This is a genomic window from Mesorhizobium sp. L48C026A00, from assembly GCF_000502375.1.
GTDB classification, from domain to species: Bacteria; Pseudomonadota; Alphaproteobacteria; order Rhizobiales; family Rhizobiaceae; genus Mesorhizobium; species Mesorhizobium muleiense.
Genome location: NZ_AYWU01000025.1, coordinates 1 through 57,484 on the forward strand (window position 1 = coordinate 1; position 57,484 = coordinate 57,484).

The 57,484-nt window shown below is 60.1% G+C and carries 53 protein-coding genes and 4 pseudogenes (1 of these 57 cut by a window edge); 17 read left to right on the forward strand and 40 right to left on the reverse strand.

Annotated features, from left to right (window positions below):
* The first annotated feature begins 84 nt into the window (after positions 1-84).
* Positions 85-477 (forward strand): helix-turn-helix domain-containing protein, encoded by a 393-nt coding sequence (locus X738_RS72260; RefSeq protein ID WP_023802337.1) that lies wholly within the window; start codon positions 85-87, stop codon positions 475-477.
* A 75-nt stretch (positions 478-552) separates the two neighbouring features.
* On the forward strand, positions 553-1,380 hold the full coding sequence (locus X738_RS72265) for a DUF3800 domain-containing protein (RefSeq protein ID WP_023802338.1): 828 nt from the start codon (positions 553-555) through the stop codon (positions 1,378-1,380).
* A 139-nt stretch (positions 1,381-1,519) separates the two neighbouring features.
* Here the strand turns inward: X738_RS72265 and X738_RS72270 are convergent, their stop codons facing one another.
* The 17 genes and pseudogenes from X738_RS72270 to X738_RS89295 all read right to left on the reverse strand — a co-directional run.
* Positions 1,520-2,299 (reverse strand): phosphodiester glycosidase family protein, encoded by a 780-nt coding sequence (locus tag X738_RS72270; RefSeq protein ID WP_023802339.1) that lies wholly within the window; start codon positions 2,297-2,299, stop codon positions 1,520-1,522.
* Positions 2,300-2,649: 350 nt separating this feature from the next.
* Positions 2,650-2,774 (reverse strand): annotated as a pseudogene (locus X738_RS89280) (sulfate ABC transporter ATP-binding protein); the annotation flags it as partial.
* A 16-nt stretch (positions 2,775-2,790) separates the two neighbouring features.
* Positions 2,791-3,939, reverse strand: a complete 1,149-nt coding sequence (locus X738_RS72275; RefSeq protein WP_023802340.1) for a sulfate/molybdate ABC transporter ATP-binding protein — start codon at positions 3,937-3,939, stop codon at positions 2,791-2,793.
* Entirely contained in the window at positions 3,936-5,051 is a 1,116-nt protein-coding gene (locus X738_RS72280; protein ID WP_023802341.1) for a sulfate ABC transporter permease, read from the reverse strand. Before X738_RS72280 ends, X738_RS72275 begins: the two co-directional genes overlap by 4 nt.
* Entirely contained in the window at positions 5,041-5,865 is an 825-nt protein-coding gene (gene cysT / locus X738_RS72285; protein WP_023802342.1) for a sulfate ABC transporter permease subunit CysT, read from the reverse strand. The genes X738_RS72280 and cysT overlap by 11 nt, the downstream gene beginning before the upstream one ends.
* 86 nt (positions 5,866-5,951) lie before the next feature.
* On the reverse strand, positions 5,952-6,983 hold the full coding sequence (locus X738_RS72290; RefSeq protein WP_023802343.1) for a sulfate ABC transporter substrate-binding protein: 1,032 nt from the start codon (positions 6,981-6,983) through the stop codon (positions 5,952-5,954).
* A 174-nt stretch (positions 6,984-7,157) separates the two neighbouring features.
* Entirely contained in the window at positions 7,158-7,901 is a 744-nt protein-coding gene (locus tag X738_RS72295; RefSeq protein WP_245277794.1) for a sulfite exporter TauE/SafE family protein, read from the reverse strand.
* Positions 7,902-8,118: 217 nt separating this feature from the next.
* Positions 8,119-8,793: a LamG domain-containing protein gene (locus X738_RS72300; protein WP_245277795.1), complete on the reverse strand. Its 675-nt coding sequence runs from the start codon at positions 8,791-8,793 to the stop codon at positions 8,119-8,121.
* A 332-nt stretch (positions 8,794-9,125) separates the two neighbouring features.
* Positions 9,126-10,250, reverse strand: coding sequence for an ABC transporter permease subunit (locus X738_RS89285; RefSeq protein WP_441295559.1), 1,125 nt, complete (start codon positions 10,248-10,250; stop codon positions 9,126-9,128).
* A gap of 58 nt (positions 10,251-10,308) precedes the next feature.
* Positions 10,309-10,602: a hypothetical protein gene (locus X738_RS88785; RefSeq protein ID WP_023802348.1), complete on the reverse strand. Its 294-nt coding sequence runs from the start codon at positions 10,600-10,602 to the stop codon at positions 10,309-10,311.
* Positions 10,603-10,828: 226 nt separating this feature from the next.
* Positions 10,829-11,104 (reverse strand): ATP-binding cassette domain-containing protein, encoded by a 276-nt coding sequence (locus tag X738_RS89290; RefSeq protein ID WP_198032886.1) that lies wholly within the window; start codon positions 11,102-11,104, stop codon positions 10,829-10,831.
* A gap of 45 nt (positions 11,105-11,149) precedes the next feature.
* Positions 11,150-12,043 carry a DUF1259 domain-containing protein gene (locus tag X738_RS72315; RefSeq protein ID WP_023802350.1) on the reverse strand — a complete coding sequence of 298 codons (894 nt, stop codon included), beginning with the start codon at positions 12,041-12,043 and terminating at the stop codon, positions 11,150-11,152.
* Positions 12,044-12,097: 54 nt separating this feature from the next.
* On the reverse strand, positions 12,098-12,505 hold the full coding sequence (locus tag X738_RS72320) for a hypothetical protein (RefSeq protein ID WP_245277796.1): 408 nt from the start codon (positions 12,503-12,505) through the stop codon (positions 12,098-12,100).
* A gap of 3 nt (positions 12,506-12,508) precedes the next feature.
* The gene (locus X738_RS72325; RefSeq protein WP_023802352.1) at positions 12,509-12,982 is read right to left on the reverse strand and encodes a chromate resistance protein ChrB domain-containing protein; all 474 of its coding nucleotides are present in this window, start codon (positions 12,980-12,982) and stop codon (positions 12,509-12,511) included.
* Between the two features lie 633 nt (positions 12,983-13,615).
* The gene (locus X738_RS72335; protein ID WP_023802354.1) at positions 13,616-14,434 is read right to left on the reverse strand and encodes a DUF1259 domain-containing protein; all 819 of its coding nucleotides are present in this window, start codon (positions 14,432-14,434) and stop codon (positions 13,616-13,618) included.
* A 16-nt stretch (positions 14,435-14,450) separates the two neighbouring features.
* Positions 14,451-14,831: a hypothetical protein gene (locus tag X738_RS87570; protein WP_245277797.1), complete on the reverse strand. Its 381-nt coding sequence runs from the start codon at positions 14,829-14,831 to the stop codon at positions 14,451-14,453.
* 31 nt (positions 14,832-14,862) lie between these two features.
* Positions 14,863-15,096: pseudogene (locus X738_RS89295) on the reverse strand (hypothetical protein); the annotation flags it as partial.
* Positions 15,097-15,209: 113 nt separating this feature from the next.
* On the opposite strand from X738_RS89295, the gene X738_RS72345 reads away from it, so the two are divergent.
* The 3 genes from X738_RS72345 (at position 15,210) to X738_RS72355 (ending at position 18,457) form a co-directional block, all read left to right on the forward strand.
* Entirely contained in the window at positions 15,210-16,190 is a 981-nt protein-coding gene (locus tag X738_RS72345; RefSeq protein WP_023802356.1) for a chromate resistance protein ChrB domain-containing protein, read from the forward strand.
* 9 nt (positions 16,191-16,199) lie between these two features.
* Entirely contained in the window at positions 16,200-17,609 is a 1,410-nt protein-coding gene (gene chrA / locus X738_RS72350) for a chromate efflux transporter (protein ID WP_023802357.1), read from the forward strand.
* A 344-nt stretch (positions 17,610-17,953) separates the two neighbouring features.
* Positions 17,954-18,457 carry a hypothetical protein gene (locus X738_RS72355; protein ID WP_023802358.1) on the forward strand — a complete coding sequence of 168 codons (504 nt, stop codon included), beginning with the start codon at positions 17,954-17,956 and terminating at the stop codon, positions 18,455-18,457.
* 212 nt (positions 18,458-18,669) lie between these two features.
* Here X738_RS72355 and X738_RS72360 read toward each other — a convergent pair whose 3' ends face one another.
* The 9 genes from X738_RS72360 to X738_RS83395 form a co-directional block, all read right to left on the reverse strand.
* Positions 18,670-19,653: an ABC transporter ATP-binding protein gene (locus X738_RS72360; RefSeq protein WP_023802359.1), complete on the reverse strand. Its 984-nt coding sequence runs from the start codon at positions 19,651-19,653 to the stop codon at positions 18,670-18,672.
* Positions 19,646-20,659, reverse strand: coding sequence for an ABC transporter ATP-binding protein (locus tag X738_RS72365; protein WP_023802360.1), 1,014 nt, complete (start codon positions 20,657-20,659; stop codon positions 19,646-19,648). The genes X738_RS72360 and X738_RS72365 overlap by 8 nt, the downstream gene beginning before the upstream one ends.
* Positions 20,656-21,558, reverse strand: a complete 903-nt coding sequence (locus X738_RS72370; protein WP_023802361.1) for an ABC transporter permease — start codon at positions 21,556-21,558, stop codon at positions 20,656-20,658. The genes X738_RS72365 and X738_RS72370 overlap by 4 nt, the downstream gene beginning before the upstream one ends.
* Positions 21,559-21,568: 10 nt before the next feature.
* Positions 21,569-22,510 carry an ABC transporter permease gene (locus tag X738_RS72375; RefSeq protein ID WP_031256253.1) on the reverse strand — a complete coding sequence of 314 codons (942 nt, stop codon included), beginning with the start codon at positions 22,508-22,510 and terminating at the stop codon, positions 21,569-21,571.
* 25 nt (positions 22,511-22,535) lie between these two features.
* Positions 22,536-24,098 carry an ABC transporter substrate-binding protein gene (locus X738_RS72380; protein ID WP_023802363.1) on the reverse strand — a complete coding sequence of 521 codons (1,563 nt, stop codon included), beginning with the start codon at positions 24,096-24,098 and terminating at the stop codon, positions 22,536-22,538.
* 99 nt (positions 24,099-24,197) lie between these two features.
* Entirely contained in the window at positions 24,198-24,416 is a 219-nt protein-coding gene (locus tag X738_RS72385) for a YqaA family protein (protein ID WP_441295558.1), read from the reverse strand.
* A 173-nt stretch (positions 24,417-24,589) separates the two neighbouring features.
* Complete coding sequence (locus X738_RS83390) at positions 24,590-24,934, reverse strand: DUF3088 domain-containing protein (RefSeq protein WP_023802365.1); 345 nt, start codon at positions 24,932-24,934, stop codon at positions 24,590-24,592.
* 32 nt (positions 24,935-24,966) lie between these two features.
* Entirely contained in the window at positions 24,967-26,472 is a 1,506-nt protein-coding gene (locus X738_RS72390; protein ID WP_023802366.1) for a PepSY domain-containing protein, read from the reverse strand.
* Positions 26,473-26,586: 114 nt separating this feature from the next.
* A complete protein-coding gene (locus X738_RS83395) occupies positions 26,587-27,531 on the reverse strand; it encodes a PDR/VanB family oxidoreductase (RefSeq protein ID WP_084833869.1) in 945 nt (314 codons plus the stop codon).
* A 127-nt stretch (positions 27,532-27,658) separates the two neighbouring features.
* On the opposite strand from X738_RS83395, the gene ftrA reads away from it, so the two are divergent.
* Positions 27,659-28,639 carry a transcriptional regulator FtrA gene (gene ftrA / locus X738_RS0143365; RefSeq protein ID WP_036270211.1) on the forward strand — a complete coding sequence of 327 codons (981 nt, stop codon included), beginning with the start codon at positions 27,659-27,661 and terminating at the stop codon, positions 28,637-28,639.
* Positions 28,640-28,864: 225 nt separating this feature from the next.
* Here the strand turns inward: ftrA and X738_RS0143370 are convergent, their stop codons facing one another.
* From X738_RS0143370 to X738_RS72410, 4 genes are read right to left on the reverse strand one after another with little or no spacing between them, the layout of a single operon-like run.
* Entirely contained in the window at positions 28,865-29,107 is a 243-nt protein-coding gene (locus X738_RS0143370; RefSeq protein ID WP_023802370.1) for a hypothetical protein, read from the reverse strand.
* 9 nt (positions 29,108-29,116) lie between these two features.
* Positions 29,117-30,439 (reverse strand): MFS transporter, encoded by a 1,323-nt coding sequence (locus tag X738_RS72400; RefSeq protein WP_023802371.1) that lies wholly within the window; start codon positions 30,437-30,439, stop codon positions 29,117-29,119.
* 42 nt (positions 30,440-30,481) lie between these two features.
* Positions 30,482-31,813, reverse strand: a complete 1,332-nt coding sequence (locus tag X738_RS72405) for a cation diffusion facilitator family transporter (RefSeq protein ID WP_023802372.1) — start codon at positions 31,811-31,813, stop codon at positions 30,482-30,484.
* Positions 31,814-31,824: 11 nt separating this feature from the next.
* Positions 31,825-32,106 carry a metal-sensing transcriptional repressor gene (locus X738_RS72410; protein WP_023802373.1) on the reverse strand — a complete coding sequence of 94 codons (282 nt, stop codon included), beginning with the start codon at positions 32,104-32,106 and terminating at the stop codon, positions 31,825-31,827.
* 99 nt (positions 32,107-32,205) lie between these two features.
* Between X738_RS72410 and X738_RS0143375 the strand changes: the two genes are divergently transcribed.
* The 3 genes from X738_RS0143375 to X738_RS72420 are packed head-to-tail and all read left to right on the forward strand — an operon-like array spanning position 32,206 to position 34,185.
* Positions 32,206-32,598, forward strand: a complete 393-nt coding sequence (locus tag X738_RS0143375; protein WP_156942687.1) for a hypothetical protein — start codon at positions 32,206-32,208, stop codon at positions 32,596-32,598.
* A gap of 49 nt (positions 32,599-32,647) precedes the next feature.
* Complete coding sequence (locus X738_RS72415; RefSeq protein ID WP_023802375.1) at positions 32,648-33,385, forward strand: HupE/UreJ family protein; 738 nt, start codon at positions 32,648-32,650, stop codon at positions 33,383-33,385.
* An 11-nt stretch (positions 33,386-33,396) separates the two neighbouring features.
* Positions 33,397-34,185, forward strand: a complete 789-nt coding sequence (locus X738_RS72420; RefSeq protein ID WP_023802376.1) for a hypothetical protein — start codon at positions 33,397-33,399, stop codon at positions 34,183-34,185.
* 80 nt (positions 34,186-34,265) lie between these two features.
* Here X738_RS72420 and X738_RS72425 read toward each other — a convergent pair whose 3' ends face one another.
* The 10 genes and pseudogenes from X738_RS72425 to X738_RS0143385 form a co-directional block, all read right to left on the reverse strand.
* Positions 34,266-34,979 (reverse strand): nickel/cobalt transporter, encoded by a 714-nt coding sequence (locus X738_RS72425; RefSeq protein ID WP_023802377.1) that lies wholly within the window; start codon positions 34,977-34,979, stop codon positions 34,266-34,268.
* 21 nt (positions 34,980-35,000) lie between these two features.
* Positions 35,001-35,645: a DUF1007 family protein gene (locus X738_RS72430; protein ID WP_031256269.1), complete on the reverse strand. Its 645-nt coding sequence runs from the start codon at positions 35,643-35,645 to the stop codon at positions 35,001-35,003.
* A 145-nt stretch (positions 35,646-35,790) separates the two neighbouring features.
* Positions 35,791-35,922 carry a hypothetical protein gene (locus tag X738_RS88495; RefSeq protein WP_023802379.1) on the reverse strand — a complete coding sequence of 44 codons (132 nt, stop codon included), beginning with the start codon at positions 35,920-35,922 and terminating at the stop codon, positions 35,791-35,793.
* Between the two features lie 90 nt (positions 35,923-36,012).
* Positions 36,013-36,534 (reverse strand): hypothetical protein, encoded by a 522-nt coding sequence (locus X738_RS83400; RefSeq protein ID WP_156942688.1) that lies wholly within the window; start codon positions 36,532-36,534, stop codon positions 36,013-36,015.
* A gap of 1,031 nt (positions 36,535-37,565) precedes the next feature.
* Positions 37,566-38,913, reverse strand: a pseudogene (locus X738_RS72440) (IS5 family transposase).
* 353 nt (positions 38,914-39,266) lie between these two features.
* Positions 39,267-40,610: a hemolysin family protein gene (locus tag X738_RS72445; RefSeq protein WP_031256272.1), complete on the reverse strand. Its 1,344-nt coding sequence runs from the start codon at positions 40,608-40,610 to the stop codon at positions 39,267-39,269.
* A gap of 195 nt (positions 40,611-40,805) precedes the next feature.
* Complete coding sequence (locus X738_RS72450) at positions 40,806-42,023, reverse strand: MFS transporter (protein WP_031256274.1); 1,218 nt, start codon at positions 42,021-42,023, stop codon at positions 40,806-40,808.
* 105 nt (positions 42,024-42,128) lie between these two features.
* Positions 42,129-42,404, reverse strand: a pseudogene (locus X738_RS72455) (chromate transporter); the annotation flags it as partial.
* 41 nt (positions 42,405-42,445) lie between these two features.
* Positions 42,446-43,807, reverse strand: a complete 1,362-nt coding sequence (locus tag X738_RS72460) for a hypothetical protein (protein ID WP_023802385.1) — start codon at positions 43,805-43,807, stop codon at positions 42,446-42,448.
* A complete protein-coding gene (locus tag X738_RS0143385) occupies positions 43,791-44,381 on the reverse strand; it encodes a recombinase family protein (RefSeq protein ID WP_031256276.1) in 591 nt (196 codons plus the stop codon). Before X738_RS0143385 ends, X738_RS72460 begins: the two co-directional genes overlap by 17 nt.
* Here X738_RS0143385 and X738_RS0143390 point away from each other — a divergent pair.
* The 8 genes from X738_RS0143390 to X738_RS72500 all read left to right on the forward strand — a co-directional run.
* Positions 44,374-44,877, forward strand: coding sequence for a helix-turn-helix transcriptional regulator (locus tag X738_RS0143390; protein ID WP_198032889.1), 504 nt, complete (start codon positions 44,374-44,376; stop codon positions 44,875-44,877). The genes X738_RS0143385 and X738_RS0143390 overlap by 8 nt on opposite strands.
* A gap of 187 nt (positions 44,878-45,064) precedes the next feature.
* A complete protein-coding gene (locus X738_RS72465; RefSeq protein ID WP_023802388.1) occupies positions 45,065-46,336 on the forward strand; it encodes a metallophosphoesterase family protein in 1,272 nt (423 codons plus the stop codon).
* On the forward strand, positions 46,333-49,830 hold the full coding sequence (locus tag X738_RS72470; RefSeq protein WP_023802389.1) for an AAA family ATPase: 3,498 nt from the start codon (positions 46,333-46,335) through the stop codon (positions 49,828-49,830). Before X738_RS72465 ends, X738_RS72470 begins: the two co-directional genes overlap by 4 nt.
* A 1,913-nt stretch (positions 49,831-51,743) precedes the next feature.
* Positions 51,744-52,349 (forward strand): hypothetical protein, encoded by a 606-nt coding sequence (locus X738_RS72480; RefSeq protein ID WP_023802392.1) that lies wholly within the window; start codon positions 51,744-51,746, stop codon positions 52,347-52,349.
* Positions 52,350-52,368: 19 nt separating this feature from the next.
* Positions 52,369-53,265: a hypothetical protein gene (locus tag X738_RS72485; protein WP_023802393.1), complete on the forward strand. Its 897-nt coding sequence runs from the start codon at positions 52,369-52,371 to the stop codon at positions 53,263-53,265.
* 13 nt (positions 53,266-53,278) lie between these two features.
* Positions 53,279-54,571, forward strand: a complete 1,293-nt coding sequence (locus tag X738_RS72490; RefSeq protein WP_023802394.1) for a BREX system ATP-binding domain-containing protein — start codon at positions 53,279-53,281, stop codon at positions 54,569-54,571.
* Entirely contained in the window at positions 54,568-56,031 is a 1,464-nt protein-coding gene (locus X738_RS72495; RefSeq protein ID WP_023802395.1) for a BREX system ATP-binding domain-containing protein, read from the forward strand. Before X738_RS72490 ends, X738_RS72495 begins: the two co-directional genes overlap by 4 nt.
* 25 nt (positions 56,032-56,056) lie before the next feature.
* Positions 56,057-57,484: the 5' portion of a DEAD/DEAH box helicase gene (locus X738_RS72500; RefSeq protein WP_198032890.1), read on the forward strand. It continues 588 nt past the right edge of the window; the window shows 1,428 of its 2,016 coding nt (coding positions 1-1,428); it begins with the start codon at positions 56,057-56,059; its stop codon lies beyond the right edge, outside the window.

The window sequence follows — 57,484 nt, forward strand, 5'->3', positions numbered from 1 at the left end:
TAGCAACGTTTCGACACCGCTACCTTGGCACATTGTGATGCCGTTAGGGGGCGTCCACCCCATCGATTAGGCCTGGTTGGCGCGATGCTTCGAGAAGAGGGCGTCACCGCCAACCATCTCGCTTGCCTGCATCTCGGCGCCCAGAAGATTCCACGTGAGCGCCGGCGGTCGCGCGCCCGCACCGAGCGGGTGGCCGCATTCATCGATGCGATCCGCGAGGCGGCCGTCGCCGGGCTGAAGGAGCATGATCGCCTGCTGCTCGCCAGAGAGCGGATGGAGCGCGTGCTGCGCGGCCGCCGCTCCAGCTCGAAGCTGCCCGTCCTGATGGATCTTGTGCTTTCCCGGCCGATGGTTTCCACCAGCATGGTACAGGCGGCGTTGAAAGTGTCCCGGCAGGGCGCGCTCGATCTTATCGGCGCATTCAGCTTGCGCGAGCTGACAGGCCGGGGAAGTTTCCGGGCCTGGGGGATCGTTTAGGCGCGCAGCGCATCGTCGGCTATACAGAGGCGCTGCGTCTGGCGCATTCCGATTCGACACCAGCGAACATCCCAAATGGCAGATCCCGAAATCCATCTTTACATCGATGACACTGGGAGCCGCGACCCAGACAGGGAGCCGCTGGTGAAGCGTCGTGACGAGATGGATTGTTTCGCGTTCGGCGGAATCCTCATCAATGAGGAAGACGTCGACGAGCTTTTCGCCAGATACAAGGCCTTCTGCAATAGCCACCATATCAACTACCCGCTGCATTCTTGGGCAATCCGGGGCGGGCGCGGCGATTTCGGCTGGTTGAAACGTCCCGAAGCGGCATTCGCATTTCTCTCCGATCTGGAGCGGTTCCTCGTGGACCTGCCGATCGTCGGCATAGCGGCAGTAATCGACCGGCCGGGCTATGTTTCCCGGTACAGGGACCGGCTCTGGTTGATGAGCAAGACTGCCTACTGCATCCTGATCGAGCGTGCCGCCAAATTCGCGCGAAGCCGCGGCCGAAAGCTGCGCGTATTTTTCGAACGCGCTGGCAGGGTCGAGGACAACGAACTGATCGCCTTTGCTCGCTCGCTGAAGAAGGACGGGATGCCTTTCGACGAAAACAATTCCGCGTCCTATCAGTCGCTGAGCGCGGCAGAGTTCCGGGACATTGTCAGAGGCGAGCCGCGAGGCAGGACCAAGGCCACCCCGATGATTCAGATTGCGGACCTGGTTCTGTATCCTATGGCCAAAGGTGGCTACGATCCGATCTACCGACCCTACGTATCCCTGATGGAGAACAAGCGGTTGATCGACGCCTTGCTCGATCCGAACGAGCGCGCGAGCCTTGGCATTAAGTACAGCTGCTTCGAGCGCATAAACGACAAAGGCCCGGACGAACCGAGCCTTTGAGAAAGTGTCGGCTGGCGCTTGGCGCCAACCCCGGAGCGTTGCTCACACTGGTATTATGGTGTGGTTGACCTCTGTTTTCAAGACTTGCTGTTGAGATGCTGGCTCAGCGTAGGCGAGGCTGGCGTCGCGCCCATCGCCATTATTCTACAAGACCGAAGACGGGGCCAAATCCGCCATGCCATGACATGTCGCTACGGCCCAAGTGAGGCTCGTAGATGCCCACGCCATTGCCGCCATCCAGAAACAGCGCATTGGGACAACTGAGGTGGTCGCGAAACAGGCGCGCGAAGTTATGAAAGTTCACGGCGTCCTCGCTTATCGGGAAGTTGACTAGCCCACCGTCGCAGACTCCGACGCCGCTTCGACGCGTTCGATCGCTCGATCCGGCAATGAAGATGGGATTCAGCTTGTTTTTGATCACGAGCATCGGGCCGGACTGGGTGGCAAACCGCGCCTTTGGTCGACGCTTCAGATAGTCGGTCGTCGGCAGGATCCCGGCATCGGCGTCATTCAGAAAGAACACGCCATTCGGCTTCTTGTAGAAGTTGGGCACCTTTCCAGGCGGGCCATCCATTGTCTTCGTGCTGGCGGGCCGCAGTTCCTGGCCGTTCTCGACATAGAGTCCAATCGGCGAGAAGTCGGTTAGATACATGCCGGCGTTCATCGCGAATACCAGCGTTCGTCCTTCGTTGGCGACTGTCTTGGCTATGGCCGGGAAGCGACGATAGGGGTCGCCATGGGCATCTTTCCAAAACAATCGAAGGTCGTCATGCCCCGGTGTCGCGGTGCATACGATGAATTTTGCCTCTTCGAACGTTTGCTCCTCGCACGGTTGGGCCAAGACAGGTTGCGCGGCTGCGAAGGAGGTGACGAGTAAGAGACGCGGGATCGGAGCGAGGTGTTTGGGGTAGAATACCATCGTCAACAAGTCTCGGAGGCAGCGAGAAAGACAGTACGTGAAATGATCTCCGCCAAAAATGATCGGCGAATCCTTCGATGGCAGCAGGCTATCCTCGACAGCGTTGACACGCCTTCAATACGTTGGTCGGTGCTGCGCCGTAACCATTCGTGGCGCTCAAGGCTGGGGTCGTTTGCGGGAGAGGGCGAAACCCTACCCTAAGCGATGCCAGCGATATACTCGTCCTGCGCGGGAAATATCTATACAGCGTCTGGCGGGAACGACACCGTCATCTCCGCACCTGGTACCACGCGTTCGCTGACGCTGCAGAGGACCTGAAATCGCTCCCGTGGGCTTGATCGCTATGGCGCGCGCCAGCGCTGCGCGCTGGAAAACTGCGCCGGGTAGCGTTTCTCCAGTCCAGATCGACGAGATCGAGCAACTCGATCGCCTGCTTCCTGATTTCGGCCGCAGGCGGCCGTGTCGCACCCGTTCGCCGGAGCGTCACTCGGTCAGGACGCAGCCGCCAAATCCTTCACGGCACAAAGCGGTGGGGCGTCTCCGGCGTCCGAAACGTCGGGAGCAATCTCGTGGCCGCCACCCTGATTCGACTTGTCCTCTGGGAAGACGCGCACGTTCTTCAGTTCGACATACACCTGCACCCCCGGCTCCAGGGAAAGCTGGGTGCTTTCCTCCTTGCTCAACTGGGCAGTTAATGGGCTGCCATCGTCGTTACGAGTCAGTTCGAGTTGCACCAACGGTCCCGCGGAATTCACGCGCTGAATAGTCGCGGCGATATTGGCACCTTCGCCGGCTTGCTCGCGCACCTTGACCTCGTGAGGCCTGACATATGCAACCGCCGGCGCATCCTTCACGGCGACATGCTCAGGAACAAAGAGTTCGGTCTCGCCCAGGCGCAAACGTCCACGACGAATTCGGCCATGGAACAGGTTCACATTGCCAAGGAAACTGTAGACGAACGGGGTGGCCGGGTTCTCATAGATCTCGTCCGGCGTACCGATCTGCTCGATGCGCGCCTGATTCATCACCACGACACGATCGGCAAGCTCGAAGGCTTCCTCCTGATCGTGTGTGACGAAGAGGCTCGTCACATGGATTTCTTCGTGCAGCTTGCGCAGCCACTTTCGAAGTTCCTGACGTACCTTGGCGTCGAGCGCACCGAAGGGCTCGTCCAGCAACAGAACCTTGGGCTGGGCCGCAAGTGCCCGCGCCAAGGCGACACGCTGGCGTTGACCGCCGGACAACTGGCTGGGGTAGCGATCCTGCAACCCTTCCAGGCGGATCAGCTTCATGAGCTCATCGACGCGCTCGCGGATCTGCGGCTTGGGCGTCTTGCGGACCCTCAGGCCATAGCCGACATTCTGCGCCACCGTCATATGGCGAAACAGCGCGTAGTGCTGGAAGACGAAACCAACCTTGCGATCACGGGCGGAATAGTTGGTGATGTCTTCGTCCTGTTGCAGCACGGTGCCAGAGTCGGCGACTTCGAGGCCGGCGATGATCCGCAGCAGGGTAGTCTTTCCCGAACCGGACGGGCCGAGCAAGGCGACCAGGTTCCCGTCGGGCACCTCAAGGCTGACGTTGTCGAGCGCGCGGTAGTTCCCGAACGTCTTCGAAACGTCCTTGATCAAGATGCTCATGGTTTAACTCCATTTGTCCGGGCCGGGACACTGGCTGCATTCGGAGCCCTCCGGTCAAGCTGAACCTTGGCGATCAGTGTGATGATCGCGACGAGGGTGAGCAAGGATGCAACCGCGAACGATCCGGGGAGATTATACTCCTGAAACAGCTTCTCGATACGGAGCGGCATTGTATCCGTCTGTCCCGCTATGTGGCCAGAGACCACATAGACGGCTCCGAACTCTCCCATAGCGCGAGCATTGCACAGGATGACGCCGTAGATCAGTCCCCACTTAATGTTGGGCACCGTGATGTGCCAGAAAAGCTGCCATCCGCTGGCTCCCAGACTGACCGCCGCCAGTTCCTCCTCGACGCCCACGGCCTCCATCACGGGGATCAGCTCGCGCGCGACGAACGGGAAGGTGATGAACGCCGTGGCCAGAACCAGTCCGGGGAGGGCGAAGATGATCTTGAGGCTCTGATTGCGCGGCCAAACCTCGAAATAGACCTGAAGGTAGAACAGCACGCCAAAGATGATGGCGCTGCCGAGCAGCAGCACCAGATAGGGATGGTTCCACAGCCCGCGACGCGCCTTGGGGCTCAGCGGCCTCAAGATGTAAAACAGCAGAATGAAGATGCCGACGGCGAGGGCCGAAATCAGATACGGCATTATCGAGTAGCCGTCCGCCCTCAGGAACGGCCCAAGATATCCCTGACGCCCGAAGATCAGCACGAACATCAGCCCCGCCACGACCGGCGACACCGCAAAGGGCAAGTCGATGAGGGCGGTCAGCAGCGTGCGGCCGCGGAAATTGAACTTGGCGATCGCCCAGGCCGCCGCGACGCCAAACACCGTGTTGGCGACCAGCGCAATCGGGGCCACGATCAACGTCAGAACGATCGAGTGCCGCGTGTCCGGATCGTCGAACAGATTGCGCCAGTAGGTCACCACCCCCTCGCTGAGGGCTTGCACGAAAATGTTTGTGACCGGAATGACGATCAGAACGATGACGATGGCAAGGGCGGCTCCCGTTAGAAGCCACCTGACCCAGGCCGGGTCCTGCTGCGCGCGGCGAATGTTAGCCGGAGTAGCCGTTGCTCCCGGCCTTGGCAATACGGCTTCAGCGCTCATGGCGCATGCTCCAACGCTCCAGCATGTTGATGATCACCAGCATGGCGAACGAAATGACCAGCAGCACGACGGCAATCGCCGTGGCTTCACCATAGGCGAATTCCTCCAGGCGCGCCACGATCAGGATCGCTGCGATTTCCGTTTCATACGGCTTGTTTCCCGACACGAATACGACCGAGCCGTATTCCCCCACGCCGCGCGCGAAAGCCAGCGCAAAACCCGTGATAAGCGCGGGATAAAGGCTGGGGAGGATGACATCCAGGAAACTCTGCAGGCGCGTGGCGCCCAGGGAGGCCGAGGCTTCCTCCGATTCCGGATCGATGTCTTCGAGGATCGGCTGCACCGTTCTCACAACGAAGGGAAGCCCTACGAAGACCAGAACCAGGACGATCGCGAAGCGCGAATAGGCCCCCTCAATTCCCCAGGGAACCAGGTACTGCCCGAGCCAGCCATTCTCGACATAGAGCGCCGAGTAGACCAATCCGGCCACCGCCGTCGGCAGCGCCAGGGGCAGGTCGACGAGCGAATCCACGATTTTCTTGCCCGGAAAATCGTAGCGGACCAGCACCCATGCGATAAGAAGGCCGAGAACCAGATTGATCAGCGCCGCGACGAAGGCTGCGCCGAACGTCAACAGATATGCCGCGCGCGCCCGCTCCGTCCACACCGCTCCCCAGAACTCCTCGAACGACAGCGACCCGGCCTTGAAAAAGACCGCCGTAATCGGAATGAGTACCAGGACGCTAAGGTAGAAAACCGTGTAACCCAGCGTCAGCGAGTACCCGGGCAAGACTTTCCTGTTTGCACTTGCCATGACCTTGCCAACCCATCTCTCTCAAAGTTCGGCCCCGCGCCTGTTTTCCGGCGCGGGGCGTACAATGACATTCAAGTTCGTCGTCTTCAGGACTTCGGCTTGTAGATGTTGTCGAATACGCCGCCCTCGCCGATGAACTGCTTGTGGGCATCCGGCCAGTCCTTCGCGATGTCGGTTATCGGAAACCGCTTAATCTCGCCAAAGGTCGTTCCAATATACTTTTTGTGGATGGCCTCGTTGGTCGGCCGATAAAAATGTTTTGCAAGGATTTCCTGACCCTCGTCAGTGTAGGTGTACTTCAAGTACGCTTCCGCTGCTTCCCGGTGACCGGGTGCCCGGTCAACAACGTCATCGACCACGGCGACGTAAGGCTCGGCCAGAATGCTGACAGGCGGGTTGATGATTTCCAACGCGCCTTTCGCCTCCTCCACCTCGAGATGCGCCTCGTTTTCCCACGCAAGGTGCACGTCGCCGATTCCCTTCTGGACGAACGTTGTCGTCGCGCCGCGGGCACCCGAATCCAGAACGGGAACCTGCTGGTAGAGCTGGGTGACAAACTTCACGGCATCATCGCGCGAGCCGCCGCGCACGACCACCGAACCCCACGCACTAAAGAAGCTCAGATAACCGTTTCCGGAGGTCTTCGGATTGGGGGTGACGATCTCGATGCCGGGCTTCACCAGGTCCGGCCAGTCCTTGATGCCTTTCGGATTTCCCTTGCGAACGACAAAGACGATGGTCGAGGTGTAGGGCAGAGAGCGATTGGGCAGGCGATCGACCCATCCCTCCTTAATCAGCCCGCTTTTGGCGACGGCATCCGTGTCGAGGAAGGACGCCAGCGTCACCACGTCGGCTTCAAGGCCGTCGATGACAGCGCGGGCCTGAGTGCTCGAACCGCCGTGCGACTGCTTGATGCTCAGCGTGTCTCCAGTCGACTTCTCGTAGATTGGTATGAAATGCTCGTTGATGTCGCGCCAGAGTTCCCTAGTCGGATCATAGGACACGTTCAGGAGTTCGATCTCGGCGGCGGAAGCCGGTACTGAAAAGCCTGGGACGCCGAGCTGGACAGCGCCGACCAGGATGCCGGCAAGAATTGCGTTGGTTCGAAGTCGGGTCATTGTCTGCCTCCGTTGGAATTCCATCTTAATCTAGTAATTTTGTAGAATATTGATGCAATGGCCTTTGCGTTTTTCGCGGGCGGCGCGCAAATTTACGCCTCCTGCGGACATTTCAGGGAATTTTTTTGCCTCATCATGGTGTAATGCGCAACGCTCCAGCCAACAGCGACATTGTCAAGACATTCCTGTGGCCGCGCGCCAGGCCTGCACAATGACGCTGTGCTGGTTCCAGATCATCAGCGCTCCACTCACAGCCATGAGCGCGACCACAAGGCCGCGGAACTGTCGTCCACTCAGGCGTTCGAGCCAGCGCTTGGCCAGCAGATTGGCAAGCGCAGCGCCCAAACCCGCGGCTGCGCCGTACATGGCCGCCTGACCACCGAGCGCACCGAGTCCAGTGAAAACCGCGACCTTGACGACATCGATCACAAACGAGTTCACGGATTTCGTGGCGACCAACGTCTCCTTCTCCGAACCGTAGTTCAGATAGAGCGAATTCAGGACGGGTCCCACCGTGCCCATCAGCGCCGACAACAGCGCGACGATCAGGCCGGCCGGGAGGAACCACCAGCGGCGAACTCGGTAGCTCCTCTCGCGCGCCCCGCCGCGAAATTCCCAGACTGCACTGATCAGATAGATCCCTATGAGTATCTGGAGCCATTCCGCTCGACTGTTGGCGAAGAGCCAGGAGCCCGCCGCGGCGCCGGCGATGGCGCCGGGCAGGTACCAACGGACCAGGCTCCAATCGATGTCGCGCCGAAAAGCCAGGGCGCGGATGGGATTGCCGATGAGCTCGGTCAAGGTGATGACCGGCGCAACCGCGGCGCTCCCTGTGATGAAAGTCACGGCGGGGATCAGCAATAGACCGCCGCCTCCGGCCGAGAGGGTGTTCAGCGTCCAGGTGAGGAACCCCGCCAACGCCAGGAGGCCTAGTCTAATCCAGTCCATCCGATCAGAACGAAGCGGGCCTTTGATCGTTCCGAACGCGTCGGTTAGCAAAAGCCCGGCCCGCCCCTTGAGTCTCGTCTGCGATGGAAATAATCACCGTTACCGGGCCAAACGCGGGCGCCCGGAAGACCGGACTCCGGCGCACCGTACCGCCGATAGCTTTGAAAGCTGGTTGAAAGCGGACCGCTTAACCAGCCGGAGTTACGGTGAAGTCATCAAAATACACGTGACTGTCGGCCTTCGACCACAAGCCAACACGCCCGGTCACCGGCTCAGGCAGCGTGTCCTGCAGGTAGAGCTTGCCGTCGACATAGCCTTCGACCTTGGTGCCGGCGATGCGCACCTTCAGGTCGTGCCATTCATGGGTTGAGGTTGGGGTGTTCTTGACCCAGGTCACCGACGAGCGTTTCCCCTTTTCGAACTTCCACAAGACAAGGTTGTTCTCCAGAGGGTTGGCGCGAATCGTGAGATAGTCGCCGTTAGGCTTCAGGTTGAACAATATCCCGGCACCTTGATCAATGCGGCCGGAAATGCCCTCGAACCGGACGGTGATCTCTCCGTCGCGGAAATCTGGCATGCGTTCAAAGACTGCGTAGGGGAAGTATGCATAGGCTTGGACGCGGTCGAGAAACTCGGCATACCGCTCCCCATAGAGCGCCCGTGCCTTGTCGGCGAGACCGGCGGAGGTCTGTCCCTCCTTCCATTGGCGCCCGTCGACGGCCAACACCTTATTGTCGCCTTCTGTTTCGATCCGCCAAACGCCCACCACGCCGGGCATCGCCTTCGAATCTGCGCCAACTTCCTCGTCCGAAAAATTGACGATGTCCGGCGAGCCCGCCGAGGCTGGCAGCAGCAAGGCCACCAAGCCGGCACCTGCCGCGGCGACTGTCTTGAGGCTATGTAAGATGTTCACGGCTGATCTCCTTCTGGCTTGAGGCGTATGCGATGGCCGGTGCCCTGCGGCTCCGCCACCAGGCGACTCCAATGAGTAGCGGCAGGCCGCCAAGGAACCAGGGAAGCGCGATCCACGGAGCCGCGACGAGCGGATAGCCGGGATAATCGCCGGCCCCGGTCGCCGGCACGGGCAGGGGTACATTTGCGAGCCCATAAAGGAGCGGCAGTACCTCCTGGGTGCCGGTCGATCGACTGACGGCCGACCGGCCGCCATAGCTGTACTCGACTTCGCCATACGACTCATCGCTTGCGCTGTCGACAACACTCTGCTGGTCGCCTGCAAAACGGATGACAATCCGTGGAATGACCCGCTCGAGCTTCGATAGGACGCTTGTTCGTAAATCGGCGTACCGGGGGTCTTCGGGCGCCAGGTGAACGGTGACGGTCAGCTAGATCGGAAGAGCACACGTCTGNCTTCGATAGGACGCTTGTTCGTAAATCGGCGTACCGGGGGTCTTCGGGCGCCAGGTGAACGGTGACGGTCAGCTGCTCGCTGAGTTGCGTCAGGGCCTGTTGGTCGGCAAGCGAGAAAGAGTTCCGTCGGTCCTCGGTCGCATCGGCCGACCATCTGATCTGGGTAGCCGCGACCATCACAAGACAGGTCGCCACGAGGCAGATGAGCGAACCGACAAGCTTGATGCGCACGGTAGCACCCATGGGGAGCCAGATGGCAGCGAGTGCGGCAAATCCAAGAATCGCCGCAAGCACCCCGACGACGAGACTGAGCGATAACAATCCGAGCTCAAAGGTATGCAGCGTTTGCGTGAGCGATAGCCGCGACGACCAGCCAAGGAGGTCGGGTTGGCTGGCCGCCGCGAAGTCGATGACCCACGATCCGAGTGTGAAGCCGAGTGTGACAATCGCCGCGGTTGCCGCGCTCTCGGTAAGCGCAGCTGCGAATAACGCGATGGCGCCGACCAACAGGCCATAGAGCAGATGTCCGAGAACAAGGTTCAGGGTCTCGGCGACGAACAGATGTCCGCCCATGAACTCCCAAATCGCGAGCGCTGAGAGCGCAGGGATACTGGCAGTGAGCCAAGCTGCGAAGACGGCGACCAGCTTGGCGCCAATCAAAGTCGGCGGTCGATAGGGCAGCTGGATCAGGAGCCGCAAGGCGCCGGACTCCTTTTCGTTGCCGAGCACGGGTATGGCAACAAAGGGAAACAGCAGCGTAACGGCGACGTAGAAGCCGCCGAACGTCGGAACCAGTACGCCGTCCAGCGGGGATAGTGCGCTCGCGAGCCCAGGCGAGGTGAGCGCAGTAGCGCTCGTTTCGCCGTAGAGCGACACGGCCTGAAAGAAGCTGAAGCCGATGAGAGGGCAGAGCATCAGCAGCATTGTCCAGAGCGGCCGGCCGCTCGCCATTTCCCGCAGCTCCTTGGCCAGCAAGGGGCCGAAGGGAGCGTCGAGCGGTACCGCTGCCTCAGGTGAGCGCAAGGAAAACCTCCTCCAACCCACCGGAGAGGATCCCCGCACGCTCCCGCAAGTCGCCCAAGGTCCCGACGCCGCGCACGTGGCCTTCTGCGAGCAAGACGAAACGGTCGCATATGCGCTCGGCATCGAGCAGCTGGTGTATGGCGAGGACGAGGCTCCGCCCCTGCGCCGCAACTTTGCGCAGCACGTCCATGATCTCGCGGGTCTGTCGCAAGTCGAAGCCGTCGAAGGGCTCGTCCATCAGCAGCAGGGGATGCGGCGTAATCAGGGCAAGCGCCAACATCAGTCGACGGGCATACCCCTTTGGACAATGCAAGCACCCGCTTGTTCAGCACCGGTGCAAGTCCGACCGCCCTAACTGTGTCCGCGACGTCGAGGTCCGATGTCCGGTAAACACCGGCGAAGAACGCGAGCACCCGTTCGACATACTGGTCGCGCCACGGCCGGAGGCCGTCGGGGAGGTAGAAGATCGATCTCCGGCGCAATGCGGGTGGCAGAGGGGCGCCGTGCTAGAAAATCGTCCCCGAGTCGGCGGGAAGAACGCCGGCAACTGCTTCGAACAACGTGGTTTTGCCGGCTCCGTTCGGTCCGATGAGACCGAGAACTTCGCCGGCTTCGACCGTGAAGGCAACGTCCGCCAACGCTGTTTGCGGGCCGTAGCGCTTTGTCAAGGCGTCGACCCGAAGGGCGACTCCGCTCGCTGGCGATGTTGCGATTTGCGCCTTGTCAGGCTTCCGGCTTCGCATCAACATCGGCTGATTCCCTCCCGGCGTGCGATTGGGCATTGCCCGGCCGAACTCCGCCGTTGGACGCGCGCGCGGACGCCCAATCTAGCTCTTTTTGACGGCGACCTTGTCGAGGGCTGCGCGCAGTCCTTTCGCCAGCTTCTGCACATCGTCGTTCGCCCAGAAATGCATGAAGAAGAGCCGCGGCTGCTCATCGAGCATGTGGCTATGCAATGCCGTGATCTCGATGCCGTTGCCTTGCAACGCCCTGATAACCGGATTGACCTCCTTGGCAGTCAGCACAAAGTCACCTGTGATCGCCGTTTTGCCGCCGCCAGTCGACTGGAAGTTGATCGCTATGGCGGAGCCCAGGGCGGCCGGCACCTCCATGCCATTTTCTTCGACCGGTTCTGCGCGCGGTATAGTGAACTGGTAGACCGCGCCGTTGGCCTTGCCTTTGTAGCCAATAGCTTGGTCGACACCCGCCGTGTCGAACTCGATCTTCGAAGCGGCCGCCGCCTGCGAACCGGCGGATGCAGCCATCGGCGTCTTCGTCAGAGCCAAGCCGGCATGAAGCGCTGTGGCGAGTGCTACGGGATCACCCTGGCCGAAGAGGTGCATGTAGAGCGTCATCGGCTCTGCGCGCAGCAAGTGGTTGTGAACCGCAGTGATCTCGATCCCGCCTTCTTCAAGCTTCTTCATGACCGGGTTCACCTCGTCCTGGGTCAGAACGATGTCGCCCATGACCATGGCCTGGTTCACCATTGGCTCGAACGCGATCCAGCCTCCGAGCGCAAAGCCTGGCTTCAGGGATATCCCATCGAGCGATACTTTCAGGTCGGTTCGTGGCAAGCCCACCCTGTAAACGCCGCCAGGCATTTCCGTTCCGGATTTGCCAAGTGTCTGCGCGACACTTTGCCAATCGGGTTCCGCTGACGCCGGTTGGAGAAGCGCCGACATCGCTATCAGCATTGCGCCGGTGATGAGTTTTGCACGCATGGATTTCTCCTTGTGGTCTGCCCCAATATGCCCAATGACTTTCAATCCGAGACGCTAGTCGCGTGCAGAGGGCTTCTGCAGCACGCCCTCCAGGAAGAACGTCCCATCCGGGTCACGAAGCTGTACTGCGGTATCTGAGATCCATACCTGATAGCAGGTCTCTTCGCCTTCAACGGAAATGCAGAGCTGCCCCTTCTCGACGCGCCACTTGCCGGCGTTCTTCTTGCCCATGTCGTAGCGCACGATCCGTCCGTCGCGGCCGAACGCATCCGCCCAATGAACGTCGTCCGTGAAATCCATGCCGGCGAACTTGGCCTTGATCTCCTTGCCCTTGAGGTGCCGGAACGTGTCCGCCGCGTCCGCGGCATTCACAGCAATCAGGCTGAAGCCAAAGGCGATGGCGGCCATCAGCCGCCGACCAACCGTAGCAGTTCCCGGGCTGTTTTTTTCGAGGGTAATCATCTTTCAGGCCGCCGCCGTAGGTTTCATGGCAGGTGGCCAGCTATGCGTCTCCGCCTTGCGGCGCGAAGCCCAGGCATAGAGCGCGTCGTAGATGACGAAGCCGTGTTTCAGCACTTCCTGGTCGTCGGGCGTGACGTCCCTGAGCCCCATCGAGATCGCAAGCAGCCCCGCCGACTGTGGCGTCAAATCGTGCCGATCGGTGTCGGCGCCGCGCACGATCGAGGCGATCGTCACGATCGCCGGATCGCGCTCGAGGCCGTATTTCGAGACGAAGGTATCGAAGCTGCAGCCGTCACCCACATGCGTGAACTCGACACCGGGCACGTCAAAGGGTGTAGCGCCCGTCTCCTGGGCAACCGGGATCACCCGATCCGGCGGCACGAACAGGAATTCTGGCTCCTTGTCGATGAAGCGGGCGATCAGCCAGGGACAAGCAATACGGTCGATGACCGGACGTTCGCGGGTAACCCATCTCATGGCCTTGTCTCCCTTTTGGTTGCTCAGCGCGGCCTACTGCTGCGAGACCAACAACGCTACGCCTGGATGAGGAATGATACAAGTGTTACATATTATTGTTCCCGTGATATGGTTCATTTATGAGTGATGGCGAACCGAATGGAACAGCGCTGGCTGCTCCTTATCCATCAGCCCGTCAGCTGCCGAGCAAGCCGGCCTTTCCGGGTGAAGATCTGATGGCGCGCACCGAAATCTTGCGGGCCAAGACGGGACATGTTCTGGACATCGGCGCAGCGCTGGCGGTTATCCTGCTCGGCGTTTGGCCGCTGATCCGGAGATATGTTTTCGATCTTGGCCGACCCGCCGTGTGTTTGGGGTCCGCCGTGACATCGACCGGATCGATGCCAACGGCAGTCCCGAAGAGATGCGCCGGACTATTCGCGAATGCCGGCACCAGCAACTTCTGGTCGGCCCCGCTGCCATCGACGAGTATGGCAGCCTCGACGGAACCGCCATCCAGGCCGACCTTCCCACCGCCGTCGCGCCGCCAACCCGAGCGCGCTGCGCCGAAGTTCTTGGCTTTCGATACATTTCCGCTGCCATTATATCGCGAGCGCGCGGCGGTCGCATGACTCCTGTGGCGACAGTGACAAACTATTGCTGCGTGTTGAGCGCCCGCCTCAAGCTCTGCGCCAACGCCTGAGCATTGCCGATGCCCCAGTAGTGCAAGAAGATGATCCGCGGGTCTTCAAAGAACATGTGATTGTGCACCGCGATTACTCCAATCGCTCCAGCTTGCAGTTCACGGATGACCGAACGGACTTCATTTTCCAGCATCGCAAAGTCGCCGCAGACCGCGGCGCGCTCGTCCGTGCCCTGAAAGGCTGCCCATGTGTTGTAACCCATTGCGGCATCAATATTGAGCTCACCACAGCGTGTGCAGACGACGGGCACGGATGGGCGCGCCAGGACAAACTTGAGCACGCCGTCCTTGCTCTCGCCCTTGTGCTCGACAATCGCCTCAAGCGGCGGCGCGTCCAAGCTACTATTCACTTTCTTGATGGCGGGTTCGACAGGATGCTTCTGGCGCACGATCTTTATCGCTTCAAAAATCCTATGCGCTCCTGTCGCCAACGCAGTTTCATCAGCCGTACCCTCGACATGCATAAACATCACGCGCGGCTGCTCGCGGACGAAATGATTGTGTAGGGCTGTTACGTACAGGTTCGCCTGGATCGCTGCGGCCATCGCGTCCTCGATTTCATCTTCGAGCACGACGATGTCACCCATCAGCGTGGCATGATGCGCCCCCTGTTTAAAACTAACCCAGGAGGTGAGGCCCATAAACGGAATGATCTCAAAGCCGTCCAGGGTCACTCTCACTTCACTGCGCGGGACCGATAACTTGAGCACGTCACCCGTTGTCTGTCCCTTCAGTCCGGTAAGGGATTCAATAGCTTGGGTATCGAGCATCTTAGACCTCCTCGTTTCATCGAGCACTAACCGAACCAGATTTCCGTTGGCGCCACACAATGAATCGAGTGCCGAACGCCAACGCGAGCGTCACCATTCCAATTATAAGGTGCAGGGGTGGTATGAAAAAGAGCAGTACGAAGCAGCCAGCCAGGCCGAACCAAGCGAAGAAGCGCGAGAATAGGCGCTGCCCCTTACTTAAGTGCAGAGCCGCGTAGTGGGTAATGGCAAACCAAACCAGCAGGTAAAAGCTGGCGAGCGGCAAGACCTGACGCAGGTCGAACACCAGCACCACTGCAAAGACGAGCACCCCGACGGCAAGTACTGCGTGACGCGGCACCTTCAAACGCGGATAGACCTTGCCGAACCACTTCGGCAATTCGTGCGCCTCGCCCATCGCGAGCGCCACACGCGAACGCACCGCCATGTCTGGGGAAATTGACGCCGAGTTGCGCGCCGCTGATGCCTGTCGCCAAGCATACCAGCCCACCTGGGATCATTGCCAGCAGAAGGGCGGGACCGGCCCGCTCGGCGGTCGCACCAAGGGCACCGAAAATACCCGTTCCGATGATCATGCCGGCAGTCATGAGCGTAGCTGCGGTGCGTCCGACGGCCCGAGTCGCGGATGATCCTGACTGGCTAGCCCCACCCGAGGCTGTCATTTCGGCACCTCCTGTCAGGCATCAGCGGGACAGTCTGCGAGACGTCAACGCTACGCCTGAATTTAATATGATACAAGTGTTGCATTTGCCTTTCTCAGTGATACGGTGAGCTGATGAGCGAAGGGGAACTTGGGACCGAGCAGCGCTGGCTGCTCTTGATCCATCAGCTGCCGACCAAACCAGCCTATTTCCGGGTAAAGATCTGGCGGCGGCTGCAGGGTATCGGCGCAGTTGCGGTCAAAAGCACAGTCTATGCGCTGCCCGCCGATGCAGAAACGCAGGAGGATTTCGAATGGCTCCTGAAGGAAATTATCGACGGTGGCGGTGAGGCGATGGTGTGTGAGGCGCGTCTGATCGACGGCCTGACGGACGCACAGGTTCGGGCGCTGTTCGATGCCGCGCGGGACACCGACTATGCAGAGATCGCCAAGGCAGCGCGCGATCTAACGGCGGCTATCGACTCCGACAAGACCGAGGATCGGCGCGCGGATGCCCGCGCGCAACTCGGTCGAATGCGCAAGCGGCTTGCCGAAGTCGTGGCGATCGACTTCTTCGGCGCCAGCGGGCGGCTCGCCGCCGAGGGACTGATCGCCGAGCTCGAGGCTCAGCTTATAGAGGACAAGGCCATGACCAAGGAACCGAAGAAGGCGGCCGAGCTGGGTGAGGTCAAGGGCCGGACCTGGGTCACGCGGCGGGACGTGCATGTTGACCGCATCGCCTGCAGTTGGCTGATCCATCGCTTCATCGATGCCGATGCAACGATCCGCTTCGTGGCGGGCAAGGGACACGTGCCAAAGGAGGGCGAATTGCGCTTCGACATGTTCGAAGGCGAAATCACCCATGAAGGGGACCGCTGCAGCTTCGAGGTACTGCTCAATCGTAGTGGCATAGTCGACCCGGCGCTGCAGGCCATCGCCGAGATTGTCCACGACATTGACCTCAAGGACGGCAAGTTCAGTCGCGACGAGACGACGGGCATAGCCAGCCTAATCGCGGGCATCGCCATGACGAATAAGGGCGACGAGCAGCGGATCGCGCAGGGCGGCCCGGTCTTCGACAATCTCTACCAGTATTTCCGCCAGAAGCGCGGGTGAGGGGAACCCATGACCAGCGTCCATGCCGTCCATCCGAATGCGCTCGGTGATGAACCTTCGCATGGCATCCCCTTCCGCGAAGCAGTGCGGGTCTGGGCGCGTGTGGCAGCGTTGAGTTTTGGTGGCCCGGCCGGCCAGATCGCGGTAATGCATCGCATCCTCGTTGAGGAGAAGCGCTGGATCGGCGAGACGCGGTTCCTGCATGCGCTGAACTACTGCATGCTGTTGCCAGGACCGGAGGCCCAGCAGCTCGCCGTCTACATCGGGTGGCTCCTGCATAAAACCCGAGGCGGGCTCGTGGCCGGCACGCTGTTCGTATTGCCGGGCGTCATCGCCATCATGGCGCTGAGCTGGATTTATGCGATTTTCGGCAATGTCGGCGCGGTGCAGGCGCTTTTCTTCGGCCTGAAGGCCGCCGTCCTCGCCATCGTGCTTGAGGCGGTTATCCGCGTCGGCAAGCGGGCGCTCAAGAACAACGTCATGGTAGCGCTCGCTGCCGCCGCTTTCATTGGGCTTTTCCTCTTCCATGTCCCGTTCCCGCTCATTGTCCTGACAGCTGCAGTGATCGGGTATGTCGGCGGGCGGGCCGGGCTGGCACCTTTCATGGCGGGCAACGGCCATGGCAAGGTCGGCGGCAAGCAGGTCGCCGATGCGGAATCGGCGCTCGGCGAAGGCATTCCTGCTCATGCTCGCCCGCCGGTCAGCTGGTCGTTGAAGATTGGCGGTGTGTTTCTGGTGCTATGGCTGGCACCTGTCCTCGGCCTTTTCGTGCTGTTCGGGTCCGGCAATGTCTTCGCCGATATCGCGGTCTTTTTCTCGAAGATGGCGGTCGTGACCTTTGGCGGCGCCTATGCCGTCCTCGCTTATGTGGCGCAGCAGGCTGTCGATACCTATGGCTGGCTGAAGCCCGGCGAGATGCTGGACGGCCTTGGCATGGCGGAGACGACGCCTGGCCCCTTGATCATGGTGACCCAGTTCGTCGGCTTCATGGGCGCGTATCGAGCGCCGGGATCGCTTAATCCGCTGCTCGCTGGAACGTTAGGCGGCCTGCTCACCACCTGGGTCACCTTCACACCTTGCTTCCTGTGGATCTTTGTTGGTGCGCCGTTTGTGGAAACGCTGCGCAGCAACAAGGCCTTGTCCGCCGCGCTGGCGACCATCACGGCGGCCGTGGTGGGCGTGATCCTGAACCTGGCGGTGTGGTTCGCGCTTCACGTTCTGTTTGGAGCACTGCGCGAGGTCAAAGGGTTCGGCATGACGGTCGATGTGCCCACATTCAGCTCCGTCAACATCCCGTCGCTCGTCCTGACATTGGGTGCGCTGCTGGCGGTGTTCCGTTTCAAGATCGGCATGCTCCCGGTGCTCGCCGGCTGTTCGATCCTCGGGCTGCTCTACGGGATGGCGACGGGAGCGATTTAACCCGTGCAGCCAGCGCCCTGACCTGTGGGGTGAGGAGGCATCGTTGACGTTACAGTCGCTCGCGCACGGTTTGCGCAAAGCTATTTCCGAAGCAACGGTTCAGGCTGCTTCCTGCGGGTGCTGAGCCGACGGCCGCGAACCTGCTGACATCGAGGGGACTGCGGGCGTTCGGTGACGGTCTGGTCAGCATCCTGCTTCCCGCCTATCTGAGGGCATAGCGTTGAGAGTACGCTCAGCAACGATAAGCTCGAACGAACACGGAACGGGGCACTCTCGTTGACGCCGCTGGAGCGTCCATCGCAATCAGCGTGACACCGCCTGGTCCTGCTCAGGAACCATACGGATTGCGCGAACCATATGCTTTCATTAGGTTTTCGGCTTGGCGTTGTTTAGCGGGCTTTCAACGCGATCTCCTCTTCATCGATCGTTTCCACCGTCACGGCGTCAGCACAGTCGACGACATCATAACGGAATTCCGGGACTCGGGTCTCAACATCGTCGCTAACGGCGCGGTTGGCACGAAGAACCTGCAGTTCGTACTAGCCACGGCGGCCGCCGACGTCTCCCGTATTCGCGATAGGTTTGTCGCTCTCGGCACGGAAGAACCCTCAGGCCCGGCACGGCCTGCAGCCATGAGCCACCTGCACACCATAGGCCTAGTGCTAGGCATCGTCGCGCTGATCGCCATGCACGCAGGCGCGCCCTGGTGGCTATCGTGGCGAGGTCTAAGCGACACCTCAAATCCGATCTCTTACACAGTGATTGCACTCGTGGCCCTTTTCGTAATCTTCAAGATCGGATTGCTCGGTGGCCTGCATCGGTGGAGCAGAGGCCGCCGCCAGCGTTGAGGCCGCTTGCTGTTACGACATCCGCGCCTCGCTACGGCTTGTTGGACACGCAGGAGTTCACCTTTTTCACACCCGGACGCGAATCGCGCGTCCGCTCCGGCCTCCCCGCGGCGCGAGGGTGATGGAAAGCCAATCTAATCCCGTCGCAGCGAGATCAGACGCCGGCAGACGGCGCTTGACGTTATTCTCGGAAGACCAACTGCCATTCGTTGTCAGATCACCGGGCGGTGATCACTCTCAGCCAGATGACAGGCGGCGACGCCGCCATGAGGAACGGGACGCAGTTGGGGCTCGTCCAACCGGCAGATATCGATCGCCACGGGACAGCGTGTGTTGAACCGGCAGCCTGGCGGTGGGTTGCTCGGGCTCGGCGGATCGCCGGCGAGGATGATGCGGCGACGGTCGGCTTCGATGCGCGGGTCGGGCGAAGGAACCGCGGATAGCAACGCCTGGCTGTAGGGGTGGGCCGGCTCGCGAAACAGCGGCTGTGTCACACCGGCTTCGGCGATGCGGCCGAGATACATCACCGTTACGTCCGAACAGACCTCGCGCACGATCGCCAGGTCATGTGCGACAATGACGATGGTAAGGCCAAGTTGTTTTTGCAGAGATGTGAACAGATTGACGATCTGCGCCCGGATCGAGACATCGAGGGCACTCAGCGGCTCGTCGCACACCAGGATCGAAGGTTTGAGGGCAAGCGCGCGGGCTATCGAAACGCGCTGGCGTTGGCCGCCCGAAAGGGAGCGTGGAAGACGGTCGAGCACCGTTTGCGGCAGCGCAACCAGATCGAGAAGCTCGGTGATGCGTCGGCTTCGTTCCGCCGAAGAGCCGAGGCGGTGGATTTGCAGCGGCTCTTCCAGTGTCTGGTAAACAGTCTGCCGTCGACTCATCGATCCCAGCGGATCCTGGAAGACGAACTGGACCTCACGGCTGAACGATTTCCTGTCTGATTTCAACCATTCGGCGCGATTTCTGCCGGCGATCAGGACCGTGCCTTCGCTCTCCTTCTGCAGGCCGACGATGGTGCGCGCCAAGGTGGTCTTTCCGCAGCCGGACTCGCCGACGATACCGTGGAAGGCTCCACGCGGGATGCTCAAATCGATGCCGTCGACCGCCCGGACCGCGCCTGTCCCATCGCGGTTCTGGAAATGAACCTTCAACCCCCTGACCTCGATTGCAGCGGCATCAGACATGAAGGGCAATCCCCTCTCGCCTGATCACGACCGGGCAGGCCACGCGATGCGGATTTGCCGAGACCGATATCGTCTGAAGCGGCGGCCTGTGTTTTCGGCAACCTGGTTCGACCAGTTCGCAGCGGTCGGCGAAACGGCAACCCGGTTCCAGCCTGATCTGGCTTGGCGGCAGGCCCGGTATCTCGCGGGTCGTCGCCCTTTCGTCGGACCGAAAGTCCGGCACCGATGCGAGCAGCCCGCGCGTATAGGGGTGAACGGGCCGCGTCAGGACGTCCATGGCGGTCCCCTCTTCCGCTACCTGCCCGGCATAGAGCACGATGACCCGGTCGGCGACGGAGGCGACCACGCCGATGTCGTGGGTGACCAGCACCACAGCAATGCCTTCCTCGCGCTGGATCTGGCGGATGAGCTCCAGGATCTGTGCCTGGACGGTGGCGTCCAGGGCTGTGGTGGGCTCGTCGGCGATCAGCACGCGCGGTCGGGCCGCGAGCGCCAGCGCGATCATCGCGCGCTGCAGCATGCCACCCGACATTTCGTGCGGATAGCGATGGTAGCGGTCCTCGGGGTCGGGAATGCCTAAGCGCGCCAACAGCGACACCGCTTGCCTGCGGGCAGGCTCGTGCGACAGGCCGGCGAAGCGGCGCGCTTGGCGGGCCAGTTGCGGGCCGATCTTCAGCATCGGATTGAGCGCGCTCATCGGATCCTGAAAGATCACCCCAAAGTAGCGGCCGCGAAGCTCGGACAGTTGCCTGGAGCCCATGCCGATCAGGTCGCTCCCGTCGGCCTGAGCCGTCCCGCGCATCGCTACAGTCACGCCTTCGGGCAGCAGGCCGAGAGGGCCGAGCGTCATGACCGTTTTTCCCGAGCCGCTTTCCCCGACGACCGCCACCGTTTCGCCGGGCCGAACGCTGAATGAGACGCCATCGACCGCCCGGACGGATACGGAAGTTGCATAGAGATCGATGATCAAATTCTCGATCGCGTAAATTGGCTTGTCGTCGTTCATGTCGAACCCGTCCTTTCGACGGCATCGCGCTCGGCCTCTTCGCGAGCCCGCGCCAGCTTGCGCTTGCGCAGCATTCGCCCGCGAACCGGCCGCGGCACTTTTTGCAGCGCATAGGTTTCGCCGAGCAGGTTGAAACTGACCACGACCAGCGTCAGGGCGAGACCGGGAAGCACGACGAGGCGCGGAAACTCCTCGATGTAGCTCATGCCGTCGACAAGCATCTGGCCCCATTCCGGCGTCGGCGGCGCAACGCCCAAGCCGAGAAAGCTCAGCGTCGCGATGGCAAGCACCAAGGCGCCGGCATCGGCGCTGGCATAGACGACGACAAGCGCCAGCACATGCGGCAGGATGTGCCGTACAAATATCCAGAGGTGGCCGGCGCCCATCACCCGCGCCGCCTCGATATAGGGCTGCTGCAATTCGGCGGTGACGACGGCACGGCTCATGCGGGCATAGTTTGCCCACCATGCCAGCGTGAGCGCAGTGATCATCGACCAGTAGCCGGTGCCCAGGATGCCGATCAGCGCCAGCGCGATGACCAGGCTCGGCAGCGCCAATGCAATGTCGATGAGGCTGATCAGCACAAGCTCGACGCGGCCGCCGACATAACCGGCGAACGAGCCAATGGTCACCCCGATGGCGAGCGCCGCCACCAGCACGATCACCATCGCCACCAGCGAAATGCGCGCCCCGCCGATGATGCGGCTGAAAACGTCGCGGCCGAGGTAATCGGTGCCGAGCCAATGGCTCCAGCCTGGACCCTCGAGCGTTGCGGCATAGTCCTGCGCGCCGGGATCGTAAGGCATGATCGCCGGGGCGAATATACCGATCAGCACGAAGACGATGACGGGAAAGAGCACCAGCCAGGGCCAGTCTTTCATCTCATTGATCGACGGCATGGTCATCGCCTCATGCCCCCCGCGCCCGGCGCAGGCGCGGGTCTGCTACGAGACACACCATGTCGACAAGGAAATTGACCATGACGAAGAAGACGACGAACAGCAGCAACACCGACTGCATGCCGATGAAGTCGCGAAAGCGGATCGCCTCGATGAAGAAGGCGCCGACGCCGCGCAGCGCGAAAACGGTTTCGACGACGATCGATCCGATGATCATCAAGGTGAACTGTGCGCCGAACGTCGTCAGGAACGGTATGGCGATATTGGGCAGCGCCTCGCGCAGCAGGACCTGGGTTCTGGTGTAGCCCTTGGCGAAGCCGGTCGTCGCAAACGGGCGCGACATTGCCTCCTGAAGATTGACCCGGACGACGCGGCTGAGCACGGAGGCCGGAAACAGCGCGATCGTCACCCACGGCAGCAGCCAGGAGGTGAAGCCGCTGGTGCCGAAGGTCGGAACCCAGCCCAGCATCACCGAGAACACGATGACCAGCAGCGCGGCAACGAAAAAATTTGGCGTCGAGGCGCCGATCAGCGAAAAGGCATGGAGAAACCTGTCCATCGTGCCACCGTTGCTGACCGCCCCGGCCAGACCGAGCGTCAGCGAGAGAAAGAATGCCAGAATTCCGCCACCGGCGAGCAGCGCCGCCGTGAGCGGAACACGGGCGGCGAATTCGTCGGAGATCGGTTTCCCGGTTCGTAGCGATATGCCGAAATCGCCGCCTAGCGCACCCGCCAGCCAGCGTCCGTAGCGTATCGGCAGCGGGTCGTTGAGGCCAAGCTCCTCGCCGATTCTTTTGATCATTTCCGCGTCGGCGCCGGGTCCTGCGGCACGCTCGGCGATAAGCGCCGCGACATTGCCCGGAGCGGCTGCAACCAGGGCAAATGTCAGCGCGGATGCCGCCATGATCAACAGGCAGGCAAGCAGCATCCGTCGCAGAACAATGCGTCTCATCGACAGGCCTCGCTTGGGTTCGATTTCAGGCCTTTAGCGTGATCGCCTTGAACGGCAGATCGTAGTCGGTCGCCGGAAGCGAGAAATTCTCCACCCTCGGGTTGTGCGCCCACAGCCGCTGGCTCACGACAAGCGGGCAGATGGCGGTGTTGTCGTACAGCCAGTCGTAGAGCGCCTGCATCTTCAGTGCGCGTTCCTCGCCGCTCGCTTCGAGCGCGGCCTTGACCACGCCGTCAAGCGCATCCGAGACGTAGATCTTGCCGTCCGGTCCGCTGTCGGCGGTGGAGACGAAGGCGTTGCCGAGCGTCCCGTGCGGATCGTAGGGCGCGCCATAGGTGGTGAAGAAGGCGAGGTCGTAGTCGAAAGCCGGGCGGCGTTCATGCATCGTCGCGTTGTCCACAGAGGCGACCTGCACCTGGAAGCCGACCTCGGACAACTGGCCCTGGATCATCTCAGCGATGCGCCGCGACCCCGGCAGCGATTCCTCCGAGACCAGGAAACCGATCGCGAGCGGCGCGCCGTCCTTTGTCCAGGAGCCGCCACCGTCAGCCCAGCCGCCGTCGGCGAGTATCTTCTTGGCCGCCGCGACATCGCGCGCAGGCACGCCATGCCGCTTTCCGGACGAAGGCACGTTTGCCGGGAATAGATCCGCTGCAGGATCGGCAAAACCCTCGAACAGAACCTTGGCGATCGCCGCGCGGTCGACCGACGCGTAGATGGCATCGCGGACGGCTTTGTCCGCGATGATCTTGGAGTTCGGCGAATAGCCGAGCAGCATCGTTGCCGTACCCGCTTCGGCCACCACCTTCATGCCGTCGCTTTCGAGCGCGCGGGCGCGGCGCGGCGATAGCGTCGCCACCCAGTCGCCACCGATCACGTCGAGGTCACCCGAGCGCAGGCCGTTGGCGCGGGCGAGCTCATCCGGAACCACCTTCAGTTCCATGCGGCTGAAAAGCGGCTTCTCGCCCCAATATTTGTCGTTGCGAACAAGATTGGTGCCGGACGAGTCGTAGGTCTCGACGATCCACGGCCCGGTCCCGATCGGTGCCGTCTGTTTGCCGTTCGCGTCGACCGCCTTGGGAGAGAGGAAACGCACCGGCCGGACAATGGTGAGCTCAAGAAGGGCTGCCGGCACCGGCCGCTTCAGCTTAATGGTCAGCTTGTTCGGGCCATCGGTGACAATACTGTCGAAGGCATCGGCGACACCGATCCACGAAAAGTCTGGCACACCCATCCAGCGCTTGAGGTTCCACTCGGCGGCAGCGGAATCAAAGGGCGTGCCGTCGCTGAAGCTGACGCCTTCACGCAGGTCGAAGGCGATCGAAAGCTGATCGTCCGCGACGGTCCATTTGGTGGCCAGCCCCGGCTCCAACGAACCGTTCTGCCCGTAGTGGATCAGCGCGTCGAACACGATGGTATAGGTGCTTAGCGTCGAAACGTTCTGCAGCAGGTCGAGATCGCCGGTCTCGGCGGCAATGGCGATTTTCAGCGTTTCATGTGTTTCGGAAAAGGCCGCATGCGGAAGCGCGGCGACAAAGGCCAGGCCGGCCGTGCCGGCAAGGAAATTACGACGGTCGAGAGTGATCATTTCAGTTCCCCATTTTTTGTTTGATTTGACAACTATTTTACATGCTGGCTTTCTATTTGTATAGACATAATTGGCGCCAATCCAGCCAGCTGTGACCCGCTACATCCAGCTGAGAGTGGCGGCAGCGATCACCAGATAACGACCAGCCTTGGCGATCGTGACGATAGCCAGGAAGCTCCAGAACGATTCCCGCAGAACGCCGGCTACCAGGGTCAGAGGATCTCCGATGATCGGAAGCCAGCTCAAGAGCAGGCTCCATTTCCCGTAGCGCCCTTTTTGCGCGCCGATCCAGGGTCCCCATTCCATGCCGATTGACACTTGTGTTCCCCATTGTGTTTGTTTGGCGCACGTTATTGTCTAGTCATTATCTGCTTCTGCTTTTGGTCACGCATCGGCGCCGGAGAAGGCGGGCTCAACCGTTTGCAAGGCAGCCGCGGGTGATCCAAGGCGAACGTCGCTGTGGTCCGCGGATCGGACGGTTCGTCTGGCTCTCAGGAGGGGTGGGCAACACCGTACTGTGACGAAAGGTATCGGCGGATATCGTCCGGTGAGTTGATGAACCTCGTCTGGCAATGCGACTGAAGCTCTATGCTCCGATCCAAAGGAATACGGTCGTCGCCAAGGATCAGGACGGGCGCAGACTGATTTTCCTCTCCTATCAACTCAATGATCGCAGGGCGGGGGCGCGGGGCATCGATATAGTGCACGTCGATCTTGTTTCGCAGCGCCGGAAAGAAGCTCAGAAGCCCTTCAACGGAGACAGCGCCGCCGCAGTAGAATGGGCCGTCCTTCCCGTTGAAGAAGCCAGGCGCAAGCATGAAAAGTTGATCTTTCATTTCTAGTCTCCAACATAGATTAGTAGTTGTTTCTACTTGGCAAATTTGCGACGCAAGCGTCTCCATCCGATCAAAACGCCTGTCACGCTGAAAGCGAACCCGCCGGCGAGGAGCGTCAGCATTAGCGGCTTCCAGATCGCGTTGTTGGAGAGGAACGGAAAATCCAGAGTGTGCAGACCGAAGTATAGCCATCGGTAAGTGCGTCGGCTGCCGTCCATGACCTCAATCACGCGGCTGGTTACGGGATTGACGTAGACGGCTGTGTTCGCCTCGTCCTTTACAATGATGCGCAGTCCTTCTCCGCCAATGCCGTCGCTCGATCGCAGGTTCGCGTAGACGTCGTCGGCTGGGATTGGGGTCGGTCGTTCCACAGTTTTCCCAGGGTACGCAAAGGAAGCAGCCTGCCAGATGGCATCATTAGGAAAGGCGTTAGAATGGGCATTCACCTTACCATCCCGAAATTCCGCGATCTTGGGGTCGGCCTCGGGGCCACGGGCAAGCAGGTACGGCCTGCCCGCTACGGCAGACACTTCCACCTCGGTGGCAGGAAGAATGGCTTGGATTGCGCCAGGCGATACCGACTTGGCCGCTTCGGCCACCGTCAACCCGACATACGCTTCAGCCTGCGCGTCGGTCATTTCGCCGGTCGAGAAGAGCCTTCCGTGGTCCATCGAGAGCCAGCCGCTCAGTATCCACGTGAAGATAAAGGTGGCCATGACCAGCCCCCCGACGTGGTGCCACTTCATCCATCCTCTGTAGGGAGAAATTGCTCCTTGGTTGAATTTGGCGCTTTTGTACGAGCGAACGATGCCCAGCCAGATGCCAGCGATTGTCAGGCTGATGCCAACGAGTGACATCCACCAAACGGTACGGTCCCATGCAACCCAGCTTTGGCGTAGGACGGTTGGGTAGATCCAGTGGAGCACGGCTCCTACATAGTTCCAGGATCGCTCGAAGTTCGTCGTCCGCTGCATCACCTCGCCAGAGCGTTGGGATACGTAGAGGTCTGTTCCAGCCTCATCGGCCAGCGAGACTTTGTAGAATGGTCGATACCTATCGAACCGATGGTGCACCATCCACTGATCATAGGTTAGCGGTTCTGAGACCGCCTTGACCGTTTGTCCGGAAAAAGACTGTCCAATCAACGTGGCGGCTTCGCCGGAAATGCCTGCCACGACCTCACCAGTTTTTGCCGAAACGATCACTTGCGGACCTTTCGGTGGGTGGATGACGTACATGGCCTGACCATTCACTTCCAATATGCGGAGGCGGGCAGGTGAACTGATGCCCGATGCAGTGATTGCAGCTGAAGGAGACAACTCAACTTGGCTGCCGTCGATCGTGGTCCCTTTGTTGATACGGGCGCCATCTCCAAGGAATGGATAGGGGACGTACATCATAACGACGCCGGAGAAAAACCACATCGCGAAGAGCAGACAGAAAGCAATTCCAAGCCACCGGTGAAATATGACAATTGCTTTAAGGATATTTATCCGCGATTTTCGGTTGCTTTCAGCGCCTTCCTGGTAAGTTACCATCTCTATGTTACCCTTTTTATCTTGGTTTTAGTTGTGTAAGATTTTGCTTAACGATCGGTTTCGTTTCTTTTTTCGTGAATGAGGTTGTGAAGCGCTAGAGATTGGGCGCGAGATTTAAAGATCCAGCACCAGCACCGAAGTCTTTGACCGCGAGCAGCAAGGGAGAAACCGATCGTTTCTTGTCCGTTCTTTCTTCGTCAAGTATGCATCTCGATGGTCCGGCTCCCCATCCAGTACGGTTGTCAGGCAGGTTCCACACGTGCCCTCCAGGCATGAGGATGGAACACAGACTCCTGCGGCCGTTAGTGCGTCGATCACTCTCTGTCCGGGAGCTACGCGAACGGTCCGATTTGAGCGGGCGAGTTTGAGGTCAAACGCTTCTTTCGGCCCTGAAGAATTTGCCGCGACTGCAAAAGACTCTCGATGCAGGTTTGCCTCACTCCAGCCTGCCGCGTCGGCGGCAGACAGACATGCTTCGATAAATCCGCCCGGACCGCATACGTAGAGGTGTTTTCGTGGGTCTGGATCCCGAAGAACCTTTGACAGATCCAACTGGCCAACTGAGGGCTCGGAATCACAATAGACGTTCGCGCGCGCAGAAAGCTCAGAACCGGAGAGACGGTCGACGAAGGCTGCGCGTGAACGCGCGCGGATGCAATAGTGCATTTCAAACGAAATGCTGCGGCGCGCCATAAAATGGAACATTGAGAGAATTGGCGTCACGCCAATGCCTCCCGCGAAAAGTATTGAATGCCGTGCGCTGCAATCTAGAGAAAAATTATTCTTAGGCTCGCTTACCTCAAGTTCATCGCCCTCTGAAAGAGCGTGCATTGCCTTTGCTCCTCCCCTTGAGGACGGCTCCTTGAGCACACCAAGCACATACCGATCTCTTTCGATGGGGTCGTTGCACAATGAATACTGCCGAACCAGCGCGCCAAGATGCACATCGATATGCGCGCCAGGAGCAAAGGGCGGCAACGGTTGATTGCCCGGAAGTGTCAGGTGGAACTCGCAGATGTCTGCTGCGATCTCCAGTTTTCGAGTGACCGTTACTTTCACCGACTCCACTCCGATGGCGAGGCCGGGACGGGCCCGGTACTTCAAAGCCTTGATGGCAGCAAGGTAAATGTGTCAGTGTCCCGCGCCAGTGGCATGAATGCCTATTTGCGTCCGGATCATGACAAAAATGAAATCAGGATCCACGGAGGGTGCAGGGCTAGTTGCAGTCGTCGTTTATGATGGCCTGAGCCTTTTTGAATATGGCTGCGCGGTGGAGGTTTTTGGCCTTCCGCGGCCAGAGATGGGCGACAGCTGGTACCGTTTTGCCATCTGTGCGGGAGAACCCGGTCGTATTCGAGGTCCTGCAGGCATCCACGTTTCCGCCGACGGCGGAGTGGAGCTACTCGCAAATGCCCGAACGATTATCGTTCCTGGCTGGCGTGGGATTGATGATCCCGTGCCCTCAGAATTGTGCGCTGCGTTGAAAAATGCGAACGAGCGAGGCGCACGGATACTATCAATCTGCACAGGCGCTTTTGTCTTGGCGGCCGCCGGATTGCTCGACGGAAAGCGTGCCACAACACATTGGCGGCATGCTGAAACTTTAGCTGCCAGATATCCGCAGATTAAGGTGGAGGCAGATGTACTCTACATCGATGCAGGCAATGTGCTGACGTCAGCTGGTAGCGCCGCTGGGATCGACCTATGCCTTCATCTGATCCGGCGTGATTTGGGACCCCGTGCGGCAAACCATGTAGCGCGTCGGCTGGTGATGCCTCCTCATCGAGAAGGCGGCCAAGCTCAATATATTGAAGAACCTATCTCGAAGCGACCAAGCTCGACCTTGGCGCCACTGATCGACGCAATCAGAGGCGCATTGGATGCAGAATGGTCCATAGAAAACATGGCTGCGCAAGTGGCGATGGGTAGCCGCACTTTTCAACGCCACTTTGTTGGCGCGATGGGAGCGCCAGCGGGAGAATGGCTACTGCTGGAACGGATACGGCGGGCCAAGCAACTACTGGAAGAAACCGACTTATCGGTAGACGAAGTCGCATTCATGGTGGGTTTCGGCGCAGCGGCCACTCTACGCAATCATTTTAAAGCAAAGCTTGGCACCAGCCCGGCCGACTACAGGCGGCGATTTCAAGCTGTACGCACAGAGTGAGAGTTAGTCGCGTTGGAGCCGCGTGGAATGGAGTTTTGGAAGAAAGCTAGGCAATGGGTGTGATGCCCATAATTACCTCGCAGATTCGCTTACATGTCTCGATGCACATTCAGCGGCGTTCGGCACGTTTCGTCCTGGAAACGCGGCCAGGCGTCGTGGATGCGACCACAAGGGCTATTCAAATTCTGGCGGGACTTGTCCTGGTCATCGTCGCCTGGAACGCGATCATAGCGAATTGAGCCGGAAAGACCAGCAGCAGCCATGATCGGCGTGATTGAATCGCGCATGGGGATTGACGACCGACTCCAGAACGTTGCCTGCGGTTGCAGTCAGGATCAGCAGGAGCGGAGCATAGGTGGTCGTCAGCAACAGTCCCGCCACAGCCGCTTCCGACTGCATCGGCAGCATGATCGCCGCGGCGAAGGCGGTCAGAAACAGACCGCCAAAAATGGCGAAGTCGCCGAGCATTGGGAGGGCCTAACCTGCTTTTGGCCATTTTGGATGCCGATCGTCGACGACGTAGCCATGCGAATGTTCGAAGCCCGTTTCCGACCACACGGCGTCTGCAACGTGGCGGTCGCCATCGGCCAGACCGGTATGCGTGTGCGCAAGCACGTCGGGGTCATGCTTCGGCCACAACAGCATCGACGCTGCAAGGGCGCCGACGCCAATGATGCCAAGCAGGACGAAGGTGAAGGGCAGACCCATCGCCGCCCCGACCCGTCCGGCGATCGGATAGGTGATCAGCCAGCAGGCGTGCGAAAGCGCGAATTGCGCTGCGAACAGGGCCGGCCGGTCGACAGGATTGGCAGAACGGCGGATCAGCCTGCCCGACGGCGTCTGCGCCAGCGAATAGCCGAGCCCAAGCACGAACCACAGCGACAGCAGCAGCTGGTAGCTGCTCACCAAGGAACCGGCCAGCATTCCGGCGACCAGAATCGCGGCGCCGCAGAGCATGGCAAGCCGGTCCGGCACATTTTCGAGCAGCCTCGGCAGCGCGAGTGCGGCGACCATCGATCCGCCGCCGAATGCGGCGAGCGCCAGTGCCGTCTGACGCGCCGAAAGGCCGAATTCCGCCTGGACGAGAACGACAGTGTTGACGATCACCATGGCGCTTGCGGCAGCAACCGCAAGGTTGAGCGCCAGCAGCCCGCGCAAACGCGGGGTTGCCAGATAGATGCGGATGCCCCGGGTCGTACGCTCGTAGATGCCGCGAGGTTCTGACGGCTGCGGGCTTGGCAGGATCACGGAAACGACCAGCGCCGCCGAGGCGAGGAAGCCGACGACAGTGCCGGCGAACAGGCTGTGGAAGCTGATGACCGACAGCAACGCTGCGGCCAGCATTGGACTAACGACGCTTTCCAGATCGTAGGCCAGCCGCGAAAGCGACAGCGCCCGCGTATAGTCCTTTTCTTCCGGCAGCACGTCCGGAATCGTCGCCTGGAACGTCGGGGTAAATCCGGCAGATGCCGACTGAAGGACAAAAATCAGAGCGTAAATCTGCCATATCTCGGTAACGAAAGGCAGAAGCAGCGCAACCGCAGCCCGGACGAGGTCAAGCGAGACGAGCATCGTACGTCGTGGCAGGCGTTCGGCGAAGGCGGCGGCTATCGGCGAGACGCCGACATAGGCGATCATCTTGATGGCCAGCGCCGTTCCAAGCACAGCGCCGGCATTTGGCCCGGCCAGGTCGAAGGCCAGCAGGCCAAGCGCAACCGTGGCAAGGCCTGTGCCGACAAGAGCAATGACCTGCGCGAGGAACAGATGTCGGTAGGTACGGTTAGCGAGGACTTGAAGCATATATGTTTGTCTTCTTGCAGCGCGCTGAAGCAGGTTGCTATCTCAGTGATGGTGGCCTTCAGGCTCGACCATCTTGAACGGCAGTTCCTGCTGCCGATCCTTCGAGCTCAGGACCAGCCTCGCATCGAACTCGTGAGGTTCGGCGGGAGCGACGGTACTCTCAAGACGATGATGGTTGCCGGCGACAGGCTGCAGAGGCAGCGTCTCCGGGCCGCCGGGCCGGTCGATAATCACCGTGGCTGTCAGATCATCGGCGTGCCGATCGACGGTAAGCCGCATCCGTTCCCCGCCGGGCGTGTCGACGATCTCCAACGCTCCCGTAGCCAGATCGCACGCAACCTTGAAAGGCTCCGGAGCGTGGTGATGCTTGTGTGCTGGCGCCGCCGGTGTGCTCCCCCCATCGGCAGGTTCGAACGTGATGTTGACGGTGCGGAGTGCCGGCAGATGCGCGTACAGTACCTGCCTGAGCGTGCTGGCAATGCCGTTGGCGTCAGCGACGGTCATCTCGTCGTTGACCGTAGCCCCGACATCCGCGTGGAGCTGATGGCCGATCCACCGCGCTCTGACATTGGCGATCGTCACGCCAGGAACATGCTCGGCGGCATGACGGACTTCCTCGATCACCCCCGGCTCCACGCCATCCAGCATCCTGGTCAGCACCGAGCGGGCCGACTGCCAGACGATGCCGAAAATCGCGATCGTGATGAGCAGCCCGACGATCGGATCGGCCAGCGGAAAACCCAGCCAGACGCCGATGGCACCGAGGACCACGGCAAGGCTCGTGAAGCCATCGGTGCGGGCATGATAGCCGTCGGCGATCAACGCTGCACTATTTATCTCCCGGCCGACACGGATGCGGAACACTGCGACGGCTTCGTTTCCTATAAAACCGATAATGCCCGCGGCCGCAACCCAGCCGAGAAATGCAATGGGTTGCGGATTGATCAACCTGTCGATCGCCTCGTAGCCGGCGACGATGGCGCTGAAGAGGATGATGAGAACGATCACTATGCCAGCAAGATCCTCGACGCGACCCAGGCCATAGGTGAACGTCTTGCTCGGTTTGCGGCGGGCCAGCACGAAGGCGATCCACAGCGGAATGGCGGTGACCGCGTCGCCGACATTGTGGATCGTATCGGCCAGCAGCGCCACGCTTCCGGAAAGGAACACGATCACGAGCTGGAGCGCTGCGGTTATTGCCAGAACGACGAAAGACCATTTGATCGCCCAGATGCCTCGCGTCGTCGTCGCGATCGTCGGGTCGATGACGCCGTGGGTGTGGCCATGGCCACCACCATCGCCATGATCGTGCCCATGGCCGCCGAAGCCCTGCGTCATCGGGCCGAAGCCGAACCAGACTCGTATCTTGTCCATCGTGATATTTCTCACAGGTATTTGGTGATGTCCTTGAACTCGTCGATCGAGCGGCGTTGCTCCCGCGCCAGCGGCCCGACAATCTCTTCAAGGCAATGGTTGAGATGGTCCTGGATCAAGGTTTTCTTGGCCTGGCAGATGGCTTTCTCGACCGCGTGGAGTTGCTGGGCGATGTCGAGGCAGGGCCTGCCTGCCTCGATCATTTCGATGACGCCCTTGAGGTGCCCGTCGGCCCGCTTGAGGCGCTTGATGATGTCTGGGTGAGTTGCGTGGACGTGAGGTTGATCGTTCATGTCTTGATACTATCCTCCTGGAGGGGATATACAAGCCTCGAACCGGTACCGATTCCATCGAACACACTTCGTTAAGATTATAGAGAATAATCGCTGCTTATGCAGAATCGGGCTCACAGCAAGGGGTTTTGTCTCGTCGTCGCGTTCGCTATGATGCTTGGCACGCTGCTGCGCCCTTTCGGATATTCGGCCTCGCACGATCCGGTCGCCCGTGCCGCCGTCGCAATCGAGCGCCAGGTCGCACAGACTGGGCCAACCGAAGATCATGGCTATGCCCATGATCACGAGGGCGCTGCCGATGAGAGAGGATCCGGCTCTCTTCACGGGCACAATGCAGCCGACCATTCGCACGACACGGCGAGCGCGCTTGTGCCCTTGGTACCGATCGTTCCGCCGGTCGGTAAGGACTGGCTGATTTACCCGCCGTGCTTCGCCGATCTGGAGGCGACATTTCGGCTTGACCGCCCGCCGAGACCGTTCCTCGCCGCCTGATCGCGGCCGCACGCGCGGCCACCCTCAAACGACGAAGACTGGAATTCCCATGCAAGAACCCTTCTACCAGGGTCCGCCACGCTCGCCCGATGCGTGCTGGCGGCCCGCTCTTCTCCTGCTGGTCGCTCTCCTGACTCTGCCGCTCCTGGCAGGAGCAGCCTTCGCCCATGGCGTCGCCGAGGGCGACAAGGGCTACATTCAAGAGATCACAGGCATCAATCTGCTGCCTTTCATCTATCTCGGCGCCAAGCACATGGTGACGGGATATGACCACATCCTGTTCCTGTTCGGCGTGATCTTCTTCCTCTACCGGATGAAGCACATCGGCATCTATGTCAGCCTGTTCGCGCTCGGCCATTCCACAACCATGCTGCTCGGCGTCTATTTCAACGTCGGGATTAACAGCTACATCATCGACGCGATTATCGGCGTTTCGGTCGTCTACAAAGCGCTCGACAATATGGGCGCCTTCCAAAGGTGGCTCGGCTTCCAGCCTAACACCCAGGGCGCGACTCTCGTCTTCGGCTTCTTTCACGGCTTTGGCCTGTCGACCAAGATCATCGAATACAACATCTCGCCGGACGGTCTGGTGCCCAACCTCCTCGCCTTCAATGTCGGCGTCGAGATTGGCCAGTTGCTGGCTCTTGGCGCGATCCTGATTGTCATGGGTTACTGGCGCCGGAGGCGAAGCTTCTGGCGTTACGCCTACACCGCAAACGTCGTCATGATGGCTGCCGGTTTTCTGCTGATCGGGTATCAGCTCACCGGCTTGTTCGTCGCAGCTTAAGGAACGAAATCATGTACAACACCGATCTGCCAAGCCGTGCCGACTTGCCGACGTCGGCACAACTCAAACGCTCCACCCTGATTGCTGCCCTGACCGCACTGACCCTCCTGGTCACAGTCGTCATGCCATCGGAATATGCCATCGACCCGACCGGCGCCGGGCGGCTTCTCGGCCTTACCGAGATGGGCGAAATCAAAACGCAATTGGCGGCCGAGGCGGCTGCAGACGAGACAACGGGTGCAACAGCGCCATGGCCCCCGCAAAATACCGTATCCGCCGACCTTTTGGCTCGTATGGAACGGATCGAAAATCTCCTCGTCACGATGACAGTGGGGCAACCAGCTCTGCCGTCGCAAGCGGCGGAGCCCGTTGCCCAGAACGATGTGACGGCCGGGGAAATCATTCCTGCGCAGCCAGTTCAGGCCGTGCCGGAGACCGCGCCGCAGGTCGCCGAAACCCCTGCGGTAGCGCCGGCCCAGAGCACCGGGCGGCGAGATGAAATGTCCTTCACGCTGACACCCGGCCAGGGCATCGAAGTCAAGCTTGTGATGCGGCAGGGCGCCAAGGCGAACTTTGCCTGGACCGTCGACGGGGGCGTCGTCAATTTCGACACGCATGGCGACGGTGGCGGCCAGAATGTCAGCTACGAAAAGGGCCGCAGCGTTCCTTCCGGCGAAGGTATTCTTGAAGCCGCTTTTGACGGAAACCATGGCTGGTTCTGGCGCAATCGCGGCGACAGCGACGTGACACTGACGATCCAGACCGAAGGCGACTACATTGACATCAAGCGAATGATCTAGCGGGCTACGAGTTGGTCCGGCGCCGCTAGCGACGCCGGACGTCCCTCATCCGTTTGCTCCATCGTGGAGCGAATGGCATTTCAGGCCAATGCGATCTGCCAAACGGCAACGCCGGCAAGCACCAGCCCTGCAACGCCCTCGATGGTTCGGGAAATGATATCGAACAGGCGTGGCCGGCTGTCGAAAAAATGCACCAGACGTTCGCGAAACAGGATCGACAGCACCGCGACGCAAGACAGTGTCAGTGCTACCCCGACCATCATGGTAATGGCAAAGAGGATGCCGGCGACTGGAACGCCTCTGGATATCGCAAAGGTCATCGCGAAAAGTGTGAGCGGACATGGGATCAGGCCGGCCATGACACCCACGGCCTCGCCTTCATGCTTGTGGTGACGGCCATGGCTTAGGGCGCGCCAAAGCATCCAGACACCGATCAGCCCGAGCAGGCCACGGCTGACATCTTCCAGCAGCGGAGCACGGCCCACGCTGCCCAACGCAATGGATACCAGGGGCAACGAGAGAGCCGCGATAAGGACAGCGATGGTCACATGCGTGAAGGAGAGTGTCAGTGACACCAGAAGGCCACGCCGGACGCTGGAATCCGATCCTGCCAGATAGGTCGCCAGCACCGCCTTGCTATGGCCCGGCGTCAGGGCGTGTGCCGCGCCGAATAGGACGCCCATCGGCAGGAAGGCCGTGAATGCCAGCCAGCCGCCCCCGGCCGAAAGCAGTTTGATCTGCTCGGCCAGAGCCAGGTAAATCGGGCGCTGGAATTCAACAAGGACTTGGAACATTGCGTTCGAACCGACTCCGCTTCAGCCGCACGTCAATTCGAGGCGTGTCGCGAAAATCTTGCCGAGATCGGTCCCGGTCGGATCACTGAAGAACGCGTCTGTCAGCTTTGTCTGGTTCTGTGCGATCGCGGTCTCCGGGTCGGGACGCACGACCGAGCGAGCGCATCCCTGCGGCAGGCCGGCGACTGCGATCTTGTCGTCGTCGGTAAAATCAATCGCCGTGTAGAAGGTCGGGTCGTAGACGCCGATGCCGACTTTTCCTGAAAGGGCCAATGTGTCTTTCGGCTGCGTCTCGAACAGGACGACGAGCTGATCGTTTTCATAGTTGATGACAAGCCTTGGCGGCGGCGCCATTTCCACGTCCTTCCCGTTCAAGGTCACAAGCTGGAAATAGTTGTACTCGGCCAGAGACGCATGGATGGTGAGAGCCACCTCATCGAGCTCCTTGGCGTCAAGGGCGAGATCGGAATTCTTGTCGAATTCCATCAGTACCGTGCTGGAAAAGAGATCGTCGAAACGCCAGAGATGTCGAAGCGATTTGATGGTCCGGTCAGGACCGACAGTCAGATCCAGCCTCGCCTCGGCGAAAACATGCGGATGGGCGCCTGCCGGTGCCATTGACGCGAGCAGCAGAGCCGCGCCCAATACTATGCCTGCCAGTCGCATTTTTCGTTCACACTTCGCTCGTCGTTCCGGGTCAGGCAGGAGACCTGCCACTGCAAGCAGGCCGAAATTGGACGGCAACGTATGAGGACCAAATGATGGCAGCGGGCAAAAAGCCATCAGGACTGCGGTCGTTAGATTCGATCGATCAGGGGTGTGTCGCTTCATACAAGGAAGCAACCGCAAAGTCGCCCTTTATCCAGTGATCGACGAGGATTACCGCGGCGCCGGCGAGGATCGCCAGCACTATCATCCAGATGACCTTTTGCCGATCGCTCAATTTCTTGCTCCGGCTCGATGCCGAGGAACGGTTTCCTGAGGCGAGTTCGTTTCAAGCGTATCACTTCTCTCGGCCGCCTGTTCACGCTGATTAGTCATCGGCTATGGAGCTTGCAATGATCATGTTCGATGTGATCCGGGACCTCGGCCGCGTCAAATGGACGAGCTGCTTGCGATTACCAGCAATCAATATGAAAAGTTTGGAAACTTGCGTTGGATTTCTCTCCTCGCCGATCTTCACGGCGTCGGTTCGTGCGAAGAAACGCGCTTCAAATGCCGCGCTGTCGATGTCGAACAGCGTGATCGAGCATATCTGCACGGCCTTGCCGTTCAACGTGGCTTTTGCCACCGCAATCATGGTTTTGGCCGGCATGTCGTTGCCGGACGCTACCCATCCCTGGATAGCGTTTACACTACCCACCGATGCGAAATCATCGCCAGGGCGCGGAGTCCATCCAAGCTTCCCGGCTGCAGCGACGGTTCGTTCGAAGTCAGGTCCATGGGCAAGACAAGTCCCGTGAAAAGCCTCCAACGCCAGATCGACATTGTCGGCGTGCACTGGCGATGTCATATGCACACTTGTGAGTAGCAGGGCCAAGAGGGTTTTCGGCATGTCGATCACACCTCGGGCTACGGAGCGAGGTAGCTGATTGATCCGAAATGGAGCCTCAAGCAAGCTCGTCAAGTGGACGGGCGGGCGATCGAGGAGATGTGCCATCGCGCGAACTGCTTAATCTCGATGAATTCGTCAGGATGCTACAGCTCGTTCACCGAGCTGCGGCTCTGCTCCCGCTCCCGGATGGCTGCCGACCTGCTCCAGCACCTGGTTGACGAAAATTGCACTCCTTGGGTTGGCATTTTCGCGCACCGACCCTCAACGAAGTCCGCGAGAAAAGCGAGGGAGCGCGAGTATCGGAGCGCAGCATCCAGTCAAGGAGGTGTTGCGGGAAAACTTCTACCTGGTGAAGCTTGCGTGCGAACGGCTGTCCCTCTTATGCTCTGCCAAAACTGGAGGTGGGCTATGCGCGCACCCGCTATTGTAGCTTCGGGGTTTTCGGCATTAGTTGCTGCGAGTCCGGCCACGGCTGACACGGGCGGTCCAATCTCTAGCGCGGAGGTGGTGGGCTCGATGTGCAATGACCCATCTGCTGACTTTTGCGTTGGGTTCCTGGCAGCGGTGTGGTCCCAACTTTACGCCACGCAGACCCGTTGCGAATTGCCAGCGGTCAACAAGCGCGATCTACCGGACATTTACCGCGTCTATTTGTTGAAAAATCCCGACCTCAACCACGTTCCGGCTTCAATCGCGGCCACCAAAGCGTTTGAGGCACATACCGGCTGTCCCCGCTGGAGTCCGCGTTCAGATGGGGAATAGCAGGAGGCCAGAGGCGCTGCCGCCATTCTGAGGTGATCACGACCAGTTGCACCGCAATAAAGAAGAACTATCAGGTTGGCCTGCGCCTAGATTTGACGGGCACTGCTTGTACGCGCTTTGAGCAGTGAGAAACCGACCGATCAAGCGGTTTAGGGAGCTGTGTTGTGTCATCCCTCACCTTATCGAGTCGTCTGTGAAGAAGGTTGATTTCGGGATCGGAGGCGAAGCGGGAAGCATTTCTCACCCGCCATGTCAGAGCTGATATGGCGTCAGGCTGATCGCGGCCGGAGTGGTGGCACTGCAGCGGACGTGAGCAGCACCAGGAAGAAGGCACACAAAAGCCTCAGCCAGTTGAGCAGGAGACTGAAGTTGTAGCCGACGGCGGCAAGCACGGCGTTGTTGGCATCGCCCTCGGAGAAGGCCAGGAAGTTGCGGCCCATCCGGTGGTCGTTCTTGAGATGGCCGATGACGGGTTCGACGGCGTCGCAGCGCCCGTTTGACGGCCTTGGTGAGGCCGCGCTTGTAGCCGGCGACATGGACCTTGAACATCTTGTCCTTTGGCGCGTTGTGGCCGCGATAGCCGGCATCGGCGACGATCTTGCCGAGGCTGACGCCGATCGAAGTCTCGATCGCCGGAAGAATGGTGGCCAGCGTGTGGCCGTCATACGGATTGCCGGGCAGCGCCTTGACATGGGCGACGAACTGGCCGCCACGGCTGCGCTGCAGCGGGGTGGCGACGGAGACCTTGACGCCGAATTCGTAGGGCTTGTAGGCCTTGCCCTTGCCAATGCACTCGACCTCCGGAGCGTGCAGGGAATACACCTTCTTGCCCCGCTCGCGCTGGCGCTGGTCCCTGACGCGCCGGGCAAGCGACAGCGGCAGAGCGAAGGCCTGCATCAGCTCTGGCCGCATGGCGAGCTTGCGGGTGATGTCGCGGATCACCGCGCCCAACATGGTGCGCAGCCGCTTGAGCTGCCGGTTGGCCCGCTTGAACTGCTTGGCATGGGCATAGCGCTGATGCTTGATCAGCGCGATCTTGCCGACCCGCGCATAGGATTGGCGCAAGGCAATGCCATGCCTCTTGGCCAGCTTGACCAGCCGCTCGCGGGCGCGATGCATCAGCTTGGCGTCGGTCGGGAAGGTGATGGCCTTTTCCTGCACGGTGGTGTCGACGATTACCGCGCGGAAGTCCGACGGCTTGGCCGCCCCCAACCTGGTCGCCGCCGCAAGGCTCTCCTGGAGCAGAGCCGTGAGCCGCTCTTCGCCCATGCGCAGGCGCCAGCGCGTCAATGACGTGCGGTCGAAAGGCAAGCGGTGCTGGAAGAACTCCTCGCCGCAGAACAGCTGGTAATAGGGGTTTTCCAGCCAGCGTTCGCACAGGCTTTCGTCGGACAGGTTGTGCATCGACTTGAGGATGGCCAATCCCGCCATCAGCCGGGTCGGCAAAGGCGGCCGGCCAGGATCGTCGTCATAGACCTCGCCCAGCCGTTCTTCGAGGAAACGCCAGTCGATCGTCTTGGCCAGCTTCACCAGCGCATGATCCATATTGAGGATGTGGTCGAGCCGGGATCGCAACAGGTCCGTCTGGCCGCTCTCGCGCCGTTCCTTCGGTCGCATCGCTCGCTTCCCTCGCTGCTTCGTCATCGCCTCGAATCACGCAGAACAAGCGCATCCAATTTGCCGGAAACCGCAGCCCAAAGCCACGAAATTCGGCAATCTGAAAACCGAAATCAGGGGAAATTGTTAAACGGAATCAAAGCATTCCGAGTTCTTCACGGACGACTATCGAGTTGTGGGGCGTTGCGGGCGTATCTTCGGGCGCTTCTTAGGGCGCTTCTTAGGTCCATTGCGCGCATCCGGGCCGCGGGCGGCGGGCATCTGCGAGATGCCCGCGCTGACGTTTCAAATGGCCAGTATCGCCTCTGTCCTTGTATGGCCCACCGGTATTCTGGTTCCTGGCGTGTTCGGTCTCAAATGGTTGCAGGTGTAGATTCAAGCGACACCCGGCGAGCGAGCAGCTTGTCGATCCGCTTTCCGTCCATATCGACGATCTCGAACCGCCAGACTTCATAGTCGAAATGCTCGCCGGCCTCTGGAAGGTGTCCAAGCCGGGACAGCGCGAAGCCGGCGATTGTGTGAAAATCACCTTCCGCCGAGCCTGACCGGAAGCCAAGGCGCGCGAAAGCGTCGTGAGCCGGCATCAGCCCGTCGATCAGCAGTGAGCCATCCTCGCGCTCGATGACATACGGTTCGTCGTCATCCGCATCCGGCAGGTCACCGGCGATCGCTTCGAGCAGATCGGTCTGCGTGACGATCCCTTCCAGGCTGCCGTATTCGTCGATGACGATCGCCAGACGCACCGGCGCCTTCTTGAACCGGTCGAGCACGCGGAAGATCGTCGTTCCTTCGTGAACGACCACCGGTTCGCGGATGACCGCCATCGGATCGAGAGCCTTCCCGTCCAGTGCCTGATCGAGAAGGTCCTTCTTCAAAATCATGCCCAGCGGCTCGTCGATGCCGCCGCGGCCGACCAGGAGCTGTTCATGGTGGCATGCGCGAATGGTGCGCAGGATCTCGTCCGGGCTATCGTCGGTGTCGATCCAGTCGACGTCGCGGCGTGGCGTCATGATATCGGCGATGCGCCGATCGCCAATGCTGAAGACACGCTCGACGACCTCCTGTTGGGTTTGGTGGAGCAGCCCCGCCTCCTGGCTCGCGGCGATGAGCAGCTTGAGCTCCTCCGGCGAGTGCAGGGATTCTTCTCCCGTACCGGGGCGCAGCCCGCAGAGGCGCAGCACCAGATTGCCGAGGCCGTTGAGCGAGATGATCGCCGGCCGCAGCAGAAACAGGAAGAGCCCGAGCGGGCGCACGACCCAGAGCGCCGTGCTCTCGCTGCGCTGCAGGGCAAGGCTTTTCGGCGCGAGTTCGCCAAGCACGATATGCAGCGCGGTGATGATGATGAAGGAGATCGCGACCGCAATCGCATGAGAGCCGGCCGTGGCGAGCGACCCGGGCAGTGCGTTCAGCAGCGGCTCGATCAGATGGGCAAGCGCCGGTTCGCCGATCCATCCGAGCGCAAGCGATGATATTGTGATGCCGAGCTGCGTCGCGGCTAGGTTGGCGTCGAGATTGTCCACCGCCCGCTTCAAGGCATTGGCATTGGTCCTGCCGGCATTGACCAGTTCGACCACCCGGCTGCGTCGGACGGCAACGAGAGAAAATTCCGCCGCGACGAAAAAGCCGTTCGCGGCAACGAGAACAAGTACGGCGAGTATCCCGAACAGATCGTACATACTGCCATCGGAACTAGGCATGGTCTCCTTTTGGGCGGCAATCGCCACTAGTTATTGATGGGAATTCACCTATAGCACGGCACCTTTGCGATGCTACGGACGTGTAGCTTGCTCGCGCGTCGCGGGGCGAGTTATTACTCTGCCTCCCGCCTTTGATACCGATCGGTCATAACCTCTCAACGGAACGATCGGGAGATCGCGCGAACAGAGCGGCTGCTATAGACCGTCCCGTCTTTCCTCTGGCGGACGAACCTTGCGGAACATTGCAAGTAAGAGGATGTCGTAGACAATCTTCAAGGCGCCGGCGATGAGTAGCGGCCAACCGAAGCCGGAAACAGCCAGCAGCGAGCCGGCAAGCATCGGGCTGGCGGCTGCCGCGAGGCTGCGCGGGACGGCGGTAACACTCGCTGCTGCAGCCCGTTCATCAGGCGTCACCACCGCCATGACGTAGGAGGTGCGGGTCGGCACATCCATCTGCGACAAGGCGCTCCGGATCAGCAGGAGCACGATGACCGGACCAAGGGTCGGCATGAAAGGGATGAGCACAAGGCAAAGACTGGACGGCAGATGCGTGAACACCATGGTGTTCACCAGCCCGATCCGTTTGGCGATTTGCACCGCCACCAGATAAGACGCTGCCGAGAGGACACCTGTGAAGAAGAAGATCGCGCCAGTGGCGGCGAGCGATAGGCTAAATTGTTGATAAAGCCAAAGAGCCAACAATGACTGGACCACGAAGCCACCCGCAAAGGCGTCGAGACTGAAAAGGGCAGCGAGCGTCAGGACGATTGCTCGCGACTTGCGCAATGGCTCAGCCGGTGTCGCCCCAGGATCGAGCGGTTCATTCGGCAGCCGCCGATAAAGAAGCAGCGATCCCAACCCCAAGGCTGCATAGAGGAGGAAGGCGAGCTGAAGCGCTTGCCTGATCTCCAGTCCGACAAGCAGTCGAAGCAAGTCGGGGGCTCCGGCCGCCAGAGCGCCGACAGCGCCAACAAGTGAACCGACCACGCTGTAGCGGGCAAAGAGGGCGGTGCGGTCGTGATCGGTGACGTTATGGGCAAGTTCCGCATGCTCCAGCGGCAGAAACACACTTACGTCGCCGGATGATGGGTTCAACGTTCCGACGAATGCGATAAGGAGCAGTGGCCAGAAATCGTTGACCAGCGCAAAGGCGATCCCCGTGGCGATCATCAGGACGGCAGCTGCGATCAGCAGAGAGCGGTGGGAAAAATGGTGCGCGACGAACCCGACAGACAGCGTGAGCGCCGCTGAACCCGCCAGCGTCGCCGTGGTGAGGATACCAATCTCGAAAGGATTGAAGCCGAGCGCGGCCAGATAGGCTGGAAGCAGGAGACTGACGAGTCCATCGCCGAACGCCCGTAATCCTCTCGAAGCCAGTAGATAAGTGGCTGCCGGCCCGGCACCGGAAGGAATGAGCGCAAATCTCTGTTTCGCCACCGGATCGCGCACAGCATTCGTCGACCTTTGAGCCGTCAAGGATGCCTCCTGACCAGAGAATGGTTGCGCCGATCGAGCAGATCAGACTGACCCCGTCACGACACCATAAAGCACGCCGAGGACCGAACAGGCTGCGAGCACCTGGATTATGCCGATCTTGAAACGGAACACCGCGACCAGCGCACCGAGCGTCAGAACCAAGGACGGAATATTGACGGAGTTGAACACGGGAACATCCAGCGTCATGCCCAGCCAGCTGACCTCACCCAGTTCGCGGAACAGCACGTGAAGCGCGAACCACACGGCCAGGTTCAAGACCACACCGACCACTGCTGCTGTGATGGCAGACAGCGCTGCTGGCTCCAGTACATTATAGGGACACAGATATACGGTAGCGATTATCGGCGAAGATTTTTGATACCGAGTTCGGCCCAGATCCACCGGAAATCATAGGTCGCCATGGGATCGTTGGGGTCAGGCTGGCTTGAAGAACGGTTTTCAAGATATTTGAGCCATTCGGCGGCCTTCTCGCGACCCTTGGCGGTTTTGATGGCCTCGCGCGGGGAAATATTACCCAGCATTCCGACGGGCTGATCGAGGGTTTCGCGGTACTGCTTTTCCAAAAACTCATGAACGACTTTTGTGGCGATCTCGGGTGGCAGCTCCGGACCAGCCGTATCCTTGTCACGGACGGGCCTTTCGGCCATCATTTGCTCGACGGTACGGATTTCGGTGAGCGGCCTTCCAACCAGATCGTTCAGCGCCCCCTGCATCAGCGTCGTTCCTTTTGCGGCTCGGGCGGCGGAATTCGTCGACAGATGCAAGGTGCGACCTTTCATTTCAACATTTCCGAGAACCCGTGCGCCGTCCTCCATCGTAATGTCCCATGCGAGGTTCCCAGATCTGCCGGCCTTGAGCCTTCCCTTCGGAGTGTCGCCAAGCCAGTTCCAGAATTTCGCGTTCTCCTGGCGCAGAGCCGGGACTGTCTTCAGCTGGGCGATAATTTCTTTCTGGGTGATCCCGGATGCCAACGGAAAGCGCACATCGTGGAAGACGATTGCGTCACCGTCGCTATTCTCGAAGGTGGTCTGCTCCATCCGCATCGTCCGATCCAGGGTGTCGAACAGCCATGAGAGGGTAAATACCGGCGCGACCTGTTGAAGTTCTTCGTTTGTTGGTATGCGCAATTTTTTGGACCGACCCTTGCCAAAGATCGCCCGCAAACCATCGAACAGCGCGTCGGAAGCTTCCGGCGTGAACGGCAGTAATCCTCCGCCAATGATGTTCTTGCCCGTAACGGGAACGATCCTGGCGGCAACCCTGCCCCATTGCTGCAATGTCTTCGTGGCTGTGCCCTCGCTGACCAGGACAGGATCTCCGCCGCGGATGAGATCGCGAGCCATCAGGGATTTGCCTGACACGATGTCGCTGACTTCGTAGAGGCTCATCACCGACGTCCGGAGCGCCTTCATGTAAGCTTTCGCCTGGGCGCCTTCCTTCCAACCGCGCCGCTTCAGATACTCGTCGACGATATTGCCGCCCTCGACGTCGAAATCCTGAGTGAGGAAATCCTCGAAGGCGCAGCCCCAAAGCGTCATTGCCCAATGATCGCCGAGCATCTCGGCCAGATCATCGAATTCCATGTTGCTGGCGTCGAGAACCGGCCCGAAATGATCGTCGAGAACATCTTCGAAACAATCGCGCCATTCGTCGCGGGAGAGGAACTTCATCAGACCCTTGAGATCATGGCTGTTGGGCATGGCCTTTTCCCACTTTTCGTCTGTGCTCGGCGATAATTCTCGATACCGTCGGCTGGCTGACTTCGTAGAGCCGCGCCATTTCAGCGGCTGACTTGCGTCCGGACAAGACGCTCTCGGCGATTTCCAGCCGTTTCTTTGGATTGAGCTTCTTGCGGCGGCCGCCGATCCTGCCTTCGGATCGCGCCAAGGCCAACCCGGCGGAGGTGCGTTCGCGGATCATGGCGCGCTCGAATTCGGCGAAGGAACCGACCATCTGCATCATCATGCGCCCTGCCGGCGTCGTTGTATCGATCGCCTCGGTCAGAGAGCGGAATCCGGCACCGGCGGTCTCGATCCGCTCCATGATATGCAGCACGTCCTTGAGCGAGCGTGACAGGCGGTCGAGCTTCCAGACGACAATGGTGTCGCCCTGCCTCAAATGATCAAGCATCCTGTGTAATTCAGGCCGCTCCCAGCGACCGCCAGAAGCCTCTTCCTTGAAGATGCGCTTGCAACCTGCATCGGCGAGAGCCTTGGCTTGCGCCTTGTTCGACTGGTCGTCCCCCTTGCTTAAGGGGTCGCAGCGGTTGAAGATCGTCTACCAATCCCGCGGGTCAGCTATATCCACCGAGCGAGTGGTCGAACCTTACGGAGTGTTGATTGGAATCCGACGCTATCTGGTGGCCAGGCCAACAACCGATCGCGCAGGTCCGCTCAGGCACTTCGTGGCTGAGAAGATCGAACGCGCGGAATTGACCGGCGAGGTCTTCGAACGTGATCCAGGCTTCGACATTCATGCGCATGCGCGGAAGGCGTTCGGAGCTTTTCAGAACGACAGTGAGTTTGGCGAAGTCATCTGGAAGTTCAAGCCTGACGCAGCGCCGCACGCGCGAACTTTCCTGTTCCATCCGGCTCAGATACTGGAGGATCAATCCGACGGTTCACTGATCGTGCGTTTCTGGGCGTCCGGTCATATGGAGATGTGCTGGCACCTCTACATGTGGGGAGACAAGGTTGAGGTCGTGGCGCCGGAGGCCCTTCGCCGAATGGTCGAGACGCACCAGCGCTCTGACTTTCCCTCGCTTCCATAGAATGCAATTTCCCAAACAGCTTTGAAGGATGCGAACTGCACGATCTGCGGCTGGTGACAGATTCTGTCATTAGCCTGTGGAAACCTGAAATCGCTAGAGATTGGCAGCCTAGGCAGGAACCTAAGCGCAGGCCAGTATCTGTTTTGGGGAATCAAAGCCTTCTCGCGCGAAGGCAAAGGTAAGGGGCATGGCTTTTCGATTTGTTCATACGGCGGACATTCATCTGGATTCGCCTCTTCGGTCGCTGGCGCTGCGCAACCCGGAACTAGGCGAACTGATTGGCAACGCGACACGGCGTGCCTTTGTCAATATCGTCGATCTCTGCCTGTCCGAGCAGGTCAACGCGCTTCTTCTCGCAGGTGATCTCTACGACGGCGATCAGACCTCCATGAAAACTGCGCGGTTCCTTTCCGAGCAAATCCGCCGACTGGACCAAGCCGGAGTGCGGGTGTTCATCATCCGAGGCAACCACGATGCGTTGTCGAAGATCACCAGAGAACTGACCTACCCGGAAACCGTAAAAGTCTACGGTGGGCGCCCGGAGGCTATCTCGCTCGAATTGGATCAAGCGACCCCTGTGGTTATTCACGGGCTTAGCTTTGCGCAGGCCCAGTGTCCCGAAAATCTGGTGGGAAAGTACAAATCACGGATCGAGGGCGCTGTTAACATCGGTCTTCTGCACACCAGCCTCGCAGGAACGCGGGGGCACGATCCCTACGCACCCTGCGACGTCTCGGATCTGGAGGCGACAGAGTTCGACTATTGGGCGCTCGGTCACATTCACAAGCGATCAATCAGTAACGGACGCTGCACGATCGTGATGTCTGGCATGCCCCAGGGGCGCGACATCAACGAATCCGGTCCGAAATCGGTGAGTCTTGTTACGATCGCTGATGACCGAACAGTCCGTGTTGAGGAGAAGTTCACGAGCATCGCACAGTTCGAGCGCGTCGTGGTCGACCTCGATGGCATCGCAGACTGGCGTCACATGGTGACCACTGTAGCGGGCACGCTGGGGGCTGCGCGGGAAGCTGCAAATTCCGAACATCTTGTGGTCCGGCTCTCCTTCACCGGACGAACGCCGCTTGCATGGCGGCTCCGTAACGATGCCGATCTCGTCAAGACCGATGCCGAGCACAGGGCATCTGTCATTGGCCGGACCTGGATCGAGAAAGTGGAGATCCAGTGCACCGACCTCGTTTCCGCAGATGGGTCCAACGGGGATCCACTCGTCGAACTTCGAGAGCTTGTCGGAAGCGATATCATCGGCTCGGAAGCTTACCACGCCGCGCTCATCGATATTGGGGAGGAGCTTCGTGGTCATCTGCCACCTGAAAGCAGAGGCAGTTTCGGTGCTGATCAGGAGGAATTTCGGGCCACGTTGCGCCTGCTCGCGCAGGAGGGGGTCGAAGATGTGCTCGCACGGCTCCAACGTCGGAAGCAGGATGAGGTAGCATGATGCGCATCAACCGGCTTGACCTTACCCGTTACGGCAAATTCACCGACAAGCACATCGACTTCGGGTCCACGGAGCCGGGCCGTCCAGATTTACATATCATCTACGGTCCGAACGAGGCGGGCAAATCGACCGCCCTATCTGCATTCCTCGATCTCCTCTTCGGCATCGAATCCCGCAGCCGCTATGATTTCCTCCACCCATACGCAACGATGCGCATCGGGGCCGCATTGGACATCGGTGGTGTTGCCCGGGAGCTTGTCCGGATCAAGAAGCCCCAAAACAGTCTGCTCGGTCCGGGTGATCAGCCGATCGGCGAACATCTGATACTCGGCGAGCTTGGTGGAGTTGAGCGCGACGTCTATTGCGCGATGTTTTCCCTCGACGATGACACCCTTGAGGAAGGCGGCGAGAGCATCCTGGCCAGCAGGGGTGATCTCGGACAGCTTCTGTTTTCGGCAAGCACAGGTTTGGCTGCACTAAGTCAGACACTTGTTGAACTGCGTTCGCAGGCTGACGGCCTTTTCAAGCTCCGTGCCCGCAGCAGTGAAATCGGCGACTTGAAAAGTCGGCTTTCCGATCTGAAGGAGCGAAAGGAGCAGATTGACACCCTCGCTATCCATTTCCGCCAGATGGTGGAAACCAAGGAGCGGTCACTGGCACATTATGACGAAGCGATGGCTGACCGAACCCGGACGCAGCTGCGGGTGGACGAGATCAAGAACCTGCTGACCGCACTGCCACGACTGGCGGAATTGCGGGAAATCCGGGACAGTCTCGCTGAGTTGCAAGATGTTCCCGAAGCGCCGCCTTCGTGGGGAAACGAACTGCCGGCGCTTCGTCAGGACGACATCGAGCTTGCCGTGAAGCGGGAGACCGCGAAAGCGTCCATGAGCGAGCTTGAGAAAGGGCTCAACGCCATTGCCATCGACGAGATCGCGCTCAGCTTGGGGCAAAGAATGGACGCTATCGGCGAGTTGCACGCCCGTTATGTCACCGCTGAGAGGGATCTGCCGGACCGTCGTCTGCAATTGATGGAAGTCGATCGGGAAATTGCGAATATTCTGCGGCTTCTCGAGTGCCTTGAAGAAGACGAGCCGAGCAGCCTGATGCTCGGAAGTCGCATTTCCGGGAGCATCAGAGATCTCGTTGAACGCCGGTCTGGTATTGACGCGACACTTCAAAACGCGAAGCGCGAAGCCGAAGAGGCGAACCGCCGTCTGATCGAGTTGCGGAGCAAGCTGTCGAGCGAAGCCGCTGTCTCCATAAACGGCAAAGCCATTGCGGCGCTGGCGAGGGAGCTCTCGGCTCTTCGAGAGAACGATCATGCCGCCCGTCGCCGTGTCGCCGAACGCTCCCGTGTGGATCTTAAAGAAACACTGGCGCAGCAGATGTCGGAACTCCGACCGTGGGGTGAAAGCGTTGACCAGGTACGGCAAATGAGAGTGCCGGCACCTTCTGAGCTGGAGGCCTGGAAATCAGCTCTGTCTAAAGCGGAAGCCGAGATCGATCGCTACAGCGATGACAGCGGGCGCCTCACGAGTGAGCAGCGGCGTTTGCGAGCCGAACTGGATGCACTGAAGAATATCACCCGCGTTGTGGCTGATCATGAGGCGGCGACGTCGCGATCAGCGCGTGAAGCGGCATGGGCTACGCATCGTGACGCGCTCGATGAATCGACCGCTGCGGCGTTTGAGATCGAGCTGCGGAAAGACGACCTGATCACCAGCGCACGGCTGGGACAGATGAGCGACCTGGCGAAGCTGAATCAAACTTATCAGAGGCTCGCCGTCGCGGAAGCGGAATTGGAGCGCTCAGCGGAGTTGCTGAACGCGGCGAAGTCGAAACGCGAAGCTATCAGGGCCGAAATTCTGGAGTCCGCTCGGAAAATGGCTCTGACCGTTTCTGGCGAGATCAAGCTAGGTGGGCTTGAGGCATGGCTGGGACGCCGCGAAATGGTCCTCGCGACAGCCGACTTGCTCGGGGAGGCCGAGGGTGACTTGCGCCAGGCGGAAGCGGACGGCTCGGCGGCGCGCAACCGGCTCTCGGCGGCACTATCGGCGGCAGCCGTTTCCCAGGATCACTCTGACCCCTATGAAGCGCTTTTGGCCAGGGCCCAATCCGCCGTTGATCTTGAAGTCGAACACAAGAACTTGAGGGAGCAACTTGAACGCTGCGAAAGGGAGCAGGCTTCCCGCCAGTCAGCACTTGAAACGGCAACTGCCGACGAGGCGCAATGGGACGCGTCATGGGCTGAGGTTTGCAAGAGCTGCTGGCTCGGCGCAGGAGGGACTATCCCCAGCCTCGCCACCGTCAAGGAGGTCATGGACAGACTTGCCGAGCTCGGCCCGGCCGCTCAACGACAAGCCGGCTTGGCAGATCGCATCGCCAAGATGGAGGAAGATCAGGCGGCCTTCTCACGCGAGCTTGCAGTCATGGCTGCAGAGCTGGGATTGGAGAGATCAGCGGAGAGTGCGCTGGGTCTCTGGGCGCTGATGTCCGCCAGAGTGGAAGAGGCCCGATCGAAAAAGGCGGAAAGGGAATCCAAGCACCTTGCTCTGGAGGGTCAGATTCTCAAAACCCGGGACCTGGAGGCGGAAATCGCGATTTGCGAGCGACGCAAATCTGAAATGACGCAGCTGTTCGGAGTATCATCCTTGCAGGAGGTAGAGAAAAAGCTGCGCATGATCGAGCAAAGGAGAGACTTGCGCCGGCGTTGCAATACCATCGAACGCGAAATACGGGACGCGCTATCAATCCAGGACATGGCCGATGTCGAAGAGATGCTTGACGCCGCGGATCGGCCTGCGCTGGAGGTCGAGCAGGTAGAACTCAGGGCCCGGTTTGAGGATCAGGATCGGCGTGTGCGAGAGTTGTTTACGGCATACTGCAAAGCGTCCGACGAGGTGGATGCCGTCGACGGCGATAGTGCCGTGGCTGCTCTTGAAGAGCAACGGCGCACGGTCCTCCTGGAAATCGAGGATAAGGCGTTCAGCTACTTCCGCCTCATGGCCGGCATCGTCGCGGCCGAGCAAGCCTTGCGCCTCTATCGCGACAAGCATCGCAGTTCGATGATGCTTCGCGCCTCGGAGGCTTTTCATGTGATCAGCCGCGGAGCCTATCGCGGTCTGGCGACCCAGCCCGACAAGGACGCCGAAGTGCTTATTGGCATCGGGGCTGATGGGAGTTCCAAGCTGGCGCAGGAAATGTCAAAGGGAACGCGCTTCCAACTCTATCTCGCGCTCAGAGTCGCCGGCTACCACGAGTTCGCCCAATCTCGCACCCCTGTTCCCTTCATCGCCGACGACATCATGGAGACGTTCGACGACTTCCGTGCCGAGGAAGCCTTCCGGCTATTCGCCGACATGGCGAAAGTGGGTCAGGTAATCTACCTGACGCATCACCAGCATCTTTGCGATATCGCCAGGCGCGTTTGTCCCAATGCGCGCATACACGAGTTGGCGCCGCCGCTCGCTCTGGAAAGCCGTGCGGCGTGAGACGTGGGAGCCGAGTAGGGAATTCGGGGCGCTACCAGCCTCGGAGATCCCGCCCATATCGTCTCAGCTGATTTCCATGTCACGGCCGATTTCCGATGTGACGGCGCTGGCGATCCTCGCGCGCGCGCGCGAGGAGTGTAGATATTCGCTGTCAGGTCGGCTTGCAAACGAATTTCGTCTCGGCGATGGTGCGCCGGGGTAACATCTGGGGGGGCAATGAATTCTATCAGCTCAATCTCAAAGCTCGACGAGCGCGTTGAACGTGACCAGCGCCATGCCGAGATCGCGGCCAGCGCAGCCAGGGCTGAACTTGTAAGTCTTCGCCCGGCGCTGGCTCCGGTAGATAGCCGCTTCGGTCTAACGGACCACGATCGAGGCCGAATGGATTATGCCGACCGAAGGCAGGCTGCTCTTGAGGCGATAGAAGCGCAACCGTTCCAAGTGATGGTGGAAGCCTACACCGAGGTTGCAGGTGAGGACGGGAAAGTGATCGAAAAGGAGCAGCTGTGGTATGCCAACGCTGGGTCCTCCGCGAACGAAGTCTTCAAGTACGGCAGCACGACGGTCGCCGTCCTCGCCTGGACCCACCCAGGCCTTCAGCTGGCGCTAGGGACTAACCTCGGCGATTTGCGGGACGTCCGGGCCAACGGCTATCGGCTTCTGAGCGTTGAGCCGCTCGCGAAAGCACGCTTCGACGAAACCTTGCCGATGGTATCGGCAGTCTACGAACCGGGTGGCGCCGTTCGTCCGCAGGCAGCTACGCCAGCAAAGACCGGACTAAAAGCCGTTAAGCTCCACATGACTCAGGACCAGGTGCTTGCCTTTGTATCCCGGATGTCGGGGCTTATGGTGGTCACTGGCGCCCCTGGGTCAGGCAAAACGACGGTTGCCTTTCAGCGTATTCGCTTTCTGTTCGACCAGCAGGAGCAACGACAGAATGGTGGACGCTTGGTGCCCTACAAGCCGGAGCTCACACGCGTCTTCCTCGCTAACCAGAACCTCGCCGATCAAGCCAAGGCTCTTCTAGCGGACCAGCTCAACATCCCGACTTTCGTCGTCCAGCCCGTAGATGACTTCATCGCGAGCTATTTGGACCAAGTTTGGCTGTACAAGCACAATGCCCGACCGCGTCAGCGAAAGCTGCCTCCGTTGGATATCGCTGCGCGAATGGCTGTGCTCGGCCTTTCAGATCACCACGATCTCACTCGCCTCTGGGAGGTATACGAACATCAAGTCGCAGATCGTCTCGGATCTGGCGCGGAAGCGCCTTGGGCGGGGGTTGATGGAAACAGTGTCGAGAGTTTGACCGCGTTGGCGAACAGTCTTCGAACCATTGCCGAACGAGCAACCACCGGTAGCGACCCGTTGCGGTCGAAGCTTACGATGGGAGCGATATTCCGGGGGGTGACGAGCAGCTACACTGCAGCACGCGAAGGAATGCCCGCAAAAGTAAGAAGCCGATTTGACGAGCTTTTTCAGCAATGGCTGTACTTCGTCTACGACCCGCTCTCGTCCGTGGCAACGTACTTTGGATCCCGCGGATCGGAAGCGGCCCACAGAATGAGGCGGGGCACAGGCGCTCGCGTTGACGAAGCCGAGATCCTAAAGAATGCAATCTCTGAATGNTCTCTGAATGGGCTGAGCGCGGGTTTGGCCCCGAAGACCGATCTTGGCTCGCTTGGCTCCTGCGCTTTGCACTACCTGAAGCAACTGATCCCGACTTGCGATTCCGCGAATTGCCCTCGGCTATTGCACCGGCTATTTCAGGCCACGAGCGCTGGACGCACGTTGCGATCGACGAGGCGCAGGATCTCTGCGTAGCCGAAGCATCACTCATTGGTTCGTTGGTGGACCCGGACGGTGCACTGACAGTCTCGGCCGACTTTCGGCAGATCGTCAGCCCGGTACACGGAATGAGAACAACCGATGCACTTCGCATCGGCAGATCTCTTCGTGGCAAGGGAGCCGAGCAGATCTACCCGTTTGCCCGGAACATGCGGCAGAGCCTTCAGATAGGGCGATTCCTACAGGGGTTCTATGAGATCGCGTTCAAGGAGCGCCCCACGTTTGAGGTGAATACCACCTTGCAGGACAAGAAGCCTCAGCTCATCATCGCGCCGCCGCAGGATCAGGCTTTGCGAATCAAGCAGCTCGTTTCCGTCTTGCGAAGGTCCCATGTCGTCCGCAGCATCGCGCTTCTCCAGATCAACGAGGACGAGCAGTCTTTGAAACAATTGCGATCCGCGCTTGACCAGGAAGGCGTTCCTCTCGCGCCTCTCTGGTCAGCTGCGGGAGACGGCCTCGTCACTACGTCAGTCGAGCGGATAAAGGGGCTTGAGTTCGACGCATGTATCGTCTTGGGCCTGGAGGATGTCGAGAGCGCCGCACTGAATTTCACATTGAACCGCGCCTATGTCGCGCTCTCGCGCCCTGCGCGGCGCCTCGCCCTCATTTCCAACGAATATCCATCTCTGCTGCGTCGAGTTGATCGCGATCTCTTCGATATCACGCATTCCTGACCTCCGACCAAGGTTCGACATGTCCGATACCGCCACCCCACCCCTTTTCCCCGCCTTCGAGCGCTTCGTCGAGCGCAATGGACTCCTCGCCAATGCGAAGGGCATCCTCGCCGCGAGACTTCCGCGAATCCTTGGTCAAGGACAAACGCAAGCGGAAGGACTAAACATGCCGCCTGCGGTTATTGAGCGGCAGCAGGAATTATACGCGCTATCACTGCCCGACTCTGCCACGCCCGACCCCGCGGTTCGGCACGAGATCGCCGACGCAAAGCGCGCCCTCGAGGCGCATGCCGAACATATGCGCCATCCTGACAACCGCAGGCGTTTTGCCATGCAGGTGCTCCATCATCTGGAAGGCGTTCAGACGGGCAACAAGGACAATCATTTCTTCGCCGGCCGCTTGGTCCTCGTTCCTGACAAAAGCGGCCAGAACTGGGCTTGGTCAATGACTGCCCATTACCCGGTCATCGGTAAGATTCCGGCTGACATTGACTACGTCGTAAACGCCTACAAATCAGCTGAGCGCATCGTCGACGACTGGACATTGCCGGTCGATCTCTTCCTCGACAGGCTGCTGCTGGCCTGGACAATGGCCAAGCACTTCACGAGCGGCGATGACATCTTCATTGCCGATGTCGCACGACTATTCAAGATCGCCGCGCAGAACGAGCGCTTCTGGGGTACGCCAGCGCGGCGGAACTTCGAAGATGTTCCCGAAGCAGTCTTCATCGCGAACTTGATTAACTGGCGTCGCAACAAGGATTCAGCAACGTCACGCGACAGCTTCGAATTTGAACTCGTGCCGGCGACCCTAAACCAAGCGCACGGTCCCAGGTCACGGGCCTTCTTCGTACCAGGAAATGCCGAAGGCACGGTCGTTCGGCCGATGATCTACATGCGTCGCCAAACTGTTTGAGAGGGAGGGTCCAATGGAAGTCGCAATCAACAAGATCGACGCGAAGCACCTTGTGAGAGGCCTGCTCAATTCGCCCATCGCGCCGGGCAAGTATTCTCATTTCATCAACGTCGGTACGGATCACATCCTCGACGCTCTTGACCACAACTATTTCCGCGGTGACCTCGCCGAGGGAATTGGCTGCTTCAAGTATCTTGAAGGGGATTATGGAAGCGGCAAGACACAGTTCATCAACAGCTTAGCCAGTCGTGCAAGCGAGCAGGATGTCGTCACGGCCCTGGTTACCGTCGGGGCCGAATGTCCGTTCAACTCACCGGTGGCCATATTCCGCGCGATCATGGAGTCATTTCAGCCGCCGATCGAAAACCAACTGAATGGAAACGACTCCAAGGGCATCGAAATCCTTATCGAAAGTTGGGTCGTGCGTCGAATTCAGCAGCTCGGCGCGCAGCCCGGCAGTGATGTGCCTGAGCTTGTCCAACGTCAGATTGAGCAGCAGATCGGAGGACTCTGGAGAGGTGCTCCAGATCAACAAATGGCCTCTGCTCTCACTGCACTTAGCCAGCGTTTGCTCAAGCTGGCGTGCGGCGCAGCCGATTCCGTCAGCGATAATGAGTTGATCTCGTGGATTCGCGGTGACAATGTTCGATCGACGGTCCTAAAAAGTATGGGTCTGTTCGAGCCGGCACGCGATGAAAATGCGTTTCGGCGACTCAAGACGGTCATCTCATTTCTGCGCAGCCGCATGGGGTATAAAGGCTTCTTCATCGCATTCGATGAAGGAACGCGTACGTCCTCATTCCGCCGTGGCTCGGCGAAGCAGAGGCAGGCGATCGAAAACCTGCTCACTATGATCAACCAAAACGCCGACGGCGAGTTCGGCGGGGTCATGTTCCTCTACGCCGCTACACCCGACTTTCGCTCAGAAGTGATCAGCACCTATCGAGCACTCCAAGATCGGATAGGCACCAAGGCCTTCTCGAAGGGCAGCCCCATGGTGCCGCTCATCAATATCGAGGAGGCCAACTCCGAAGCGGTAATCTACAGCATTGGTGAAAAGCTTTTGAGCGTCTTCGGTCAAGCCCACGGCATGGCATGGGATGTGCCGACCCAGGTAGCCAACATGCGGGCAATTGTTGCGGCGCAGAAGGACCTGTTGTTCGAGACGCCGAAGCCGCGCTTCTTCGTCTATCAGTACTGTCGTTTTCTCGATCAACAAAAGGACGAGCAGCGCCCGATCAGTGCCGAACGGGCGAATGATTTTGTCAACAACAATGAACCTCCGCTTGATGGTGACGGCACATGATCGTATCGGGCACCCAAGTCGAACACGCGGAATACGGAATAGGAACAGTTCTGGCGGTCCTCGGTGACGTGGCTACCGTCGAGTTCTTTGGCGAGGCGCTGGACGTTGTCGCCGGCGAACTCATGCCTCGCCAGCAGTCCAAACAGACTGCACCTCCACCGGCCTGTGGGCAAACGTCGACGGACTTCGCCTTTCGGAAGTCGTTCGAGGCGGTCAATCTCGGTGTGGTGCCGACTGACCCCGACCAACTTGTAGACCTCACGATAGGCGGTGAGCAGGCGTCGGACGACATAGGTTCACTACTAGCGAACGCCTCGAAGGATGGCGTTTGCCGGATCTTCATGGGGTACTACGGTTCCGGCAAGTCGCATCACCTGCACCTTGTCAAAGCGGTCGCCATTCGCGACGGCTGGGTCACGGCATCGCTTGAGCTTGATCCGAAGGCGGCCGATCCGGCCAAGCCTGCTACCGTTTACCAAGGTCTCGTGGGCGGGCTTGAATTTCCGATGCGTGCCGACGGCAGCAGAAGCGCAGATTTCTTCGATCTTATTAAAGAGATCCGAGACAATTGGTCAGTCGTTCGCGACCTTCCCTATTTCAAGAGGTCGCCTTGGTTTAGCAAGGGGTTGGAAGCCCTCCTTTATCTCTCTCATCGTCGCGACGACACGGACTACGTGGCTGCGGTGAGCTGGCTTGCCGGCCAGGTAAAACAGATCGGCGCCATTCGCTCGCTCAGCTGGCGAGGCGGTCACAAGACCCAGATCCCAATCTTGCCTCAGACGAAAGACACGGGGCTCATCTATGCCTACAATCTCGTCGTTCTCCACGAAATTCTAAAGGCGCTTGGCTATAAAGGCTTGGCCCTCATTATCGACGAGGCCGAACATGTCCGAAGCTACTCGTTCAACCGCTACATTCGGGCGAACAACTTCTTCGATATAATCGCGCGTTGTGCTCACGCGCCGCGAAAGGACCTCCAGAAGCCGCAGAGCGACTACGAGCATTTCGACCTGCCACCCTTCTGGAAGGAAGGCCCCCATTTTACGCTGTTCGTGGGCTTGACTGAGGGCGAGGATACCCATGACCTGAAGCGAAAGGTGGGTGAGATGAGCGTCTTAATCCACGATCCAAAAGACGTGGTTCATCTCGAACCGCCATGCGAGAGTGACTACGAGAAGTGGTGCGAGGCCTTCCTTGCCGAAAGTGCAGGACGCCTTGGTCCGAAGGTGCAACTGCTCGCGGACCCCGGGCTGAGGACGCGGATCGCAGCAACACTCCGCCACCACTTTGACCAAACGCCCGTTTCTGAGCGGATCCTGCGCAATTGGACCAAGATGGCCGGCTTCGCGCCTGCCGTCCTAATGAGCCGCGACGGAGCGACTGATAGTGACGAGCTCGTCGCGTTGGTCGACGAGGCGGCGCGACAGATCGCCGGCGAGATACTCCCCTGGGATGACTGAAACTCGCTCCCACCTGGCGCGAATGATGCCAGACGGCTTCCCGATCTTCTTCGACGGTCGGCAGCCGTACGAGGGGCAGTCAGCCGTGATGTCAGAGATCGTCCGGGGGCATCAAGTGCTGTTCGCGGCGCCCACTGCATCGGGCAAGACTGAAGCCGCAGTCACCCCGCTCTTTCAACGGCACATGTCCTTCGCGCGCCAGTCTCTCTCGACGGTTTATGTCGCGCCGACCAAGGCGCTCGTGAACGATCTACACGAAAGGCTGGTCGGGTATCTCGGCACGAGGTTCCCGAGCGCGATTTCACGCTACACGGGAGACCGCCACGAACTCGGATCGGCTTCCGGCGTGTTCTGCTTGCTGGCAACCCCTGAAGCACTCGACTCATTGCAATTGCGTCGTCCGGAAGCGCTTGCGGGGGTGCGCGCCGTCATCATCGATGAGATTCACCTCCTGCATGGTCAGGCTCGTGGCCAACAACTGCGCCATGTGATCGAACGGATCCGAAGAGCCGCCGTGACGCCGAAATCAGCACGGGACAGCTTCCAAGTTGTTGGGATGACGGCAACGCTTGACGACATGGAAGGCGTTGCCCGGATCTGGCTGGGCGACGATGCCAAGTTTATCGCACACGGTTCACCAAGGGAGATAGACCTCCAGCTCATTCGGATAGCCGCGGATGCCAGTGTCGATCCGTACCTCGCGCGAGCCAGATCTCTGGCCCGATGGGTGGACGAGGCGGGTCTTGAGAAGATCTTGGTATTCACGAACTCCCGCAATGCCGCGCACGCATTAGCGGCGCATCTGCACCGAGAGCTCAACGGCAGGCGATGGCCGGTACATCTCCATTTCGGTGCATTGTCTGCGTCCCATCGGGAGCGAGTCGAAGACGAGATGCGTGCAAATCGGTATGGTATCTGCGTCGCTACATCGACACTGGAAATAGGCATCGATATCGGCGACATCGATGCTGTCGTCCTGGCCGACCCGCCCTCGACTGTCAGCGGCTTTCTCCAACGTATTGGTCGTGGCAATCGTCGCAGCGGCATCTGCCGAGTAGCCGCCTTCAAGACCTCCGAAGATGACGAGCGGATGATGCGCGCCCTGGTCGACTGCGGGCGGCGCGGCGACCTCGACGATGCTTACGAGTATGATCGGCCTTCGGTCCGGGTTCAGCAGATCCTCAGCCTATGTTGGCGGGCCACGCGGCACGATCGCGCTCTGTCCGTTGCGGCTCTAGCCGCGGAGGCGGGCACGGATACGCACAAGCCCGTCGTCGACGACATGATCGACACCGGTTGCTTAACCAGCGCCCGCGGAGCCCTGATTCCCTCCGACCGTCTGATGGACGAAGGTGATGCGGGGCGCATCCACACCGTCATTGCGGGACAACCGAGCTCCGCCGTCTTAGACCTTCGCACCGGAGAAACAGCGATCCGCGACGCAGACGAGTCC

What these genes read in the sequence shown, in the direction of transcription:
- X738_RS72360 (WP_023802359.1), bottom strand. Translation starts at nt 19,653, where the DNA reads ATGTCTGATGCCGCTGCAATCGAGGTCAGGGGGTTGAAGGTTCATTTC.
- X738_RS72430 (WP_031256269.1), bottom strand. Translation starts at nt 35,645, where the DNA reads ATGCGACTGGCAGGCATAGTATTGGGCGCGGCTCTGCTGCTCGCGTCA.
- X738_RS72325 (WP_023802352.1), bottom strand. Translation starts at nt 12,982, where the DNA reads ATGAGATGGGTTACCCGCGAACGTCCGGTCATCGACCGTATTGCTTGT.
- X738_RS72425 (WP_023802377.1), bottom strand. Translation starts at nt 34,979, where the DNA reads ATGTTCCAAGTCCTTGTTGAATTCCAGCGCCCGATTTACCTGGCTCTG.
- chrA (WP_023802357.1), top strand. Translation starts at nt 16,200, where the DNA reads ATGACCAGCGTCCATGCCGTCCATCCGAATGCGCTCGGTGATGAACCT.
- X738_RS72445 (WP_031256272.1), bottom strand. Translation starts at nt 40,610, where the DNA reads ATGCCTAGTTCCGATGGCAGTATGTACGATCTGTTCGGGATACTCGCC.
- X738_RS72265 (WP_023802338.1), top strand. Translation starts at nt 553, where the DNA reads ATGGCAGATCCCGAAATCCATCTTTACATCGATGACACTGGGAGCCGC.
- X738_RS72365 (WP_023802360.1), bottom strand. Translation starts at nt 20,659, where the DNA reads ATGAACGACGACAAGCCAATTTACGCGATCGAGAATTTGATCATCGAT.
- X738_RS72270 (WP_023802339.1), bottom strand. Translation starts at nt 2,299, where the DNA reads ATGGTATTCTACCCCAAACACCTCGCTCCGATCCCGCGTCTCTTACTC.
- X738_RS72490 (WP_023802394.1), top strand. Translation starts at nt 53,279, where the DNA reads ATGGAAGTCGCAATCAACAAGATCGACGCGAAGCACCTTGTGAGAGGC.
- X738_RS72345 (WP_023802356.1), top strand. Translation starts at nt 15,210, where the DNA reads ATGAGCGAAGGGGAACTTGGGACCGAGCAGCGCTGGCTGCTCTTGATC.
- X738_RS72405 (WP_023802372.1), bottom strand. Translation starts at nt 31,813, where the DNA reads ATGGACAAGATACGAGTCTGGTTCGGCTTCGGCCCGATGACGCAGGGC.
- X738_RS72335 (WP_023802354.1), bottom strand. Translation starts at nt 14,434, where the DNA reads ATGCTCGATACCCAAGCTATTGAATCCCTTACCGGACTGAAGGGACAG.
- X738_RS72390 (WP_023802366.1), bottom strand. Translation starts at nt 26,472, where the DNA reads ATGGTAACTTACCAGGAAGGCGCTGAAAGCAACCGAAAATCGCGGATA.
- X738_RS72380 (WP_023802363.1), bottom strand. Translation starts at nt 24,098, where the DNA reads ATGATCACTCTCGACCGTCGTAATTTCCTTGCCGGCACGGCCGGCCTG.
- X738_RS72480 (WP_023802392.1), top strand. Translation starts at nt 51,744, where the DNA reads ATGAGAACAACCGATGCACTTCGCATCGGCAGATCTCTTCGTGGCAAG.
- X738_RS72410 (WP_023802373.1), bottom strand. Translation starts at nt 32,106, where the DNA reads ATGAACGATCAACCTCACGTCCACGCAACTCACCCAGACATCATCAAG.
- X738_RS89290 (WP_198032886.1), bottom strand. Translation starts at nt 11,104, where the DNA reads ATGCCCAATCGCACGCCGGGAGGGAATCAGCCGATGTTGATGCGAAGC.
- X738_RS72280 (WP_023802341.1), bottom strand. Translation starts at nt 5,051, where the DNA reads ATGAGCGCTGAAGCCGTATTGCCAAGGCCGGGAGCAACGGCTACTCCG.
- X738_RS0143375 (WP_156942687.1), top strand. Translation starts at nt 32,206, where the DNA reads ATGCAGAATCGGGCTCACAGCAAGGGGTTTTGTCTCGTCGTCGCGTTC.
- X738_RS87570 (WP_245277797.1), bottom strand. Translation starts at nt 14,831, where the DNA reads ATGGGCGAGGCGCACGAATTGCCGAAGTGGTTCGGCAAGGTCTATCCG.
- X738_RS72320 (WP_245277796.1), bottom strand. Translation starts at nt 12,505, where the DNA reads ATGATTACCCTCGAAAAAAACAGCCCGGGAACTGCTACGGTTGGTCGG.
- X738_RS72470 (WP_023802389.1), top strand. Translation starts at nt 46,333, where the DNA reads ATGATGCGCATCAACCGGCTTGACCTTACCCGTTACGGCAAATTCACC.
- X738_RS0143370 (WP_023802370.1), bottom strand. Translation starts at nt 29,107, where the DNA reads ATGCTCGGCGACTTCGCCATTTTTGGCGGTCTGTTTCTGACCGCCTTC.
- X738_RS83400 (WP_156942688.1), bottom strand. Translation starts at nt 36,534, where the DNA reads ATGCCGAAAACCCTCTTGGCCCTGCTACTCACAAGTGTGCATATGACA.
- X738_RS72275 (WP_023802340.1), bottom strand. Translation starts at nt 3,939, where the DNA reads ATGAGCATCTTGATCAAGGACGTTTCGAAGACGTTCGGGAACTACCGC.
- X738_RS72370 (WP_023802361.1), bottom strand. Translation starts at nt 21,558, where the DNA reads ATGCCGTCGATCAATGAGATGAAAGACTGGCCCTGGCTGGTGCTCTTT.
- X738_RS72415 (WP_023802375.1), top strand. Translation starts at nt 32,648, where the DNA reads ATGCAAGAACCCTTCTACCAGGGTCCGCCACGCTCGCCCGATGCGTGC.
- X738_RS72495 (WP_023802395.1), top strand. Translation starts at nt 54,568, where the DNA reads ATGATCGTATCGGGCACCCAAGTCGAACACGCGGAATACGGAATAGGA.
- X738_RS72465 (WP_023802388.1), top strand. Translation starts at nt 45,065, where the DNA reads ATGGCTTTTCGATTTGTTCATACGGCGGACATTCATCTGGATTCGCCT.
- X738_RS72375 (WP_031256253.1), bottom strand. Translation starts at nt 22,510, where the DNA reads ATGAGACGCATTGTTCTGCGACGGATGCTGCTTGCCTGCCTGTTGATC.
- cysT (WP_023802342.1), bottom strand. Translation starts at nt 5,865, where the DNA reads ATGGCAAGTGCAAACAGGAAAGTCTTGCCCGGGTACTCGCTGACGCTG.
- X738_RS72290 (WP_023802343.1), bottom strand. Translation starts at nt 6,983, where the DNA reads ATGACCCGACTTCGAACCAACGCAATTCTTGCCGGCATCCTGGTCGGC.
- X738_RS72485 (WP_023802393.1), top strand. Translation starts at nt 52,369, where the DNA reads ATGTCCGATACCGCCACCCCACCCCTTTTCCCCGCCTTCGAGCGCTTC.
- X738_RS88785 (WP_023802348.1), bottom strand. Translation starts at nt 10,602, where the DNA reads ATGTTGGCGCTTGCCCTGATTACGCCGCATCCCCTGCTGCTGATGGAC.
- X738_RS72420 (WP_023802376.1), top strand. Translation starts at nt 33,397, where the DNA reads ATGTACAACACCGATCTGCCAAGCCGTGCCGACTTGCCGACGTCGGCA.
- X738_RS83390 (WP_023802365.1), bottom strand. Translation starts at nt 24,934, where the DNA reads ATGAAAGATCAACTTTTCATGCTTGCGCCTGGCTTCTTCAACGGGAAG.
- X738_RS72460 (WP_023802385.1), bottom strand. Translation starts at nt 43,807, where the DNA reads ATGCCCAACAGCCATGATCTCAAGGGTCTGATGAAGTTCCTCTCCCGC.
- X738_RS72315 (WP_023802350.1), bottom strand. Translation starts at nt 12,043, where the DNA reads ATGCGTGCAAAACTCATCACCGGCGCAATGCTGATAGCGATGTCGGCG.
- X738_RS72400 (WP_023802371.1), bottom strand. Translation starts at nt 30,439, where the DNA reads ATGCTTCAAGTCCTCGCTAACCGTACCTACCGACATCTGTTCCTCGCG.
- ftrA (WP_036270211.1), top strand. Translation starts at nt 27,659, where the DNA reads ATGAAATCAGGATCCACGGAGGGTGCAGGGCTAGTTGCAGTCGTCGTT.
- X738_RS72260 (WP_023802337.1), top strand. Translation starts at nt 85, where the DNA reads ATGCTTCGAGAAGAGGGCGTCACCGCCAACCATCTCGCTTGCCTGCAT.